Raw genomic sequence first — 54911 nt, forward strand, 5'->3', positions numbered from 1 at the left:
CGCCTCCAATCCGGTGCATGTGACGCGCAAGCGCGGCCAGTTCGAATCCAGCTTCACCAACGGTATCCTTGCCGCGCAATGGCTGCGCAACGTTCTGCTGGAAGATGGTGTCAAGCAGCCGAACGAACTGATCGACATGATCTCCAATCCGGAAAACGGCATCCGAAAATATCTTGCCGGCGATGTCATTCCGATGCTCAGGGACTTCATGAATGCGCCCGGCCGCTTCCTTGTCGCCCTCTATGAGCTGGAGGACCTGGAACTGCTCGACCTGCTGCTTGCCAACAAGGACAAGTTGCGCATCATCCTCGCCAATACGGGAAAGGTCGGCGACGATTGGGATGTGCGCAATGCCCACGCGCGCAAGACGCTGATCGATGCCGGCGTCGAAATTCACCACCGCATGTTCAACAATTCGAGCCAGATCGGCCACAACAAGTTCGTCGTGCATATCCCGCCTGATGGTGATGGCGCTGATCGCAGCGTCTTCACCGGCAGCACCAACTGGACGGCCACGGGGCTGGCCGGCCAGTCCAACAATGCGCTGATCGTCAGGAACGATGCGGTCGCTGCTGCCTATATTTCCTATTGGGAACGGATGCTGAAGGACAATGCGACGCTGGAAGTGCCTGTCGAATTCGACGATGGCATGCCCGACAATCAGCAGAGCAAGGAATTCCGAGGCTCGAACGAGACGCCGTCCATTGTGCCGACCGGCAACGGCGCTTCGATCGAGGCATGGTATTCGCCGAATATGCAGAGCCGCAAGAAGGGCAAGGCGACGCCGCCCGATCTGCGTGAAGTCTACCGGCTGATGCGCCGTGCCGAGCACGCCGTGCTGTTCCTCGCCTTCTATCCCGGCCAGTCGGGCAGGGATTGCATCGTCGGCGAGGCGATCGATATCGGCGTTAAGGATCAGAAGCTGATCGTCACCGGCGCCGTTTCAAGCGCCCAGGCGATGCCCAATTATGTCGCCGGCAAGAAGAACGATCCCGACGATGAGGACGACGATGTCGACGCCGTCTCGCCCCATACGTTCGACGAGGCCAATGTCTCGATCGTCCGCGCCTCGCGCATCGACGACCGGCAACTGCTGGCGGATTTCGGCGCCGAAGAACTGACGGCCAAGAAGGTCGGCGCCATCATTCACGACAAGGTGCTGGTGATCGATCCCCTGTCGGAGGAGTGCGTCGTCGTCCTCGGCAGCCACAATCTCGGCTTCAAGGCCTCTTACGCCAATGACGAGAACATGCTGATCGTCAAAGGCGACCGCGCCCTTGCCGAAGCCTATGCCGTCCACATTCTCGACGTCTACGATCATTACCGCTTCCGTGCCGTCGAGGCGGAGTTGAAGCAGCAGGGCAAGAAAGGCTGGTCGGGCTTTCTGAACGTCGACGACAGCTGGCAGGACGGCTACGTCAACCGCACGAAGGGCGCGCTGACGCGCTATTTCGCGGTGGGTTGAATTCGCGGAGAAGCCGACGGCGGCGCGCCGCTGCCGTCAGCCTTCCGGCAGCGGCACGAATTCCTCTTCGTCACCAGGCACGATATCGAAGCGGCCGGTGCGCCATTCCTCCTTGGCCTTTTCGATCCGCTCCTTCGAGGAAGAGACGAAATTCCACCAGATATAACGTTTCGAATTCAAGGCCGCGCCGCCGAAGAGCATCAGGTGGCAGCCGTCGCCACCGGCTTCGAGCGTGATCGCATCGCCCGGCCGGAAGACCAGGAGCTGGTCGGCGGCAAAACGATCGCCTGCGATGACGACCTCGCCAGACAGTACGTAGACGGCGCGCTCTTCATGGCCGGCGCCGAAGGGAAATCTGGCACCCGGCTGCAGGCTGAGATCGACATAGAGCGTGTCGGAAAAAACCCCGACGGGCGATGTCATGCCTTCGAACGAGCCGATAACCACCCGCCCACGAACGCCTGGCGTTTCGATCAGCGGCATGTCGGACTTTTGCGTATGGGCGAAGGAAGGATCGATCTCCTCCTTGTCGTCGGGCAGCGCCAGCCAGGTCTGCAGCCCCGACATCAGCAACGGATGGCCGCGCAGATTATCGGGCGTACGCTCGGAATGCACGATGCCGCGGCCTGCCGTCATCAGGTTGATATCGCCGGGGCGAATGACCTTTTCGGTGCCGAGGCTGTCGCGATGGCGGATCTCGCCGTCGAAGAGATAGGTGACGGTGGAAAGCCCGATATGCGGATGCGGCTTGACGTCGAGCGCCTCGTTGGGTTTCAGGATCGCCGGTCCCATCCGGTCGAAGAAGATGAATGGCCCGACCAGCCGCCGCTGCCGCGTCGGCAGGGCGCGGCGCACCTGGAAACCGCCGATATCGCTCGTGCGCGGAATGATCAGGTTCTCGATCGCATCGCAGGCGAAGGCATCGCCGGGCAGGGGATCTTTACCGGGAAAGAAGGACATGACGGATCTCCATTCGCAGGGGCATTCCCCACAGATAGCGCCGGGAGCGTCGCAGGTCCAATTGGACGCGCATTCGCTCAGATCGCGGTAAAGCCGTTATCGACGAAAAGATGGACGCCGTTGACGAAATTCGACTCGTCGCTGGCGAGGTAAAGGGCAGCGCGCGCCACGTCCTCGGGCTCGCCGATCCGACCCTGCTGGGCGGCGATGGCGGCATCCGAGACATCGACGCCGAGTGCCTGCAGGTCGGCGACTTCGCGCAACCCGTGCGGCGTGCGGATGAAGCCGGGGCAGACGGCGTTGCAGCGGATATTGCGGTCGCGGAATTCGACCGCGATGGCGCGGGCAAACATATGCACCGCCCCCTTGGTCGTGTCGTAAAGCACTTCCATCGGGGTGGCGGCGACCGCCGAGATCGACGAGGTGCAGACGATCGATCCGCCGCCGGCGGCAATCATCTTCGGCAGTACGGCCTTGGTCATCAGGAACATCGAGCGCACATTGACGGCGTGCAGCCAGTCCCATTCCTGAAGCGTCGTTTCCAGGAAGGGTTTGATGACGATCGTGCCGGCATGGTTGAAGAGCACGGTCACTGCACCGTAACGTTCCTCGACGCCCGCAACGGCGGCATTGACGGCGGCTTCGTCGGAGACATCGGCCGTCCAGCAATCGGCTTCGCCGCCGGCATCACGGATCTCTCTGACGGTCTCGGCCGCAGCCTGGCCATTGCGGTCGACGATCGCGACGCGCGCGCCCTCGGCCGCAAAAAGCTTCGAGGCAGCACCGCCCATGCCGGTCGCGCCGCCCGAGATAATGGCGACCTTGCCCTTCAATCTGTCCGTCATGTGTCCGTCCCCTCGAGATTCTGCAAGGGGATCATAGATCGGCCGCAAGCCGATCGCCAAGCGCCTTCGTCAGGGCGTTGCGGCGCCTCAGGCCCCGTCGAGCGGCTCGACGCCCTGCGGCTTGCCGGCGCGGTCGAGCCGGATCTTCTCGATGCGGTTTTCGGCGGCCGAAAGCAGCGTTTCGCAATGTTTCTTCAGCGTTTCGCCGCGTTCGTAGATCTCGATCGATTCATCAAGCGCCACGTCGCCGCGTTCCAGCCGGGCGACGATGCTTTCGAGTTCGGCGACCGCCTTTTCGAAGGAGAGGCCGGATACCTCGGGCTTGGCGCTGTCAGTCATTCTCAACCCTTCATCATTCTCAGAATATGCATGCCCGCCGATTCGGCGAGGCCTTCGAGATCATAACCGCCTTCGAGCAGACTGACGACCCGGTTCTTCGCGTGCCGGTCGGCGAGTTCGAGCACGCGCCCGGTCGCCCAGTCGAAATCCTCGCCCGTCAGGTTGATTTGCGCCAAGGGATCGCGGTGATGGGCGTCGAAGCCGGCGGAAATGATGATCAGATCCGGCCGGAAATCGGCCAGCGCCGGCAGCACGCGCGATTTGAACGCCTCGCGGAAATGGTCGCTGCCGACATTCGGCGAAAGCGGCGCATTGACGATGGTGTTGTGTTTGCCCTTCTCGTCCTTGGCGCCGCTGCCGGGATAGAGCGGCATCTGATGCGTCGAGCAGAACAGCACCGAGGGATCGTCCCAGAAGATATCCTGCGTGCCGTTGCCGTGATGCACGTCCCAGTCGACGATGGCGACACGCTCGGCACCGTGCGTCTTCTGCGCATGGCGGGCGGCAATCGCGGCATTGTTGAAGAAGCAGAAGCCCATCGCCGTCGTCTTCTCGGCATGGTGCCCGGGCGGGCGGGCGGCGACGAAGACATTGTCGGCCCGGCCGGAAAAGACGTCGTCCACCGCCGCCATCGCCCCGCCGATGCCGGTCAGCGCCGCCTGCAGGCTCTTTTGGCTGGCATAGGTATCGGCTTCGAGCTGGTTGATCCGCTCCTCTTCCTCGGGGATTTCCCGCATCACGGCGATCAGATGCTCTTCCGGATGCGCCAGCAGCACCGCATCCTCGCTCGCCTGCGGCGCCTGCCGGCGCTCCAGCCGCTCGAAATTCGGATGTTCCAGCGCGACATTGATGGCGCGGATCCTGTCCGATCGCTCCGGATGGCCGGCGGGCGTCACATGTTCCAGGAAGATCGGATGTTCATAAAGACGGGTGCTCATGGAGACACTCTATCGGTCGCTTATGTCATGTTCCACAGCAGATGGGGCATCGCCCGATGATTCCAACAAGCGCTGTTGCCGTGCCGCCCGGCCATTTACCGCGTTGCAATTCCGGCGTTTACTTCGAGGAACCGCGTCGCTACTGTCGTTGACGAGGAGTTCTGTAAGCAGAGTTGTTGATGAATCAGCCGAAACGCCCTGGTGTGGCGGAAATTCATGTGCCGTTTCGCGATGTCGACATGACCGGCCGGATGTTCTTGGCCTCCTATATTTCCTATGCCGAGTCCGTCCTTGTAAGCTTCTGGTCGTCACGGCCGGATGTCGACGATGAACCGCTCTATAGTCCCAGCAAAGTCTCTTGCATTCTCCACCGCCCGCTGCACTACGACGAGCCGGCAGTCTTCACCGCCGCCGTCGACAAGATCGGCGTCCGCTCCATCGGCTTCCTCATCTCGGTCGACATCGGGGAAGAACGCGCCGCCGAAGTGGAAATCATCTGGCAGGCCCGCAGCAAAGAAGACCAATCGCCGGCCTCGCTGCCGGAGGAGACGCGCGACTGGCTTTATCGGTTTTTGGATTAGTGGCTCGGCTCGAAAATCGAGGCATTGTCATCCCGTGCTTTTGCCCTGGAGAAGCGGCTCGCCGAGTATGGTGATCTCGACGTTCGGATAAATCCGCTCCTCCAGCAATGTAAGGGATCCAACTCTCACGCCCGTGGGCAAAAGACCTGTGTCGAACTCCACCGGCGGCAGCCATTCTTCGGCAAAAAATCTGAACAGAGTAATGTGCGCTATTCGGGGTGGGGTTGGACGCCAATCTTGGAAGCGGACGGCATCTGAAATGGCCGAGCGCAGCCTGCGCAATGCAGGCGGTTCCTCTGCTTTTACAAAGACAGCGGCCTCTGAAGCCGCAACCTCATGAAAATGGAGGTCAAACGGCGAAGTCTCCTCGACCAATCTCCCCACCGTCTCCTTCCATTTCTCCCCGTTCAGCTTCCAGACCTCGTCGTTCGCAATACTGACTTGGGTCGCTGCGTTGACCAGAGTGACGATCGTCATGTGCAGGCTTGTTGCCGGAACGCGCGACAACGGCGCTGGGCTGTTGCGTTCGATACTGTCCTGCAAGCCGCAGAGCTTTGACAGAGTCTCGGGATCAGGCAGGAATTGCAAGTGAAACGCGCAGCACCGCCTGAACCAGAGTGTGTCGATCTTCGTGCGGATCACCAGCAACAGTCCTTTCACCCGGCACAGGCGCGCTGCAGCAGACGCGCGCAATCCTTATGTCTTGCCATCAGATCATGAAATCCAATGGCGGCACATCCCGTTTTGACGGGGCCGAGAATGTCATAAAAGTTTCATATCTCGGCTATTGCCGAGATCGGGGAAGTAATCCACTATTTTAATCAGGAAACGAGAGGCAAACGAAAGGAAACTGATTGGATTCATATCTCTTGATGACCATGTTCGTTGCAGGCGTCCTGGCTTTTGCCCTGACCGCGGCAACCGGAAGAACGGCCGCCCAGGCCACCGCAAACACCGGAGCCGGTCCGGACGCAGGCGGTGATGGTGGAGTTGGGTTCGAGGCCTCCGACGACGGGGGCTGCGACGGCGGGCATGGGGGAGGCTGTGACGGCGGCGATGGAGGTGGCGGGGACGGTGGAGGAGATTAAATCAAACGGAAATCGATAGAATGCCCGACCGCCTCAAGGCGGTTTTTTGTTGCCCGGATTTCGGTCCGTACCGCGGCGGCAAACAGGCCGGAATGTCAGACACATACGGAAACTACCGAACTGATCTGACACTTGGATAGATGAACGGATCCGGCACTTAATCCAATTTCTCGCTCGCCACGACAATCCCCCGCCCTATGTCAGGCGGGGCGGTGCTGGGCGAAGGTGTTGGAGACAAGCAATATGGTAAAATTCGCAGCCGCAAGCCCGTATATTTACGGGATCGACGCACTGCGCTTCGTATGTGCCCTCATGGTGACGGTATTTCATCTTGGATTTGCTTCCTGGGCTTCTCCCTTATATCTCAGGCCGTACCCAATGCCGCTGATCGAGAATATCGCCCAGCCCGGATGGGTCGGCGTCGAATTGTTCTTCGTCATATCGGGGTTCGTCATCGTCAATTCCGCCGCTTCGGCCACTGCGATGTCGTTTCTCAAGGGGCGAATTCTGCGGCTCTATCCGGCGGTATGGATTTGTGCGTCGCTGACGCTGATCGTCATCGCAACCGATGACGTCAACCGACGCGTCATCAAGAATTATCTGCGCTCGATCACGCTCTATCCCGGCGGGCCATGGATAGACGGCCAATATTGGACCCTGGCATGTGAGATCTGTTTCTACGCGATCGTTTTTGTCATGTGCCTAACCGGGCAAAAGACGAAGATGCCAGCTCTGGCTTTCGGCCTGTCGCTGGCCAGCACGATCTTCATCGCCCTGTTATATGCCTTTCCCGATGCAGCCATCCCGACGATATTCACCGAGACCGCCTGGCGGGCCATTCCCTTTTATTACGGCTGCCAGTTTGCCCTCGGCATCTACATATGGCTGCTTGTTTCAAGGCCGGATGAGCCGGATTTCCTGGCTGGGTTTCCTCGGCGCCCTGGCGACGGGGGCTGTGCAGATCTACATGGCAGGCGAGAACGCCAGCGACCGCACGCTTGCGACAGCGGGTCATTCCTTCTCATCATTCCCCGCAATCGCAATCTGGCTGGCGGGGCTGACATCGGTCGTTGCAAGTGTTGGCTACGGCAAGCGGATCAGCCGCCTGCCGGCCTCCTTCCTTCAATCGATCAAGACCCTCGGTGCGATGACCTACCCGCTTTATCTCCTGCACTTCGCAATCGGCGTCCAGATTGTCGATTGGCTGACCGATCTGGGAATGGCGCCGCTGCCGGCGCTCACTCTCGCCGTCGCGATCATCTGCGCAACGTCGTTCGCCGTGTGCAAATGGGGAGAACCGCCGATCCGCAGTCTTTTGCGGGAGCTCTTCGACAGGCTGGGGCAACGCACCGGTTTTCAGGCGAAAGAGTCTCGGGTTTAAGTGGGGAATCGAGGATCGAGGAGAGTGATCGGCAGGAAGCGCAACGACGTTCCGATCTTCCACCGGCGGCCGCTGGGCCGGGTCGACGATGCGAGTTGATTTGCAACGCATAATGGCCGCCTTCGCGTGGAAGGCGGCCATTGGGCATGCGCAGCAATCTGCCCCTTACGCGCTTAAGCGCGCGCCGGCAGCAGGGGATAGCCGACCATGACGGCGCGGCCGAGGAGAGCGGCGACGAAAGCCTTGATCACGTCGCCGGGAATGAAGGCCATCGAGCCGACGAAAGCCTTCTGGAAGCCCATGCCGCCGGCGGTCGCGAGATAGGTGATGCCGAAGGCATAGAGGACGGCGATGCAGCCGATCACGGCGGCGAGAAAGAAGCTCACGCCCTGCACCAGGCCGGATTGCTGATGGTTGACCAGCCGCTCGCTGAGATAACCGGTGACGAAGGCGGCGAAAATCCAGCCGACCAGGAAGCCGGCGGACGGCGAGGCGAAGATGGCAAGCCCGCCGCGGCCGCCGGAAAGCACCGGCTGACCGGCCGCGACCAGCGCCAGCACGATCAGCACGGCAATCGCGCCGCGCCGGGCGCCAAGCACGACGCCGGCCATCATGACGCCGAGGGATTGAGCGGTGATCGGCACCTGGATGAAGCCGAGCGTGATCGGCGGCAACAGGCCGAGCGCCACGATGATCGCGGCAAAGAGGGCGGTAAGAACGAGGTCGCGGGTGCTCATCATCAATTCCTGTTTATAGATCGTTAACTCACATGCCGCCGAATGCCGCGCGCGTCAATCGCCGCGGCGATATTATCCGCATCCCTCAGCGTCAGGATGATCAGCGGCGCAAGCAGCGTTACCGGCCGGACCTTCAGCCCGCGCGCCCGATGCGCTTCGCGAATCGCCTGGTAACGGCCGACGATCTCAGGCACAAAACGCAGCACCAGACCGAGCGCCAGGCCGATATCGTCGGCCTGCACCAAGCCGGTGCGTTCGAGCGGCCGGGCAAGCGCCGTCACCTCGTCGATGAACTCGGTGATCGAGGTCGTCGCCGTCACCGCGGCCGCCAGAAGCATCAGCGCCGTCAGCCGCAGCAGCGGAACGAGCGCCGCCTGCCAGGGATTGAAGATCAGATTGAAGAGCGCCACGACCGCAATCGTCAGGAAGATCGGCCGCAGCCGCCTGAGCGCATCGCCGAGCGGCTGGCCGACCATGCGGTAGAGAACCGCCGTCAGCAGCACGGCGCTCGAAAGCAGGATGAGGTTGTCGCTGATAAACAGCACGATGCCGAAGGCCATCAGCGACAGCAGCTTCAGCCGCGGCGAGAGCCGGTGCATCAGGCTGTTGCCTTCGACATAGAGCGACTGCATCAGGCGGCGATCTCCCTGTAGCGCGCGATCGCTTCGGCAGCCGGCGCATCGGCGGCAAGCCGCCCTTCATGAAACAGCAGCACCCGCTCGAAACCGGCGATCAGTTCCAGGTCATGGGTGATGATGATAGCGCTTTCGTCAAGTCCGGCAATGATCTTCTCGACCAGTGCCCGGTTCTTGAGGTCGAGCTGATTGGTCGGCTCGTCGAGGATGAGAATGCCCGGCCCCGTCGCCAGCACCGAGCAGAGGGCGGCCACCTGCAATTCGCCGCCGGAAAGCTCGTGCGCCCGCCGCTCGGCGAGACCCTCGGCGCCGAAGCGGGCGAGCACGCCCTCGACCTTCGCCTCGATCTCCGCCTTGGTGAAGCCGCGCCGCTTCAGCCCGAAGGCGATATCGTCTTTGACGATCGGCAGGATGATCTGGTTCTGCGGCGATTGGAAGATGAAGCCGACATCGGTCGCAGCGGTCTTTTCGTCGCTGGTATCGCGGCCGTTGACCATGACCCGCCCGACCGACGGTTTGGTCAATCCATTGATCAGCCGGGCGAACGTCGTCTTGCCCGAGCCGTTGAGCCCGATGACGCCGATGCGCTTGCCGCTGATGCCGAGCGTCAGCGGCTGCAGCGCCACCCGCGTCCCGAAACTGACCCCTGCGCCTTCGAATTGTATGTCCAAGCCATTTCCTCGTATCTTTCACGGGAGGAGATTGCCGAAGCCTGCCCCTCATCCGGCTGCCGCCACCTTCTCCCCGTAAACGGGGCGAAGGGGATATGCCGCGACCTCTCCATCCTCCACGTGCCTCTCGCAAGGCACGTCCCCTCTCCCCGTTTTTACGGGGAGAGGGTTAGGGTGAGGGGCAGCCATTGGCGCCAACTTGCAGGAATGCTTCTATACGGGGACATCGGATTGATGAAAGCACAAATCGCGCTGTCGATATCCGATCGCGATATCGGGTGGCTAGGAAGATTTTCCGCGTTATGATGTGCCCATGACGAATCTGCTTTCCAATTCCGACGCCCGCCGTGTCTTTCTTGCCAAGCAGGGGCTCAGCGCGCCGCCGAACCGCGCTTTGACCAAGGAAGGGCTGCTGCAGCTCATCCGTGAACTGGGTTTCGTCCAGGTGGACAGCATCCAGACGGTGGAGCGGGCGCATCACCAGATCCTGTTTTCCCGCAACCAGACCTACAGGCGCGAGCACCTGACCGCGCTGCTCGAAAAGGACGGCGCGCTGTTCGAACATTGGACGCACGACGCCTCCATTCTGCCGAGCGCCTTCTTCGTCTATTGGAAGCACAAGTTCCGCCATCAGGAGCAGGTGATCGTCGAACGCTGGCGCAAATGGCGCGGCGAGGGTTTCGAGGCGGCATTTGCGGAAACCTACGAACGCGTCGAACGCGACGGCGCGATCCTGGCGCGCGACATCAAGGCCGACGGCCATGTCTCGGGAGGGTGGTGGAACTGGCATCCGAACAAGACGGCGCTCGAATATTTCTGGCACACCGGCAAGTTCGCCATCGCCGGCCGCTCGAACTTCCAGAAGATCTATGATCTCACCGAGCGCGTTATCCCGGAGGAGTTCCGCAAGCCGGAGGTGAGCCGCGAGGAATTCGTCGACTGGGCCTGCCGCAGCGCGCTCGCCAGACTCGGCTTTGCCACCCATGGCGAAATCGCAGCCTTCTGGAACCTCGTCTCGCCCGATGAGGCCAAGGCCTGGGTATCGGCCCATCGCGACGAGTTGATCGAAGTGCTGATCGAACCGGCGCTCGAGGCCAAGCCGCGCCCCTCCTGGGCCTTTGCCGATTTCCTCTCGACCCTCGACAGCTACCCCGACGCGCCGCCGCGCATCCGCGTCCTCAGCCCCTTCGACCCGATGATCCGCGACCGCAACCGCACCGAACGCCTGTTCGGCTTCTTCTACCGCATCGAGATTTTCGTGCCCGAGCCGAAACGCGAATATGGCTATTACGTCTTCCCGCTGCTCGAAGGCGACAGGCTGATCGGCCGTATCGACATGAAGGCCGATCGGAAGAAATCGACGCTCGACGTCAAGCGGCTCTGGCTGGAACCGGGTGTGAAGCCTTCGGCCGGTCGGTTGGAGCGGTTGGAGGCGGAGCTGGACCGGGTTGCGCGGTTTGCGGGTGTGGAGAAGGTGGTGTTGCTCGATGGCTGGCGTCGTTGAACTTCGCTCTCGCGACGACGTGAGGCGTTAATCCGATCATCCTGCCGCACGGACCCATTGGTCCTGCGATAAACCGATCAGTTGTCTTTTGTATTCCCGGCAATAATCTCGTTTATTAATGAACCATCCCATACGAGCCCGATCTGAGCTTCGTACGGATGATCCGTTGGCATGCGGCCAGAATATACGCCAATGAACTTATTCAGTGGCTTATCTAGTAGAGACATAACGCCTGGTTGGACCATGTGGTTTGTCCAGCTTCGACGAATAACCGGCGCTCCTGACATGCCGGGGCGCGACGCGGTATCAACTAACATGTAATCCGTTGTAAACCGAGCAAGTTGCGGCTCCGATGCTATGCTTCCTCGCTTCCAGACGGGATAAGCGGGAGGAGCGATTTTAAACGGATAACCGAGGATGAACACTTCCATCCCGACCTCGATGCGCAATTCCGCGTTTGCTAAAATATTGAGCGGATAGAGCGCAACGATCGGATTATTCGGTATCACAGGAATCGGAAGCACAGCGACATCCACGCGCCTGCTCGGGTGAACTAGCCAAAGCGGGTTGTCGTCCTTATCTCTTATCTCAATGTCCCATCGCTGCTTCTCGAATGATCCGGTTCGGGTGTTAAAAAGTCCACGCAGCATGTTTGGCCGACCGGCGTCTGATCTCAGATGGCCGCGTGTGAAGAAGTCACACATAGAGAGAACATGCCAATTGGTCACAAGGTAGAATTTGTCTTGGAGTTGCCATACAAATCCTGTGCCGTGGCCGAGAAATGTATCGCAAAAATACTGCTCAAGCGGAATTGTTGTTAGTGTGAAATGATCTATTGTCGTCATTGTGCTCAATCACATGGCGAGGTCGCAGTCCCTGTGTTCGACCGAATATAGTATTTCCGAAGTAGTCTAGAAAGAAAGGGCAGCCATCGGCTGCCGCAGTCGTCAGCAGATCTCCGTCTTGCTGATCTTGATCCCAAAACCTTCCAGGCCGACATAGTGGCGTTCGCGGCTGGTGAGCAGCTTGATCGAGCTGACGCCGAGGTCCTTGAGGATCTGGGCGCCGAGGCCGATTTCCAGCCATTCGCTGTCGCGGGTCTGCGCTTCGGCATGGGCCTCGCGCCCCTGGCTGCGGGCCTTGCGGCCATTGTCGGTGTGGCCGACGCCAACCGAGCCCTCGCGCAGATAGACGATGACGCCGCGGCCTTCCTCGGCAATCTTCTGCATGTAGAAATCGACCGGGCTGTTCTTGCCGAACAGATCCTCGGCGACATTTTCCGGATGCAGGCGCACCGGGATGTCGACGCCGTCGCGGATGTCGCCGAAGACGACGGCAAGATGCTGCATCGGGTCCCAGGGCAGGGCATAGGTATGGGCCTTTGCCTTGCCGAACGGCGTGTCGACATCGAAGCTCGCGCCATGTTCGATCAGCGTTTCCTTGCGCTGGCGATAGGCGATGAGATCGGCGACGGAGACGAGCTTCAGCCCGTGCTGCTCGGCGAAATCGACCACCTGCGGGCCGCGCGTCACGGTGCCGTCATCATTGACCAGCTCGGAGATGACGCCGATCGGCGGCAGGCCGGCAAGTTTGCAGAGGTCGACGGCGGCTTCCGTATGGCCGGAACGCATCAGCACGCCGCCTTCGCGGGAGACCAGCGGAAAGATGTGGCCGGGACGGACGAAATCGGCCGCGCCGACATTCGGATTGGCGAGGTTGCGCACCGTCAGCGTCCGGTCGTCGGCGGAGATGCCGGTCGTCGTGCCGTGCTTGAAATCGACCGAGACGGTGAAGGCCGTCGTATGGGCCGAATCGTTTTCCGCCACCATGGCGTTGAGGTTGAGGCGTTTGGCCTCTTCCCTCGGCATCGGCGCGCAGACGATGCCCGAGGTGTGGCGCACGATGAAGGCCATCTTCTCCGGCGTGGTGTGGACGGCAGCGACGATCAGGTCGCCCTCGTTCTCGCGGTCATTGTCGTCCATGACGACGACGATCTCGCCGGCCTCGAAGGCCCTGATGGCGTCGACGACGCGCTTCTGGTCGTAAGACATGGGACGCTCCTATTTCAGACGGCCGGTCTGGCCGCGGTCGCGAAGATAATGGTCGGCGATGGCGCAGGCGACCATCGCCTCGCCGATCGGCACGGCGCGGATGCCGACGCAGGGGTCGTGCCGGCCCTTGGTGCGGATGTCGACATTCTTGCCGTCGGCATCGATCGACTGGCGCTCGGTCAGGATCGACGAGGTCGGCTTGACGGCGAAACGCGCGACGATCGGCTGTCCGGTCGAGATGCCGCCCAGAATACCGCCGGCATGGTTGGAAAGGAAGATCGGCACGCCGTCATTGCCCATGCGCATTTCGTCGGCATTGTCTTCGCCCGAGGTTTCGGCAGCGGCAAAACCATTGCCGATCTCGACGCCCTTGACGGCGTTGATCGACATCAGCAGCGAGGCGATATCCTGGTCGAGCTTCGAATAGATCGGCGCGCCGAGGCCGGCCGGTACGCCCTCGGCGATCACCTCGATGACGGCGCCGATCGACGAGCCGGCCTTGCGGATGCCGTCGAGATACTCCTCCCAGACCGGCACGATCGCGGCATCGGGGGAGAAAAACGGGTTCTGCCCGACTTGGTCCCAGTCCCAGTTGCGCCGGTCGATCTTGTGCTTGCCGATCTGCACCAGCGCGCCGCGCACCGTCACACCAGGCACGACGAGGCGGGCGATACCGCCGGCCGCAACGCGGGCAGCCGTCTCGCGCGCCGAGGAGCGGCCGCCGCCGCGATAGTCGCGAATGCCGTATTTGACGTCATAGGCATAATCGGCGTGGCCAGGGCGATATTGCCGGGCGATCTCGCCATAATCCTTGGAGCGCTGGTCGGTGTTTTCGATCAGCATCGAGATCGGCGTGCCGGTTGATGTCATCGTCTCGCCGTCGGCATCCAGCATGACGCCGGAGAGCACCTTCACCAGATCCTCCTCGCGCCGCTGTGTGACGAAGCGGGATTGGCCGGGCTTGCGCTTGTCGAGCCAGACCTGCAGGTCGGCGAGCGTGAAGCGCAGCCCCGGAGGGCAGCCGTCGACGACGCAGCCGAGCGCCGGACCATGGCTTTCGCCCCAGGTGGTTACGCGGAAGAGGTGACCGAATGTATTGTGCGACATGTGTTCCCACGGTGGCGCGCCAAAGCCGATCGCGCCATTGCTTGAAAAGGCGCGACACTCATAGGCCAAAAAACCGCCGAGGCAAAAGCCTTTCTTTGCGCCAAACCGGCCGCGGCGGAAATGCTGTTTCCGTCCATATCAAAGGAAGGCGGTCAGGATGCCAGCCGCCATCCCATTCCTGTGGCTTCGGTGGCGAAATCGTCGAAAGAGAGCGGCCGCGAGAAGGCATAGCCCTGCAGAATATCGCAGCCGAGATCGCGCAGCAGCTCGGCATGGGCTGCCGTCTCCACCCCTTCGGCCACCGTCTCGACGCCGAGCGAGCGGGCGATCTCGATGATCGAGCTGACCAGCGCCCGTTCCTGCGAGGCATTGACGATCGGCTGCACCAGCTGGCGGTCGATCTTCAGCCGCTTCGGCTTCAGCTTCAACAGGCTGACGATCGACGTATGGCCGGTGCCGAAATCGTCGACCTCGATATCGATGCCGAGCGCCTTGATGCGTTCGAGATTGTGCGAGACCACATCCTCGCTCTCATCGAGGAAGATCGATTCCACCAGTTCGAAGGAGAGTTCGCCCGGGCGGACCGACAGATCGGCGAGCGATTCCAGCAGGCTGCCGTCATGCAGCCGCCGCGCCGAGACATTGACCGAGACCTTGGGCACGGCAATGCCCAGCGCCATCAAGCGCATCTTGTCGCGCAGCGCCGTTTCCAGCACGATCCGGTCGAGCGTCTGTACGACATTGATCTCGTCGGCGATGCGCAGGAACTTGTCGGGGGTAAGCCACCCCTTGGCCGGATGCTTCCAGCGCACCAGCGCCTCGACGCCGGTCAGTTCCATCGTCCTGGCGCAGAATTGCGGCTGGTACCAGGCGGTGAATTCGCCGTTGTCGATGCCGGCGAGGATCTCGTCGGCCGTGCGCTTGGTGTTGATGACATCGGCCTGCAGATTGTGATTGAAGAATTCGAAGCGGTTGCGGCCCAGGCTTTTGGCGCGGTAGAGCGCGATATCGGCATTGATCAGCATCTTGCGCGCATCGACATGGATGCCGTTGGCCAGCGCCACGCCGATCGACACGCCGCAGCGGCAGGAAAAACCCTGGAAATCGATCGGCTGGCGCATCTCCTCGATGATCCGCGTCGAAAGCTCGGCCATCTCCTTGTCGCCGACGTCGAGCGCGAGAATGACGAACTCGTCGCCGCCGATGCGCGCAACCAGATCGCTGCCGCGGACGTTCCTGGCGAGCACTTTCGAGGCATGCACCAGCATCGCATCGCCGGCAGCATGGCCGAGCGTGTCGTTGATTTCCTTGAAGCGGTCGAGGTCGATATGCAGGATCGAGAATTTCTGCCGCTGCTGGCGGCCGTCATGGGTGAGCTTTTCAAGCGCGATATCGAGTTTGCGGCGATTGGCGAGTGCGGTCAGCGGGTCGTGCAGCGAATTGTGCTCGATCCTGTTCTTGGCAAGCTCGAGCTCGATATTCTTGGCGACCGCCTCGTCCTTGGCCGCCTTCAGCCGGATCGTCATCAGCACGTCTTCGGTGGCATCGAAGGCGATGCCCATGATCTTCGTCTCGCCGCTTCCCGTCTGGTGGACCTTGCCGACCGAGCGCACATAGCGCACCGAGCCGTCGTCTGATATCACCCGGCAGACCAGGGTGTGCGTATCGCCGTTCTTCTTGAAGTAACGTGCGCTTTCGAGCGCCAGGCCGCGATCCTCGGGGTGGATGCAGCCAAGCCAGGTCTCCTCGGTCATGAAGCCGTTGCGAGGGGCAAGCCCGTAGAGCTCGTGCATGCGCTCGTTCCAGATCGAGCCGCCCCGGCCGGGCCGCGCTTCCCAGATGCCGCACTGATAGGAATTGAGCGCAAGGTCGAGCCGGCTCGACAGTTCGGCGAGTTCCCCCTCGCGGCTGGAAAGCTCTTCAAGCGCCAGTTCCAGTTCGGCATTCTTGACCTCGCTCGTGTCCCTGGCCTTGCGCAGCGTGTCGGTCGTCTCCGCATCGGCGGTCACGTCCCAGACGATGCCGATCGTCTTGCTGACGCCGCCGGCATCGATATAGAAGGCGCCGACCGAGCGCAGGTGGCGGATGCCGCCATCGGCAAGCAGGATGCGGTACTGCGCCGTGCAGGCAGCGCCGGCAATGCTGCAGCTGAAGAAGTGCATTTCGGCGATGTCTCGGTCCTCGGGAAGGATCGCCGCCAGCCATTCGTCGAGCCCCCGGCTTGCCTCCTGCGCCGGCTTGCCGTGCAGGGCCGCGGCGCGCGCATCCCAGAGCAGGCTGCTGGTCTGATCCTGCAGCTCCCAGATGCCGATATTCGAAGATTCCAGCGCCAGATCGAGCCGCTGCGACAGTTCCTTGAGTTTCGCTTCGCGCGTCTCCAGCTCGGTGATGTTGCGATTGCGCTCACCGAGCAACAGCGTGGCAAAGAAGATCGGGACGATGATGATGATGCCGGCGGCAGCGACGATCAGGCGCAGCTCGGTTCGGTTTTCCGGTATCGCGTCCCAGCCGCTGTTCGGGACGACGGAAAGCTCCCATTTGCCGCCGGGAAAGCCGATCTTCTGGCGAATCGGATCCTTGTCGTCGATATCGGACGACCCGAAGAAAGGCGCGGCTGTCGTGGCCTTCGCCGGCGAGCCGACATCGCGGATGGCGATCGAAAGATGGTCGAGATGCGGATAACGTTCCTGGCTCTCGCGGTCGCGCGCCGGCATCAGCCCGGTCGTCTCGTAGAACATCTGCTGGTCGATGACGAGCTCGACCGCGCCCCAGATCCGCCGCTCGCCGTTCTCCTTGACGAAAACCGGGAAGAATATGGCAAAGGCGCCCCGGCCGTCGGTGCTGACCGGGCCATAGAAACGCGCCGACTGATCGCCGGCCGCGCGGGTCATCGCCTGACGTGAAAACAGCGATTCGCGCACGTCGCGGCCGATCTGCTCATTGCCGGATTGCGGGGGATAGACGTTGCTGACGATAAAATCGGGGGCGACGGCGATATGGATGAAGGGCGGATTCTGGATCAGCAGCCAGTTGATCTGCCGCTCGATCTCCTCTCCGCTGGCCGCGCTGACGGAGATCAGGTTGGAAAGGTCGCGAACGATGCTGAGGTCCATGTTGATCTCGGCCATGACCCGGGCACGGATGAGGTTTGCCTCGCTTTCGGTGCGGATATGAAGTTCGCGCATGGAAGATTGAGTATTGGCACGGTCGAGGCCGAAGCCGACCATGATGACGACAAGGGCGACGAAGGATGAAACCAGAAACGAGGCGCGGGTATTCTTCAACACGCGCCGTAACTGCTTGTTGTCGCTCAGCCTGGAAAGCAAAATGAAACTCCCATATTCCGGGCAACTGTAGGGCGCGGGGGTTAATTTACGATTGCCCGCCGGCGATGCCGAAATCATGGGAAGGGGAAAACCGCGGTTAAGGCGGCATCTTGATTATATTTAAAATCCTATTCATCAATTGGGCGGGAAAAGCCATTCTTCCGGGCAATTTTCGCCATATTCAGGAGGCTATCTGTGACCAGTCATGTTCTCGTGCAGCGTTTCAAAAGGATTGTCGCCATGCGTTTCGTCGTCGCCACGCTTTTGGCAACAGCAAGTTTTCTGTCGCCCATGAGCAGTTTTGCCGAGAGCGCCGATGTCGAGGCGACCATCAAGAAGGTCGACACAACAAATCTCGTGTTGACGCTCGATGACGGCAAAACCTATCAGGCGCCCGAGGAATTCAATTTCGACGGCCTCGAAGCCGGCGTGAAGGTGATCGTCTTCTATACCGAGGTCGACGGCAAACGCGTCATCAACGATCTCGATATCGTCAAATAGGCAGCCTAACGCTTAGATCGGCGTATAAAATTCACTTTCATTCCGCTACATATGTACACTATGCCACGTCGGCATAGTGCCAACGGTGGTGCGCAAACCGTGTAGGACAATCGTGTCCGCTATGGAGATTGATCGTATGAAACACGCCTCGATCATAGTGCGCGCGGATTGGGATGAAGAGGCTGGCGTCTGGGTTGCCAGCAGTAACGATATCGAAGGCTTGGCCGTCGAGGCCGATACTCTCGAAGCGCTCGAGCCTAAAGTTGTCGCAGCTATAACCGACCTTTTCGAGCTGAACGGCTTCACCTCCAGCTTGCCGGAAATCCCTATCCATATCATGGCCGAACAGCTCGTTCGCATCCCTAATCCGACCTATTGATCGCATGGCCGGCTATCTCCGCGAACTCAAAGAGTTATTGCTGAAAGCGGGATGCGAATATGTGCGACCGGGAAAGGGTGATCATGAAATCTGGTACAGCCCGATTTCCAGCCGCCACTTCACCGTCGACCATGGTGTTAAATCTCGCCATACGGCCAATGAAACGCTGAAACAGGCCGGACTTCCGAAGGCTTTCTGATCGGGGGCGCCCTAAGCAATTCCAGCAAAAGCCTGCAGCGGAATTGCTCTGGTGATGCCTACAGCCAGACAATCGTCTGCTCGGTGGTGTCGATCCTGGCGATCCGGTCCTGCGGGATCGCGCCTTCCGCAGCGCTGCTCTTCGGCAGGTCGGAAATCGTCTGGAAAAACGTGCGGATGACGCCGCCATGCGTCACGCAGACCGTCGGACGATCGACGGACTGCAGCCATGAGCCGGTGCGCCAGGAGAGGATTTCATAGCTTTCCGCGTCGTCGCCGGGCGGGATGAAATCCCATTTCGAGGCGTTGCGTTCCGCCACCCGCTCGCGTTGCGTCGCCTTCAGCTCCTTGAGCGTCGAGCCCTCCCAGTCGCCGAAGGAAATCTCCACCAGTCTGGGGTCGGTGCGATAGGCGAGCGGCGGCAGGCCCATGGCGGCGCGGACGATTTCCATCGTCGCGCGCGTGCGTTGGAGCGGGCTTGCGACGAAGTCGAATGCATCGACCGTGTCGCCGAGAATGTCGCCAAGCGCCAGCCCGTTCTGACGGGCCTGTTCCAGGCCCGTGGCATTCATCGGAATGTCCTTCTGGCCCTGCAGGCGGCGCTCGGCATTCCAGTCGGTCTGGCCGTGTCTGATCACATAGATAAGCACGGTTCAGGCTCCGGGAATGCTTCAGTCCTTGACGACCGAAATGTCGGGGGCGTCGACCGCCTTCATGCCGATGACATGATAGCCGCTGTCGGCGTGGTGCACTTCGCCGGTGACGGAGCGCGACAGGTCCGACAGCAGATAGAGGCCGACATCGCCGACTTCCTCGATGGTGACGGTGCGGCGCAGCGGTGCGTTATATTCGTTCCACTTCAGAATGTAGCGGAAATCGCCGATGCCCGAAGCGGCGAGCGTCTTGATCGGGCCGGCCGAGACGGCGTTGACGCGAATGTTCTGCGGCCCGAGGTCGACGGCGAGATATTTGACGCTTGCCTCGAGCGCGGCCTTGGCGACGCCCATGACGTTATAGTTCGGCATCACCTTTTCGGCGCCGTAATAGGTCAGCGTCAGCATGGCGCCGCCGTCCGTCATCAGCTTCTCGGCGCGGCGTGCGACCGAGGTGAAGGAATAGACGGAGATCTGCATCGTCTTGGCGAAATTGTCGGCCGAGGTGTCGACGTAACGGCCGGTCAGTTCGTCCTTGTCGGAAAAGCCGATCGCATGCACGAGGAAATCGATCTTGCCCCAGAGCTTTTCGACATTTTCGAAAACGGCGTCGATGGTTGCTTCGTCGGCAACGTCACAGTGGCCGACGAGCGTGGCGCCGATTTCGGCCGCGAGCGGCTCGACGCGCTTCTTCAGCGCATCACCCTGGTAGGTGAGCGCGACTTCGCCGCCCTGCGCATGAATGGCCTTGGCAATACCCCACGCAATCGAGCGATTGTTGGCGACACCCATGATGACGCCGCGTTTGCCTGCCATGAGGCCGGATGCTTGAGCCATATTTCGCTCCCTAGGAATTCTGATCGATCCTGCCTATGGCATAGGCCGTTAATCGGTTCAAGCTTGGCCTGGATCATCAACTGTTAGGTATCGTAACAAAGGGTGCGAAAGTCATAAATATTTCACAGGAACAGGCCCTCGCGCATGCTCCGCATGAGATCTGTGACTTTATCGTCGGGCTTTTCCCACAGGATAATGCGCAATTCGACGACGAGGTCGCCTCGTCCGCCCTCGTCACGGGGCAGGCCCTGGTCGGGGATCCTGATCGTCTTGTCCGAGCCCGACCATGCGGGGATGGTAACGTTGAGCGGCCCGCCCGGTCCCTCGATGCGCGCCTCGGTGCCGAGAACGGCATTTTCGATGCTGAGCGGCAGCACGGCGTGCAGGTCGAAACCGTCGACCGTAAAACGCGGATCGGGCGCGATGCGAATGGCGATGACGGCATCGCCCCGCTGCATGCCCGGCAGCTTGAAGCCCTGGCCCTTGAGCCGGATTTCGTCACCATCCCGGGTGCCGGCCGGCAAGGCGAAGCCGATCTCGCGGCCCTCCGGCAGCGACGCGGTGATCCAGGCGCTCTTCAGCACGTCGTCGATCGTCACCGTCGCGGTCGTGACCTCGTCCGGCGCCTTTTCCATGCCCGTATCCTTGGCGCCGGTGAAACGGCGCACCAGGGATGTCAGGATGCTGAGCGGCAGAGACAGGTTGGCGCCTGGATTGGCTGCCGTCTCAGCGGTTTCCTCGTCGCCCCTGATCTCGGCTTCGGCGGCCTCGCCATCCACGCGCCTGCCGGCCTCGCTCTGGGCGGCCTGTGTCTGCGGGTTTTGTGCCTGCTGGTTTTGTGCCTGCTGGTTTTGGGCTTGCTGGTTTTGGGCCTGCTGGTACTGCGCCTGTTGGTATTGCGCCTGTTGGGCGCGACCCTGCGCCCGGCCGCCGCCGGCAGCGCGCGCCTGGGCGCCGAAAATACGCTCGACCATCTCGTCGGCGGGCTCGGCTGATCCTGCCTGTTGCCTGGAGCTGTCGGCTGCCGCCTTCTGGGCGGCGCGCGCAATCTCTTCCATCACCCGTTCGGCATTGGCCTGCGCCGCCTTGGCGCGCACGGCAGCCTCGCGGGCGGCCTGGCGCTGCTGCATGATCGTCTGCTCCTGCTTCTTGGCTTCCGCCATCCGCACGGCATTGTCGAACAGGCTGCGTTTGCGCGGGTCCTTCAGCGTTTCATAGGCGCGGCCGATCTCGGCGAACCGGGCGGTCGCCGTCGGGTCGCCCTGATTGTGATCGGGATGGGCTGATTTGGCCATATTGCGCCAAGCCGCCTTGATCTCGTCGGCTGCCGCGTCGCGCTTGACGCCGAGAATTTTATAAGGATCGCGCATGTCAAAACCGCCGGTGTTGCGATGCGGGAAGCCATTGCCTTGCCCGCATCCCCGTCCAATATCGAAAGTCCAAAATCAACTCGCGAGGCGCCACCTGTCGAAAAGGCAGGCAGAACCGCTCTCAACACCGATCGTGCGGGCGGAGTTGCTAATCACTTCTTATTTCTTCGAAGAGATGCGGAGTGTTTTGCCGTGAATGGTTAGCTCTTTGCTAAGCATTCGGCAGGACGGGGGCGGATGTTAACCTGTGGGACAGGCGGATCAGCTTTCCCGCCGGAAATTAACTTTCCCGCCGGAAATTAACTTTCCCGCCGGAAATTAACTTTCCGGCTGAAAGCTCAAAAGCTGCCAGTTGCCGCCGCCGACGAGGCAGGTCTTGCCGTAGAATTTGGCGATGCCGACATAGGAATGGCGGGTCGTGCGGAACTGCCGGCAGACCTGGCCTGATTCGTTGTTCTCGACGATCGTATCGATGACGCCGGCGCTGCCCGTCGATGCATTCGCCCAGGGAAGTGGCTGGCCCTCGAGCCTTTGCACGTCGGCCGAGGTGACGGCGTTGCGCACGGTCATCTCGTCGGACAGCGTGTCGGTGCTCGGCGGCGTCTGCGGCACGGTGCCGGTTGCGACCGACCGGTCGACCTTGGCTTCACTCAAGAAATCCATACCGCCCGAAACGCAGCCGGAAAGCGAAAGCATGGCAACGCCGATGACGAAGAAGGCGCTGCTGCGGCGCTGCAGGCTCTTTGTATGGCGAGATGACTTTGCTATGACTTCCACCCTGCATCCTGTCCAGTTATCAAAAGCTGGGCGAGTTTTGAATAATCCGGGGCATTTGAACCAATATGTCGGCAAACGAGTTAACAAGCGGTGACTTTACCGAAAGTGGCGAACCCTTCAAGCTCTTTGCCGAATGGCTGAAGGAAGCGGAGGCTTCCGAACCCAACGACCCGAATGCCGTGGCGCTGGCAACGGTCGATGAGGATGGTCTTCCCAATGTCCGCATGGTTCTCCTGAAGGGATTCGACGATGACGGATTCGTCTTCTACACCAATTTCGAGAGCCAGAAAGGTCGCGAAATCTTGGGGCAGAAGAAAGCCGCCATGTGTTTCCACTGGAAAAGCCTGCGTCGTCAAGTGAGGCTGCGCGGCCCGGTCGAGATCGTCACCGACGCCGAAGCCGATGCCTATTTCAAGACGCGGGCCCGCGGCAGCCGCATCGGCGCCTGGGCGTCGAAACAATCCCGCCCGCTTGAAAGCCGTTTCGCGCTCGAGAAGGCCGTGGCCGAATATACCGCCCGTTATGCCATCGGCGATATTCCGCGCCCAGCCCACTGGTCTGGCTTCCGCATCCGCCCGACCTCGATCGAATTCTGGAAGGATCAGAACTTCCGCCTGCATGACCGTGTCGAATTCCGCCGGCCGTCCCCGGAAGGTAAATGGGACAAGGTCAGGATGTATCCCTGACAGGCTTACCGGCCCATCAGCTTCAGCGGAATGCCGGAGGCGAGCGCCGAGACATAGCGTCGTTTCTGGTAGAAGCCGTTGAGCGAAATGCGCGGGAGATAACCGGTGAGCCGCGCGGCCGGCAGCCCGGGTTGGGTGGTGACCGCGACGGTAAAGCCGAGATTGCGGGCAATCCCAGCCTCGCGGGCCGTCGCAGCCTCCGGCGTGCCGTAGGGATAGGCGATCGTCTGAGGACGGATGCCGGTCACGGCCTCGACGTAATCGGCCGAAACCTGCATTTCTATCCGCGCTTCGGCTTCCGGCAGACGCGCCAGGGCGCGATGGCTGATCGTATGGGCGCCGAGCGCTGCGAGCGGATGCCCGGCGAGCCGTTGCAATTGACCGGGCGACATCACCAGTTGCCGGGTGATATCGGTCGGTTCGATGCCGTTTTCCCGCGCTAGCCTGTCGATGGCGGCGACGGCGCCGGCCTCGTCGGAACGGTGGATATACCGGGCGAAGCGGTCGAAGGCGTGCCATTGCTGCTGCGCATTGTCGAGCGGCAGCCGCTCGCTGCCGCGGCCGAAATCGAAGCGGATTTCGCTTTCCCGGCGTAAGAGCACGGCAAGCGTCTCCCACCAGATGCTGTGCGAACCCTCGGCAAAACCCTTGGCGATAAACACCGTGAACGGCGCCCGGTGCCGCTCGAACACCGGCAGCGCGTGCTCCAGATTGTTCAGATATCCGTCGTCGAGCGTGAAGGCCGCAAATGGCGGTCCGCCATCGGGTTCGGCGAGCAGCGTCGGCACCTGATCGAGCGGCACGAAACGATAGCCCTCCCGCCGGAGCCGCCCGAGCGCCGCATCGAGAAAACGCGGCGTGATTTCGAGATGGGCGTTCGGCTCGAAAGCCTCAGGCACGTGCGGGCGGACATGATGCAGCGTGAAGATGACGCCCGGTCCGCGCGCTTGCCGCATCAGCCCGGCCGAAGAAAGCAGCCAGGAAAGCTCGAGCCCGGCACCGATCGCCAGTCGCTTGCCCAATCGCTTGAATTGTCCCGTCATGAAGCGCCTATCCCCATCCTTTTCCGGAAACTAGCAAGTGCGACTTAAGCCTTGCTGAATCCCGAAATGGCACGGGTCTTTGATTTCCTGTTAACCAAGACGATGAAAAGACTGGAAAAATGATAGGCGTTGCCTCAAAGTCGCGCCAAACTTGCCGCTTCTGTCACATTACGGCACAGGCGCCGGCCGATCGAGCCAGCGAATCCAGGCCCAGGGCATCAAGGGGAAAATGCATGAGAACGCTTTTGGCGGCTGTTTTGACCGTAACGCTTGCCGTTTCGGCGCCTCTTGCAGCCCTTGCCGGCAGCGCTTCGCTGATCCTCGATGCCCGCACCGGCAAGGTTCTTGCCGCCGAAAACGCCGATACGCTGAACCATCCGGCCTCGCTGACCAAGATGATGACGCTTTATCTCACCTTCGAGGCGTTGAAGCGCGGCAAGATCGCCTGGGATACCCCGATCACCATGTCGAAATACGCCGCCGCGCGGCCGCCGACCAAGCTTGGCGTCAAGGCCGGCGGCACGATCACGGTGCGCGAGGCGGTCTATGGCATGATCATCAAATCCGCCAATGATGCGGCCTCCGCCATGGGCGAGAAGCTCGGCGGCTCGGAAAGCGGTTTTGCCCGGATGATGACGGCCAAAGCCCGCCAGCTCGGCATGAGCCGCACCGTCTTCGTCAACGCATCGGGCCTGCCGGACGGCCGTCAGGTGACCACGGCGCGCGATATGTCGACGCTCGCCGTCGCGCTGATGAAGAATTATCCGAACGAATACCGGCTGTTTTCGGCGGCAAGCTTCAATTTCCGCGGCCGGACCGTGCGCGGCCACAACAATCTCATGTACCGCTACCAGGGCATGGACGGCATCAAGACCGGTTACACCAACGCTTCCGGCTTCAATCTCGTCAGCGCCGTCAGGGACGGCAACCGCCGCGTCGTCGGCGTCGTGCTCGGCGGCCGCACCGCCCGCAGCCGCGACGACAAGATGGCTGGTTTGCTCGACCGTTATCTCGGCCGCGCCTCCGGCGGCGCAAAGCTGGCGGCGAGCGTCGGCGGCAGGGAGCCTGTCGAAGTCGCGTCGGCTGCCGACGATTCCGATGTTCCGGTGCCGCTCAGCGCGCCGCGCCCGGCCGACGATCTCGCGGCAAAGAGCCTGGCCTATGCCGACGACGCCGTCGTGCCGCTGGAGCGCCCGGTCGCGATGGACGAAATCCTGAACGCCGGCAAGACCGCGAAGACTTCGGCGAAAAAGGCGGATGGCGACTGGCAGATCCAGATCTCGGCCGCCCCGAGCGCCGATGCGGCGCGTGCGCTTCTTGCCCAGGCACAGTCGGAAGGCGGCGCGCCGCTGGTTTCCGCCTCGCCCTATACCGAAGCGGTCGGGCAGGGCGCCAATAGGATCTATCGCGCCCGCTTCATCGGATTTGCCAGCAAGGATGCCGCGGTCTCAGCCTGCGATGCCCTGAAGCAGCGCTCCTATGACTGCATGCTGCTGCCGGACCACAGCTGATCGCAACCTCACAATTCTCACTCTGGACAAGCAACGGGAATCAGCGTCTCCTCCATAAACAAAAGGAGAACATCCATGTTGCGTCGTCTCGCCGACCAGTTCGAAGCCGCTTCCTCTGCTCATGTCGCCGCCAATGGTATCGAGCGCGATACGGACTGGTTCCTGCTGAAATTGCAGGAAGAAATGGGCGAGCTCACCCAGGCCTGGAACCGGCTGACCGGGCGGGGCCGTGCCAAAGGCCGTTCTCCTGAAGACATGCAGCGCGATCTCGCCGACGAGACGGCCGACCTTCTCGGTCATCTCATGCTGTTTGCCCACCGCAACGGCATCGACCTCGCCGCCGCGATCGAACGCAAGTGGCTGTTTCGGCCGGCGGAGGTGGCGAAGAGCTGATGCATCTCGGCCGATGGAGTCAGCCGACCTTATAGCGATAAAACTTGCTGTCCACCGCCATCAGCGGGAAGGAGCGGGGCAGGGTGTTTTTGGCAATCTCGGTAAAGCCGTTCTTCTCGTAAAAGCGATGGGCGGCGACGAATTTGTCCGTCGTGCCGAGGAAGATATCGGTGAGGCCGGCATCCCTGGCATGGGCGATCAGGCGGTCGAGCAGCAGCGCCGCCACGCCGTGCTCACGGCCGCGAACCTCTGCGGACACGAACATCTTGCGCAGCGCCGCCTGGTTGTTGCCGATATCCTTGAGCCCGAGCGTGCCGACGATCGCCCCATCCTTGACGGCGACCCAGAACTCGCCTTTGCCGGACTGGTAGAAATCCGGGATGACCCGGAGATCCGGCTGCGCATCGGCGGTGATGTCGATGCCGAATTCCTCGCGCTGGATCGGCAGGATCACCGAAAGCACCGCATCGGCGTCATCGGCGGCAAAGGGTCTGATTTCGATCTCCGCCATCGGGTCCCTCCCGCCTCAGGTCTGCGTGCCGCCGACGGTGATCTGATCCATGCGCAGATGCGGCTGGCCGACGCCGACCGGAACCCATTGGCCGGCCTTGCCGCAATTGCCGATGCCGGTGTCGAGCTTCATGTCGTTGCCGATCATCGACACCCGCTTCATCGCATCCGGCCCGTTGCCGATCAGCATCGCGCCCTTGATCGGCGCGCCGACCTTGCCGTTCTCGATCAGATAGGCCTCGGTGCAACCGAAGACGAACTTGCCGGAGGTGATATCGACCTGGCCGCCGCCGAAGGAGACGGCATAAATGCCCTTCTTCACCGAGGCGATGATTTCTTCGGGCGTCTTGTCGCCGCCGAGCATATAGGTGTTGGTCATGCGCGGCATCGGCACATGGGCATAACCCTGGCGGCGGCCGTTGCCGGTGGGCGCCATGCCCATCAGCCGGGCGTTCTGCCGATCCTGCATATAACCGACCAGCTTGCCGTTCTCGATCAGCACATTATAGCCTGATGGAGTGCCCTCGTCGTCGATGGTGATAGAGCCGCGGCGGTTGTCGATCGTGCCGTCGTCGACGACGGTAACCCCGGGCGCGGCGACGATCTGGCCGAGAAGGCCTGAAAAGGCCGACGTCTTCTTGCGGTTGAAATCGCCTTCCAGCCCGTGGCCGACCGCCTCGTGCAGCATCACTCCCGGCCAGCCGGAACCGAGCACGACGTCCATCGTGCCGGCGGGCGCGTCGATCGCCTCGAGATTGACCAGCGCCTGGCGCAGCGCCTCGTCGGCGCCGTATTGCCAGCTGCCCTCGGCGATGAAATCGCCGAAGCCGATGCGACCGCCGCTGCCGTAGGAACCGCTTTCCTGCCGATCGCCTTCACCGACCATGACCGAGATGTTGATGCGCGTCATCGGCCTGATGTCGCGCACGCGATGCCCGTCGGCGCGCAGGATGTCGACGACCTGCCAGCTCGCCGCGACCGAGGCCGTCACCTGGCGCACCTTGTCGTTCTTGCCGCGGAGATAGGCGTCGATATCCTGCAGCACCTTGACCTTCTCTTCGAAGCTCGGCTGGCCGATCGGATTCTGGTCGCCGTAGAATTTCTTGTTGGTGCCCTGAGGGGCGGCGGCATAGGAGCCGGAATAGCCGCGCGTCACCGCGCCGACGGCATCGGCCGCCCGCTTCAGCGCCGCTACCGAGAGATCGCCGGCATGGGCGTAACCGACAGCTTCGCCGGCAACGGCGCGTAAGCCGAACCCCTGTTCGGTGTTGAAGCTGCCGCCCTTCAGCCGGCCATTGTCGAAGCTCAGCGCTTCGGCCTGCGCATGCTCGATGAACAGCTCGCCGTCATCGGCGCCGGACAGCGCCTCGGCGACATGCCTGCGCATCGTCGCTTCGTCGGCATCGAAAAGCGTCAGGAGATCGGTGGTCATGGTGTGGCTCCAATGGGCATGCGTTCGGGAATGCGCTTACGCCTTAGATAGGGCTCCTGATGATAAGGAGTGAAGCCCTGATGCGGAATATTCTTCGGGCGGCGCGATCTTGAGAGATGGAATATCGTCAGGGGAGGGATAAGCGCTGTCATCGCTGCGCTGGAAACATGCCCCTGCGGATCCCAACATGCTGGTCCAATTCAGGCCGGACGGCCACCCCATTCTCCGTCATCCCAGGCCTTGAGCCGAGGATCCATGCCCGCCCCCGAGGATGCCGCGTGGATGCTCGGGTCAAGCCCGAGCATGACGGAGTGTGAGGCGGTTCCGGAGCAAGTGCAGCGATGGAATGTCGCAAGACGACGTACTGCGCTTACATGCCCTCAAGGCAGAGCGTCGAAACCTTCGGCAAAACCCTTGAGATCGACCGGAATGCCGATGCCTTCCTCAGGTGTCTGGAAGACGATGAAGGTCGCCTGGGCGCCGCTGCGGAAGGTCTTCAGCAGCTCGTCCTCGAGCACGACTTCGGCATAGCAGCCGTCGGCGAAGCAGCGGACGAAATAGGCGCGGCCGATATCCTTGCCGTCGACATTGAGCCCGAGGCCGTTCGGCAAAAGCACGCCGAGCGGTGCCAGTACGCGCAGGATTTTCGACTTGCGGTCGGCGGTCTTCAGCACGACGACGGAAAGGCCGACCTCCGGCCGATCCTCGGCGATGACATTCTGCATCAGCGCGCATTGCTCGGTCGAAGCCCCCGCCGGCTTGTCGCAGACGACAGACCAAGCGCCGTGGTTGGATTTCACCGTGCCCGGCGCCTGCGGCTGGGTCTGGCCGGGCGACACCTGGATATTCGGGGCGGCGGCCGAGGGCTGCTGCGCCGGGGCAGGGGCGGGCGCAGGGGCCGGCGTGGAAGCCGGGGGCTTGGCTGGCGACGGCGTGGGTTGCTGTGCGAAAACGGGCGTCGCCGCTGCGGCCGCGATGCTGGCGGTCACGAGAAGCGACTGCGCGAGGGAACGGAAACCCATGGAAACCTCTGGATATCGAATCATTGCGGCTATTGTTGAAGCTGCCCACCAAAAATGAAAAGCCCCACCCCGTGAAAACCGGGGGACTGCGGCGGAAATTGGACCTTTGCGAAATAATGTGTCGCGTACGAATTGGCCGGAAAGCCGATTTTTCATATGCTGATGAAAAACTTGGGATGTTTTGCCGTTCCGGCCTGCCTATGCTTTCAGCAAAAATGCCGCATAGACAATTGCTCTGACCTGTTGCGGCAAATGCCAAACTGTGGTTTGAAGCGCAGAAGATGGCAAGGATTCTGCGCTCTATTTTTGCAGGTCAAGCGCTCGAGGGAGATAATAAGGTGATGAAGAAGGCTTATGCAGCCCTGACCACGCTGGTCTGTCTGCTTTTTGCTTCCGGCACATATGCCGACCAGCCAATGCCGTGGCAGGCGACGCTGCAGCCGGCGGCAACGCCGATCATGCGGGAGATCCACTGGTTCGAACAATATACCCTGTGGTTTATCGTTCCGATCACGCTCTTCGTTCTGGTCCTGCTGATCGTCGTCTGCGTCAAGTTCCGCGCCGGCGCCAACCCGGTTCCCTCGAAGACGAGCCACAACACGCTGATCGAGATTGCCTGGACCGTGGGGCCGGTCCTGGTGCTGCTTCTTCTCGCCATTCCCTCGTTCAATCTGCTGACGGCGCAGCTGACGCTGCCCGAAAACCCCGACGTGACGATCAAGGCGACCGCCACCCAGTGGCAGTGGAACTATGAATATGAAGGTTCGGGCGACAGCCCGCTGGCTTTCGATTCCTACCTGCTGAAGGATCAGGACCGCGCCGCCGCCGGCAAGGAAGACAAGTCGATCTATCCGAGGCTTCTGGCCGTCGATAACGAACTGGTCCTGCCGGTCAACAAGACGGTCCGCGTTCTCGTGACCTCTGCGCCGACCGACGTCATCCACGCTTTCGCCATGCCGTCCTTCGGCGTCAAGATCGACGCCGTGCCGGGCCGCCTGAACGAAACCTGGTTCAAGGCCGAGCGCGAAGGCCTGTTCTACGGCCAGTGTTCCGAGCTCTGCGGCAAGGACCATGCGTTCATGCCGATCGCCATCCGCGTCGTCTCCGAGGACAAGTACAAGCAGTGGCTGACCGCAGCCGCCAGCGACCTGCCCGGCGCCTACAAGACACTCATGGCTGCAACCGATGGTCCCGCAAAGACCCTCGACGTTGCCGAAGCACAGTAATTAAAGGGGATCGGGACAATGGCTGGACCTTCCGCTCACGACGATCATTCTCATGATCACGCTCATCATGGCCACGCGCATGATGATCACGACCACCACGATCACGGGCACAAGCCGAGCTTTGCCAATCGCTGGCTGTTCTCGACCAACCACAAGGACATCGGCACGCTCTACCTGATCTTTGCGATCATTGCCGGCATCATCGGCGGCGCGCTGTCGGTTGCCATGCGCATGGAGCTGCAGGAGCCGGGCATCCAGATCTTCCACGGCCTGGCCTCGATGGTCTACGGCTATGAGGGCGATGCGGCGATCGACGGCGCCAAGCAGATGTTCAACATGTTCACCACGGCGCACGCGCTGATCATGATCTTCTTCATGGTCATGCCGGCGATGATCGGCGGTTTTGCCAACTGGATGGTGCCGATCATGATCGGCGCGCCCGATATGGCCTTCCCGCGCCTGAACAACATCTCCTTCTGGCTGATCGTTCCGGCCTTTGCGCTGCTCCTGCTGTCGATGTTCGTCGAAGGCCCGGCAGGCGCTTACGGAACGGGCGGCGGCTGGACGATGTATCCGCCGCTGGCGACCAGCGGCACGCCGGGACCGGCGGTCGATCTGGCGATCTTCGCGCTCCATATTGCCGGCGCCTCGTCGATCCTCGGTGCGATCAACTTCATCACCACGATCCTCAACATGCGCGCTCCCGGCATGACGCTGCACAAGATGCCGCTGTTTGCCTGGTCGGTGCTGATCACCGCCTTCCTGCTCTTGCTGTCGCTGCCGGTTCTGGCAGGCGGCATCACCATGCTGCTGACCGACCGTAACTTCGGCACCTCCTTCTTCTCTCCGGAAGGCGGCGGCGACCCGATCCTCTACCAGCACCTGTTCTGGTTCTTCGGTCACCCGGAAGTCTACATCCTCATCCTGCCGGGCTTCGGCATGATCAGCCACATCATCTCGACCTTCTCCAAGAAGCCGATCTTCGGTTATCTCGGCATGGCCTACGCCATGGTCGCGATCGGCGCCGTCGGCTTCGTCGTCTGGGCTCACCACATGTACACGGTCGGCCTGTCGCTCGACGCGCAGCGCTACTTCGTCTTCGCCACGATGGTCATCGCCGTTCCGACGGGCGTGAAGATCTTCTCCTGGATCGCGACGATGTGGGGCGGCTCGATCTCGTTCCGCACGCCGATGCTCTGGGCGATCGGCTTCATCTTCCTGTTCACGGTCGGCGGCGTCACCGGCGTCCAGCTCGCCAATGCCGGTCTCGACCGTTCGCTGCATGACACCTATTACGTCGTGGCCCACTTCCACTACGTTCTGTCGCTTGGCGCCGTCTTCGCGATCTTCGCCGGCTGGTACTACTGGTTCCCGAAGATGACCGGCTACATGTACAACGAGTTTGTCGGCAAGCTGCATTTCTGGGTCATGTTCATCGGCGTCAACCTGGTGTTCTTCCCGCAGCACTTCCTCGGCCTTGCCGGCATGCCGCGCCGCTACATCGACTATCCGGATGCCTTTGCCGGCTGGAACTATGTTTCCTCCATCGGCTCCTACATCTCGGCCTTCGGCGTGCTGATCTTCCTCTTCGGCGTCTTCGAAGCCTTCGCCAAGAAGCGTGTCGCCGGCGACAATCCGTGGGGTGAGGGTGCAACGACGCTCGAATGGCAGCTGCCTTCGCCGCCGCCCTATCACCAGTGGGAACAGCTTCCGCGCATCAAGTAATTGCGCGGGTATCGGGACGCCGCATTCGATACGGCGTCCCGATATTCTGACATTCAGGACGGAATGATGACGGTTATCCACAATCACGAGGTGCTTGCAAAGGACGGCGAATTGTCGGAAGCGAGTGCACGCGATTATTTCGAATTGCTGAAGCCGCGGGTGATGTCGCTCGTGGTCTTTACCGCCTTTGCCGGTCTCGTGCTGGCGCCGGGCCACATCCATCCCGTCCTCGGCCTGATCGCCATCCTCTGTATCGCCGTCGGTGCCGGCGCCTCCGGCGCTTTGAACATGTGGTACGATGCCGATATCGACGCCATCATGAGCCGCACCGCCAACCGTCCGATTCCGGCCGGCCGCATCGCCCCCTCCGAGGCGCTGGCCTTCGGCCTGGTGCTGTCGGGCTTTTCGGTCGTCATTCTCGGCCTGGCGGTCAACTGGCTCTCGGCCGGCATCCTAGCCTTCACCATCTTCTTCTACGCCGTCATCTACACCATGTGGCTGAAGCGCTCGACGCCGCAGAACATCGTCATCGGCGGTGCTGCCGGCGCTTTCCCGCCGATGATCGGCTGGGCCTGCGTGACCAACAGCGTGACGATCGAGAGCACGGTTCTCTTCCTGATCATCTTCCTGTGGACGCCGGCGCATTTCTGGGCGCTTGCCCTCTTCAAGATGCGCGACTACGAGGCCGTCGGCGTGCCGATGCTGCCGAATGTCGCCGGCGAGCGGGTGACCAAGCATCAGATCGTCGCCTATGCGGTGTTGACCGCCGTCTGCGGGGTCCTGCCGTCCTTCCTCGGTTTCGCCAGCTTCGGTTATGGCCTGATGGCCGCCGCACTCGGCGCGATCTTCATCTACTGTTCCATCGCCGTCTGGCGCATGCCCGACGGCGATCTGAAGATGATCCCGGCAAAGAAGATGTTCGCCTTCTCGATCTTCTATCTCTTCGCCGTCTTCTCCGCCCTGATGATCGACCGGCTGGCCTCGATCGTCGTTTCGCACGCCGGAGGCTGGTTCTGATGGATCTCGTCAAGCTCACCGAAAAGCAGATGAAGTCGCGCCGCAACCGCAACATCGCCCTCGGGCTGGTGCTCGCCGGCCTCGTCATTCTCTTCTATGCGATCACCATCGTGAAGATCGGCGGGGGAATGGCCGGATGAGCGACAGCCCCGCCGCAGGCAAAAAGCAGGGCCGCAACAACGGCGCCGTCGTGATGATGTGCCTGAGCTTCGTCTTCGGCATGGGCGCGATGAGCTACGCCGCCGTGCCGCTCTACCGCATCTTCTGCCAGGTGACCGGTTATAATGGCACGACGCAGCGCGTCGACCAGATGTCGAGCGTCGTGCTCGACCGGACGATGCGCGTTACCTTCGACGCCAATGTCGCGCCCGGCCTGCAATGGGACTTCAAGCCGGTCGAGCGCGAGGTCAATCCGAAGATCGGCGAAACCATCCAGGTGAATTTCACCGCCGAGAATCGTTCGAACGAGACCCAGCGCGGCCAGGCGGTTTTCAACGTCACGCCGGGCGAGGCGGGCGTCTATTTCAACAAGGTGCAATGTTTCTGCTTTACGGAAACGGACCTGAAGCCGGGCGAAAAGCTCGACATGCCGGTGGTGTTCTACATCGATCCTGAAATCGTCAAGGCGGTGGAATCCAAGAACATCCATACGGTCACGCTGTCATATACGTTCTACCCGAAAGAGGGTCCGAAGCCTGTGGCTTCGAATGAGGGTGGAGCGGTGAAGATTGAAAAGAAACTTTGATCAAGGCTCGTTTCCGGCTATGCCGGGAGCGGAGTGAAGGAAGACACCGGGGATAGCTACATGGCCGATGCTCATCAGAAGAATCACGACTATCACATCATCGATCCGAGCCCGTGGCCGATACTCGCCTCGCTCGGCGCCTTCATCATGGCGATCGGCGGCGTCTGCTACATGCGCTATCTGAGCGGCGGCTCCTTCAAGCTTGCCGGCGCCGAGCTTGCCAATCCCTGGCTCTTCTACATCGGCTTCGCCCTGGTTCTCTACGTCATGTACGGCTGGTGGGCCGATACGGTGAAGGAAGCCCATGAGGGCGCCCACACCCGCGTCGTCTCGCTGCACCTGCGCTACGGCATGATCATGTTCATCGCTTCGGAAGTGATGTTCTTCGTCGCCTGGTTCTGGGCCTATTTCGACGCCAGCCTCTATCCGAACGAAGCGATCCAGGCCGCCCGCCTGCTCTATACCGGCGGCACCTGGCCGCCGAAGGGCATCGAGGTCCTCGACCCCTGGCACCTGCCGATCTACAACACCGTCATCCTGCTGCTCTCCGGCACGACGGTCACCTGGGCGCACCATGCGCTGCTGCACAACGACCGCAAGGGCCTGATCCAGGGCCTGGTTCTGACGGTGCTGCTCGGCGTGCTGTTCTCCTGCGTGCAGGCCTACGAATATGCCCACGCGCCCTTCGCCTTCAAGAATTCGATCTACGGCGCGACCTTCTTCATGGCGACCGGCTTCCATGGCTTCCACGTCCTCGTCGGCACCATCTTCCTGTTGGTCTGCCTGATCCGCGCGCTGCGTGGCGACTTCACCCCGAAGCAGCATTTCGGCTTCGAGGCCGCCGCCTGGTACTGGCACTTCGTCGACGTCGTCTGGCTCTTCCTGTTCTTCTGCATCTACGTCTGGGGCGGCTGGGGCGCCCCGGTCGCAGCCGGCTGATTGCAGCGATATCCAACAGAAGGCGGGCCTGGTGCCCGCCTTTTTTGTGATTCCGTCTCACCCGGCGCCGTCATCGTCGAGATTTACACCAAGCCCGGAGGATGGCCAAAGGTGGGAGCGCGTAGCGCCGAAGTGCCGAACAGTGGCGCTTCCTGCCTCACAGGCCCCTTCAACCTCCGTCATGCTCGGCTCAAGGCTGCTCAAGGCCGAGCATGACGGAGGTGGAGGGGCACGATTGGCAAGAGGCGAGAGGCAGGGTGCAAAATGCGAGGTGCTGTCGGCATGCGGGAACGGATAGAGCCCAGCGGCAGCCGGCACGCGGATGAGCGGCCGCAATCTCCTGGGTCGCGATGAGGGGCCGATTTCACCGCCCGCCCGCGATCCGTTCGAAGGCCGAGGGTTCGGGAATGCCGAGATCCAATTGATGGCGGATCGCTTCTGCGCATTCGAGCGGTGTCAGCAGCGACGTATCGACCTCCATGTCGTAGATGCCCGGGCGATGCACCTCGTCCTGCCAGCGCTGCACCGGTTCGGGGACCGGCACGTCTGCGGTGGCTCTTGCATAAAGGGTCTCGCGGCCCTCTTGTTTGATCTCCCGCCGCTGCATGATCGTCTCGATCGGACAGTGCACGCCGACGAACAGCACGGAAAGGCCTTGCAGGCGCCGGGCGCAGTCGCCGAGAATGCCGAGTGGCTGCGAATAGCTGTCATGGTGGCCGAGATCGGCGACCACATTGAGCCCCAGGCCGGCATGGATGGCGATCGATTCATAAAGGGCGGCATAGAGGAATGGCACCAGTTCCTCGAGCTCCGGCCGCTCGCCGCCCGGCCTGAGGCCGATGCCGGGCAGGTATCGCTTCGGCGTCATATCATTATAGCTGTCGACGCCGAGGTTGATCCACGGCCCCTCGAATTCCTCCTGGATTGCGCGTGCAATGCTGGATTTGCCGCTGCGCGGCGCGCCGTTCAGGATAATGATGTGTCCGGCATGGCTATTGGTCATCAGTCTTCTTCTTCTGTTTGGCGCGAATCGCTCGAGGATGCCGCGCAGGCATTTCCATTCGGGATGCGAATACTTTATGGGAGAGTTAAGGCAGCATGGAATTGTCAGAAGGAATGGCATGAGCGAAGACAACGCCCATTTTCCCCCCGTCGATCCGGTCAAAACAGGCATCAAAGGCTGCTGCCCGCGCTGCGGCCAGGGCAAGCTGTTTGATGGTCTGCTCGGCCTGAAGCCGCGCTGCGCCTCCTGCGGCCTCGATTATTCCTTCGCCGATGCCGGCGACGGTCCCGCCGTCTTCGTCATCCTCATCGTCGGCTTCATCGTCATCGGCATGGTGCTGTGGCTGCAGGTGAATTACGGGCCGCCGATCTGGGTGCATATCCTGCTCTTCGGCCCGCTGACGATTATCCTGTCGCTCGCGACGCTGCGCTGGTTCAAGGGCATCCTGATCGCCATGCAATACCGCCACAATGCCCGCGAAGGACGCCTGAGTGACTGATATCGACAATGCCATGCCGCGCCGCCGATTGCCTGTGGCAACCGGCATCCTGGTGCTGATCGCGCTCGCCATCCTGATTTCGCTCGGCACCTGGCAGGTGGAACGCCTCCACTGGAAGGAAGGCCTGCTTGCCGATATCGCCGCGCGGCAAGTGGCCGCCCCGGTGCCGCTCGCCGAGATCGAGGCGATGGCGGCTTCCGGCGGCGACATCGAATACCGCAAGGTCACCGCCACCGGCCGCTACATCAACAATAAGGAGCGGCACTTCTTCGCCACCTGGCGCGGCCAGACCGGCTTCTACGTCTACACGCCGCTCGAGCTTGCCGACGGGCGCACTCTCCTGGTCAATCGCGGCTTCGTTCCCTATGAGAACAAGGAGCCGGAAATGCGCATGCAGGGCCAGTTGACGGATCAGCAGACCGTCACCGGCCTGGCGCGCAGCAAACTGCCCGGCAAACCCTCCTGGGTGGTGCCGGACAACGACGTCGCCAAGAATATCTTCTACTGGAAGGATCTCGACGTGATGGCCGAGAGCGTCGGCCTCGACAAGGCCCGCGTCATCCCGTTTTTCGTCGATGCCGATTCGACGCCCAATCCGGCCGGCCTGCCGATCGGCGGCGTCACCCAGGTCGATCTGCCGAACGACCATCTGCAATACGCCTTCACCTGGTACGGGCTTGCCGCCGTGCTTGTCGTCGTGGTGGCGATCTCCTGGTTCCGCAAAGGGGCCAAGCCGCCGGCGCAATAGTATCGCTTCAATTCTCGCTTATATTGGGCTAGAGGTCCCTTGCTCCCCTGCGGGACGGAATTTGACGGAACGGACATGAATATTGCGGCGAAACCTCCTTTGACGATCAGGCTCTGCGGGCCACGCGGCTTCTGCGCCGGCGTCGACCGGGCGATTCAGATCGTCGTGCTGGCGCTGAAATCCTATGGCGCGCCGGTCTATGTGCGCCACGAGATCGTTCACAACAGGTATGTCGTTGAGGGGCTGGAGGCCAAGGGCGCCGTCTTCGTCGAGGAACTGGACGAGATCCCGGCCGAGCATCGCGCCCAGCCGGTGGTCTTCTCCGCCCATGGCGTGCCGAAATCCGTGCCGGAGGATGCGGCGAGCCGCAACCTCTTCTATCTCGATGCCACCTGCCCGCTGGTCTCCAAGGTCCACAAGCAGGCGATGCGCCATAATCGCCTCGGCCGCCACGTCGTGCTCATCGGCCATGCCGGCCACCCGGAAGTGATCGGCACCATGGGGCAATTGCCGGAAGGTTCGGTGTCGCTGATCGAGACGATCGAGGATGCCGACGCCTATGTCCCTGCCGATCCCGATAATCTCGGCTACGTCACCCAGACGACGCTCTCGGTCGACGATACGGCCGGCGTCATTGCCCGGCTGCAGCAGCGCTTCCCGAACCTGACGGCGCCGGCAGCCGATTCGATCTGTTACGCCACGACCAACCGCCAGGAAGTGGTGAAGCAGGCCGCCCCCGGCTGCGATCTCTTCATCATCGTCGGCGCGCCGAATTCCTCCAATTCCAAGCGGCTCGTCGAAGTGGCGCTGAGGGCAGGGGCGAAAAAATCGATCCTGGTGCAGCGCGCCGCCGAGCTCGACTGGGAGGAGATCGGCGCGATTTCCACGCTTGGCCTGTCCGCCGGCGCTTCGGCCCCCGAGGTGATCGTCAACGAGATCATCGAGGCTTTCCGCGCCCGCTTCGACGCTCAGGTCGAACTGGCCGAAACGGTGCAGGAAACCGAGAATTTCCTCGTCAACCGCGAATTGCGCAGCATCGAGCTGACGGCGGCCGACATGGCCTTCGTCAACGGCTGACCTCAGGACCATATCACGACGCCGGATGATCGATGCGGCGGATCCAATAACAGCAATGCACGAAGGCGACCTCACTTGGCAGTCTATACCGATATCGCCGAAGACGATCTGAAATGGTTCCTGACGGAATATGACGCGGGAAGCCTGCTCTCCTACAAGGGCATTGCCGAAGGCGTCGAAAATTCCAATTTTCTGCTGCACACCTCCAAGGACCCGCTGATCCTGACGCTTTACGAGAAGCGCGTCGAAAAGACCGACCTGCCGTTCTTCCTCGGCCTGATGCAGCATCTCTCCGCCCGGGGCCTCTCCTGCCCGCTGCCGCTGCCGCGGCGCGACGGCGCACTGCTCGGCTCGCTCTCCGGCCGCCCGGCGGCGCTGATCTCCTTCCTCGAAGGCATGTGGCTGAGAAAGCCGGAGGCCAAACACTGCCGCGAGGTCGGCCGGGCGCTGGCCGAAATGCATGTCGCCGGCGAGGGTTTCGAACTGAAGCGGGCGAATGCGCTGTCGATCGACGGCTGGCGGGGGCTCTGGGAAAAGTCGGCGGACCGCGCCGGCGAGGTCGAGCCCGGTCTGCAGGACGAGATCGGCGGCGAACTCGGTTTCCTCTCCGCCGCCTGGCCGAAGAGCCTGCCGGCCGGCGTCATCCATGCCGACCTCTTCCCCGACAACGTCTTTTTCCTCGGCGATCAGCTCTCCGGCCTGATCGATTTCTATTTCGCCTGCAACGACCTGCTCGCCTATGACGTCTCGATCTGCCTGAATGCCTGGTGCTTCGAAAAGGACGGCGCCTACAACATCACCAAGGGCACGGCGATGCTCGAGGGTTATCAGAGTGTCCGCCCGCTGAGCGATGAAGAGATCGCCGCCCTGCCGGTGCTGTCGCGCGGGTCGGCGCTGCGTTTCTTCCTGACCCGGCTCTATGATTGGCTGATGACGCCCGAGGGCGCCATGGTCACCAAGAAGGACCCGCTCGAATATCTCCGCAAGCTGCGTTTCCACCGCCAGATCGGCTCCGCAGCCGAATACGGATTGAGCCTATGAAACACGTCGATATCTTCACCGATGGCGCATGCTCCGGCAATCCCGGCCCCGGCGGCTGGGGCGCAGTGCTGCGGTACGGCGACGTCGAAAAGGAACTTTGCGGCGGTGAGGCGGATACGACCAACAACCGTATGGAACTGCTGGCGGCGATCTCCGCGCTGCAGGCCCTGAAAAGCCCTTGCGAGGTCGATCTCTATACCGACAGCGCCTACGTCAAGGACGGCATCTCCAAGTGGATTTTCGGCTGGAAGAAAAACGGCTGGAAAACCGCCGACAAGAAACCGGTGAAAAACGCCGAACTCTGGCAGGCGCTGGAGGCGGCCCGTGACCGCCACAAGGTGACGCTGCATTGGGTCAAAGGCCACGCCGGCCACCCGGAAAACGAACGCGCCGACGAACTCGCGCGCCGGGGCATGGAGCCGTTCAAGAAGGGCAAGGCGGTTTCGTTTTGAAAGGCGTGCGGATTGTTCGCGGTCTCGCACCTATGCCTGTCATAGCGCCCGCGGCGTGATGTGCCCTCCGGCCCAACCCATTCTCTGTCATTCCAGGGCTTAACCGCGCCGACATCCACCGGCAGGGGCATGGATCCTCGGCTCAAGGCCGAGGATGACGGAGTGCAGGGAAGCGTCCGAGCCAAAATCTATCTCATCGCACCCGCACGCTGTTGAAATTGCTACAGCATCTCGCCTCCTGCCAGTCGCGTCCTCCCAATCTCTGTCATGCTCGGGCTTGACCCGAGCATCCATGCCGAAGCACTCTGGTGCAAATTTCTTCATCCTCGGCTCATCAAGGCCTGGGATGAAGAAATGTGTGGTGACGTTGCGCAAAAGCCTTATCTCGGGTTTTCGAAAGCCGACAGTGGGCAGGGCATCTTCTCTCGTTTCCTGTGACGCGCACAGGAGGGTGGAGATAGGGCGGCGCCTGAGGCCGAGCCCTATGGGACGCCGGCAACTTAGCCCATCTGCCGCGCCGCGGCACCCTGGATCAGCCGGTGCAGATATTCGAGCTTTGTCACCACAGGTGAGGAGAGCACGAAGGGGTAGGAGTCCGGCTGGCCCATGCTGCGCTGGATGGCGTTGATCGCGAGGCTGAGCGGCACCCAGGCGCTGACCAGTTGTTCGGCGCTTTTGGCCCGGTAGGGGATGAAGTCCACCTCGCCCGATATTTCCTCATGGCCGCGCGGATCGATGGCGATGCCGAAGGCGCGGGCGGTTTCGAGTGTGTCGACGATATGGAGGTAATGGGCGAAACATTCGGCGAAATCCTCCCAGGGGTGGGATGCCGCATAGGCGCTGATGAAATTGTCCTGCCAGCCAAGGGGCGCGCCGCCGGCATAGTGTAGCCCGAGTGCTGCGGCATAATCCTGCCGTTCGTCGCCGAAAACGGCGCGAAAATCCGCAAGGCCATTCTGGTCACGCACCAGCTTGTTCCAGATGAAATGGCCGCTCTCGTGGCGGAAATGTCCGAGCAGGGTGCGATAAGGTTCGTTCATCGAACTGCGCGCCTGTTCGCGCGTCGCATCGTCGGCCTCGGCGGCGCGAATGGTGATCAGCCCTTCCTCATGGCCGGTCATCGCCGGCACCACATAACCGTTGCTCTCGATCGAATCCTCGAGAAAGTCGAAAACCAGGCCACCTTGAGGATCCTGCATCCGATCGGGATGCGGCAGCCTCCAGCGCAAGAGCGAATAGAAGAGATGGCGCTGCGCCTGGCCGATACGCCGCCAGCGGTCGATGCCGTTCTGGGTATCGGTGTTCGGAACCAGCCGGTTGTGGCGGCAGGCCATGCAGAATTCGCCCGCCTCGTCGCCGTCCACCAGCCAGTTGCAGATGTCGAGGCCGGCATTGGCGCAGAAGCGCACCTCGCGGTCGGGATCGGAAACCAGCTGCCACACCGTCGCCTCGCGCGGCTCCAGCGCATGCATGGCGAGATCGCCGGGCAGGAAGCCGAGGCGATGGTTGCAGCGCACGCATTGGCGATTGTCGAAATGGACGACCTGATCGCAATTGTCGCAGGCGAAAAGTTTCATCGTGTCTATCTCTGCACAGAGAGTGGGGTGGATTAAAAATGCCTGCCGCGCGAGAGGCGCAGCAGGCATGGTTCATGACGGATGCGCTTCCGGCTCAGAGCCGGTCGACGGCGCCCTTGAGCTTGTCCTTGACCTTGCCGGTTGCGACCTGTCCCTTGCCTTTGGCTTCCTGAACGGCGCCCTTGGCCTGCATCTCGCGATCGTCCATGGCCTTGCCGGCGGCCTGCCTGGTCTTGCCGGCAATTTCGTTGGCCTTGCCTGAAATCTTGTCGCTGGTGCTACCCATAGGTGATGTCTCCTTCTTCGGCATGGGCCTCGTGCCCATGCTTGCCGAAATGAAACGTCAACTGCAGCAATTCGTTCCCGCTATCTCCGAGGCCGCCGGCCTCCAGTCATCTCAGGCGTGGCCGGCTTCGGCCGAAAGCATGGCGGCGGTCACGCCCATGCCGGCGAGCGCCCGCTCGTACTTGTCGTCGAGGCTGCGGTCGAAGATCAGTTCCTCATTGGCCGGGCAGGTGAGCCAGCCATTATTGACCACCTCGTTTTCGAGCTGGCCGGCCGACCAGGAGGAATAGCCGAGCAGCATGGTCGCGCGCGTCGGCCCATCGCCCTTGGAGATGGCGCGTACGATGTCGAGCGTCGCCGTCAGGCAGATGTCGTCGCTGACGGGGATCGAGGAGTCGCTGGAATAATCGTCCGAATGCAGCACGAAGCCGCGGCCGCTTTCCACCGGGCCGCCGGTCTGGATCGGGAAGTCGCGCGCCCGCTTCGGCAGCACGATCGAATCTTCCTGCTTGATCATGTCGAGATGCAGGAGCACATCGGTGAAGGTCAGGCTCTGCGGCCGGTTGATGACGAAGCCCATGGCGCCGGCATCCGAATGCGCGCAGATATAGATCACCGTGCGCGCGAAGTTGCGGTCTTCCATACCGGGCATGGCGATGAGGAACTGGCCATCGAAGAAGCCACGTTCCCGTCTGTTCTTCAGCGTCGATAAGGACATCGTTCCTCCTGCTGCCAACCGCACCGAGGCCTTGACAAGAGAAACATGGGCCAATGTCACACATCAATCAACTGAAAATGAAGATTTAAATCGCCGCGACTTCTGGCGGTGAAACCTCAGTTTCGGTAAACCGTTGTTCCATGATGATTATTTCCTCGGTCTCGCGTCGGCTTTTCCTAGCGGTCATCTCAGTGGCCGCTGCCCTTGTCCCCCTTTGTTCCGCTCATGCGGAAATGAGCGCCTGGGCGGACAATGAGGGCGGCCGCATGCGGCTGGTGGCGCTGGCACCCGATGCTGGCGGTAAAATCCGCGCTGCCCTGCAGATCGAGCCGAAGCCCGGCTGGATCACCTATTGGAAAGAGCCCGGCGGCAACGGCATTCCGCCCCAGGTGACCATCGCGGCGGAGAGCGGCGTCACGCTCGATGCCATCGGCTATCCCGTTCCCAAGCATTTTTTCAACGGTGCGATCGAGGATATCGCCTATGACGCGCCGGTGACGCTGCCGCTGTCGTTGACGGCGGCAGGCAAGGCGCCGGTCGCGATCGACGCCCTGGCCTTCATCGGCATCTGCAGGGATATCTGCATCCCCTTCCAGGCGAATTTTCAGCTGAAGCTCGGCCCCGCCATCCAGTCGCATCCGGAAGAGGAGGCGATCCTCCAGGCGGCCGATGCAAGGCTGCCAAAGCCGCCGTCGGCCGATTTCGACGTAACCGCGCATGCGATGTCGCCTGACAAAAAGACGCTGTCGCTGACGCTGGTCCTGCCGGCCAAGGGTTCAGGCGAGAGCAAAGGCGCCCCCGATATCATCGTCACCGGGCCGAGCGGTTATGCCTTTACCAAGCAGATCGGCGGCAAACGCGACGGCGCCAGCTTCAAGGTCGATGTCGCCATCGGCAAGCTGCCTGATAATTACGACATGTCGGGCAAGCGCTGGGGCGTGCTGGTCATCGACGGCGTTCGGGCGATGGAGACCACACTTGCCTTTGAATGACCGGCTCTTATAGTCGCGGCAGAGCCCCTGCGGCGCCCGCCGCCCAGCCGGAATCCCAAAACCCAAAAAACCGGAACTCAAGGAGAAGATCATGACCATCGCGATCGGCGACAAGCTTCCTGCCGCCACCTTCAAGGAAAAGACCGCCGACGGCCCGGTCGAAATCACCACCGAGCAGCTGTTTGCCGACAAGCGCGTCGTGCTGTTTGCCGTGCCGGGCGCCTTCACGCCCACCTGCTCGCTGAACCATCTGCCGGGTTATCTGGAAAACCGCGACACCATCCTCGGCAAGGGCGTCGACGACATCGCCGTCATCGCAGTCAATGACTGGCACGTGATGGGCGCCTGGGCGCAATCCTCCGGCGGCCTGGGCAAGATCCACTTCCTCGCCGATTGGGACGCCGGCTTCACCAAGGCCGTCGGCCTCGACGCCGACCTCTCCGCCGGCAGCCTCGGCCTGCGCTCCAAGCGCTATTCGATGCTGGTCGAAGACGGCGTCGTCAAAGCCTTGAACGTCGAAGAAAGCCCCGGCCAGGCCACCGTTTCCGGTGCTGCGGCGATGTTGGAACTGCTCTGAGTTCTCATTCCCGAGAGATGAAGGGGCGGCCATTCGGTCGCCCTTTTCAATTGTTGTTGTGCCGCTCGTTGCGCCGGCGAGTTGGCGAAACCGTCCTCCCTCTTTCCATGCCACGGCTGTTCTGTCGTGCGGATGTCTGCCCCTCACCCTCACCCTCTCCCCGTAAACGGGGCGAGGGGACGTGCCCAGCGAGACGTGAGAGGGGATGGAGAGGTTGCGGCTACCCCTTCGCCCGCAAGCAGGGGTTCGAAGGACGGGTCGAGACCCGTGGCTCGACCCCGGTCGGTGCCGGCAGGGGGATGAGGCGCGCACGCCGACGGCGAGTTTGGCGGAAACGTTCCCCCACTCTCCGTCATCCCAGGCCACCGAGCCTGGGATCCACGCCCGGTGCCGATCGGGAGCAGAGTGGATCCTCGGGTCAAGCCCGAGGACGACGTCGGGTGGGGTTGCTCTTGGAGCAAGAGCAGCGATGTTTGGCGGAATGCGAACGCATTGCGCCTCCGTCTATCGCCTTGGCAACATTTACGCTCAGGCTCCGAAGCCCCTACTGTCAAATGGCCGCACTTCACGAACTCCGCCTCAATCTCGCCGCAATCGTTATAACATAACCGTAATGTTATTACATTGTAGGATCAGCCATGCTCCCAAGCCCCGATCGCCCCTCCGTCAGCCTGCTGGCCCAGTCGGCTTTATCAAGGGTGATCGGCATGGTCCTGGTCATTGCGCTTCTCTGGCTCGCCATTAATTGGGCGGTTCGCCTGCCATGACGCCGCTGATTCGTCTCGATAATCTGACCGTCGCCTATCACAGGCACCCCGCCATCCATCATGTTTCCGGCGCCTTCGCCAAAGGCAGCCTGACGGCGATTGCCGGGCCGAATGGGGCGGGCAAATCGACGCTGCTGAAAGCGATCATGGGCGAGCTTCGCCCCGCCGAAGGCAGGGTCGAGCATCGGCTGGGGCGGGCGGAATTCGGCTATCTCCCGCAGGCGGCCGAGATCGACCGGCGCTTCCCGATCTCGGTGATCGACACCGTCATGCTCGGCGCCTGGAAGAAAACCGGCGCCTTCGGCCGCATTGCGCCTGCCGAGGTGAAAAGGGCGGGGGAGGCGCTTGCCGCCGTCGGGCTCGAAGGCTTCGCGAAGCGCCATGTCGGATCGCTTTCGGCCGGCCAGTTCCAGCGTGTGCTGTTTGCCCGGCTGCTGCTGCAGGATGCCGGCATCATCCTGCTCGACGAGCCGTTTACCGCGATCGATGCCCGCACCACCAAGGATCTGCTCGATATCGTCAGCCGCTGGCATGGCGAGGGCCGCACCGTCATCGCCGTGCTGCATGATTTCGAGCTCGTCCGGGCGCATTTCCCGGACACCCTGCTGCTTGCCCGCGAGCTGGTCGGCTGGGGGCCGACCGCCGACGTCATGTCATCCGCCAATCTCATGAAGGCGCGCGCCATGGCCGAGCGCTGGGATGAGGATGCCGAGGCCTGTGGGCCTCAAGAGGTGCCGGCGGCATGACGGCCTACGATCTCTTCCTGGCGCCCTTTGCCGATTTCGGTTTCATGCGCCGCGCCCTTGTCGCCTGCCTCTGCCTCGGGCTCGGCTCCGGTCCGATCGGCGTCTTCCTGATGCTGAGGCGCATGAGCCTGATGGGCGATGCCATGAGCCATGCGGTGCTGCCGGGAGCGGCGATCGGTTATCTCGTCGCCGGCTCGCTGTCGCTGACGGCAATGGGCCTCGGCGGCCTTGTCGCCGGCCTGTCGGTGGCGTTGTTATCGGGCGCCGTCAGCCGCATGACCGTGCTGCAGGAGGATGCGAGTTTCGCCAGCTTCTATCTCGCATCGCTGGCGCTCGGCGTGCTGATCGTCTCGTTGCGCGGCTCGAATATCGATCTGCTGCATGTGCTCTTCGGCACCATCCTGGCGATCGATGCTTCGGCCCTTTATCTGATCGGCGCGATCACCACGCTGACGCTTGTCGTGCTTGCCGTCATCTACCGGCCGCTGGTGGCCGAATGTTTCGATCCGGGCTTCCTGCGCGCCGTCGGCGGCCGCGGGCCGGTCTATCATGTGCTCTTCCTGCTGCTGGTGGTGCTGAACCTCGTCGCCAGCTTCCAGGCGCTCGGCACGCTGATGGCGGTCGGCCTGATGATGCTGCCGGCGGCCGTCGCCCAGCTCTGGTCGCGCAGCCTGCCCATGATGATGGCGATTGCAGCCGCCAGCGCCGCCGCCTCCGGCTATCTCGGCCTGATCGCTTCCTACCATCTCGAACTCGCCTCCGGCCCGACGATCATCATGACGGCGGCGGTGATTTACGCCTTTTCCATTCTTTTCGCGCCCTCCGGCCTGCTCAGGCGCTTCTTTCCCCGCCCGCATTTGAAGGGCTGATCCCAAGGAGACTTCGATGACCTCGCACAGACTGCTTCTCTCAGCAGCAATCCCCGCTTTGATGGCGCTGTCGGCCGTGCCCGCCTCCGCGCAAACGCTGAAGGTGGTGGCTTCCTTCACCGTGCTCGCCGATGTCGTCAAGCAGGTCGGCGGCGACCACGTCAAGGTGACGAGCCTCGTCGGGCCGAACGGCGACCCCCACGAATTCGAGCCGTCGCCGGCCGACGCCAAGAATTTGAACGCGGCTCAAGTGACCTTCGTCAGCGGCGAAGGGCTGGAAGGCTGGATGGACCGGCTGATCACCGCCTCGGGTTACAAGGGCAAGCCGGTCACCGTCTCCGAGGGCATCGATGTCAGCACCATGGAAGAGGACGGCGAAAAAATCACCGATCCGCATGTCTGGAACAGCCCGGTCAACGTCAAGATCTGGGTCGCCAATATCGAAAAGGCGCTGTCATCGGCCGATCCGGCCGACGCCGCAGCCTTCAAGGCCAATGCCGAGAAATATACCAGGACGCTGGACGAGCTGGACGCTTACGCCCATGCGAAATTCGACGGCATTGCCGAGGATCGCCGCAAGGTGCTGACCAGCCATGATGCCTTCGGCTATTTCGGCCGCGAATATAATGTCAGCTTCCTCGCGCCGCTTGGCCTCTCCACCGAAAGCGAGGCTTCGGCCGCCGACGTCGCCAAGCTGATCGAACAGATCAAGACCGAGCATGTGAAGGCCTATTTCTTCGAAAATTCCAACGATCCGCGCCTGGTCAAGCAGGTCGCCAAGGCAACCGGCGCGGAGCCGGGCGGCGAGCTCTATGTCGAATCGCTCTCCGACGCCAAGGGGCCGGCGCCGACCTATGAGAAGATGTTCCGCTACAATGTCGACCAGCTCGCCGCCGCCATGGCGAAATCGAGCTGATAATCGAGGCCCTGGGGTCGTGCGCCGATCGTCGTCTATCAGGCACGTTCTCGACGGCGCTCGACACCCTTGGCGGCCAGAATATCGTCAACGGCAGCCGAAGCCAGAAACGCCGACAACTGCCCGGCGGCACCAGCGTCCCTTGAACCGGCGCTGATGCCGATGGCGAAGTCGATATAACTCTGGAGTTCTGCCGGAAACCGGCCGGCAAGCGCGACCTCGGGTGCGGCGGCGAGGATCGAGGTGACGGGAACGACTGCCAACTCGGCTTCCCCACGGCCGACCGCCAGCGCCGTCTGCCCTCCCGCCACGGCCACGAGCTTGGGCTTCACCTCATCGGCTATGCCAAGGCGATCCAGCAAATTCGAGAAGTAGCCACCGCTGGTTCCGTCGCTGGCGTAGGCGATGGATCGGGCACTCTTCAAGACATGTTCGAAGGCTTCGACCGACCCGATATCGAGCGGCCGGCTGCCGGCCCTGGCCGCCACGCCCATCCCTATTCGGCCAAACCAGACTTCACTCCCCGCTTCGACCTTGCCGGAGGCGGTCAGATCCCGAACCATGGGCGGATTGATGATGACGAGGTCGAAAGCGTCCCCGGCTTCGATCTGTTTCTTGACTGTCGGATTGACCTCCCACCTGGTCGCAACCGTCAATCCCGTGGCGGTTTCGAACCGGGGAATGAGAGCAAGGACAGCGGGCCGGACCGCAATCGCGCCAAAAAGCCGGATTTCCTGTTTCATGGCCCAACCTGAAGTCGGTGAAAACGATGTTCTCTACCATACGGCTCCAGTCCGCACGCCGCAATCGCCGCCCGCCCTCAGATATTGAGGTCGAAGACCAGGATGCCGGCAAGGCCTCCGTCCGTCGACGAGGCGATGCGTTCGCCGACGATCACATGTTCTGGATGGATGAGATAGGCATCGCGCGCCTCGGGGCTTTCGAAGGTGACGGCAAAACCGTCGACGAATCCTGCATGCAGTCCCTCGGGGGAAACATTCGGCCCGTATTTGATATCCAATATGCCGGGGATGACCTGTTTCAGGGCGACGATCGCTTCGAACAGCGACTGCTTGTCCTCGTTCGTCATCGCGGTTTTCAGCCGCAGGAATACGCAGTGCAGGATCATTCGTGGTCCTCCCGATTTCTGTGCCGGCAGAATAACGGCGAAAGCCGGGAGGGCAACGAGATTATTTTCACGCAAACGTTGCGGCCGCGACCCCGCCGGCCGCGACAGCGCGCAGATCACCCACAAGATCAACTGGCCGTGGCATCTAGGGCCACGAAAATCGATCGAAATCGAAATGAAGATTACATCTGATCGGTCGTGACCATCGGGCGCTTGTAGATCTTCTGGACAAGATCGCGCGACAAGGCGCGGGCCTGATCTTTCTCCGCCAGCGTCATCGGCCGGCAGGTGTTCCTCAGGTTGGAACCATCGAGCACCGTCGCAGCCCCGGAATTGGTGATGAGGAGGTGCCAACTGCAGGAGGCGACCCTGTCGATGCCGACGGCGCCATGGCAACCGGTGGAGAGGCAGAAGGCAACGGTCACCTGTGCGCCGTGATCGCCCTTATGCGCCAGATCCAGGGCTGTCTTGAAATCCTTGACCCACCGCTCGCAATGCGCCTGTTTTCCTCCCGGCTGGCAAGTCTTGGTGAGGGGCGTGATGTCGCCGGCCTGCAGCGGTGAGACGCAAAAAACACCCAACGAGAGGGTGAGCAGAAACTTGAGCATGGGATTTTCCTTGTGCAAGCAACGAGAGGCGCACATCCCAGGCCGTTGGTCAATGGTTCGTCGCAGGCGGTTGCAAATGCCCTGCATTCGCGTATTTCGAACCTATGCGCCTGCCGTCCAACGCCGGATAAAAGCGGATGGCAGAGGATGGGGTCATCCGGGCGAACGTCGCCGTTCTCGACCCCACGGCGCTCGGGCCGTCGATCGCCGTCTTCGTGGAGGTGGAGGTCATCAGCGAAGCTGAGACCGCCCGCCGCTCACGCCCGCTTGGTCAGCGGAAAGCGCTCCCGAAGCAGCCGCAGCACCGATTCCGACGGGATCGGCGGCCCGAACAGGTAGCTCTGTCCGTAGCTGCAGCCCATCTTGGCGAGTTCGATCGCGTCCTCGTTGGACTCGATCCCCTCGGCCACCACCTTCATCTCGAGTTCGCGCGCCATCGATATCACCGATCTGAGCACGGTCGCCTTCTTGTCGCTGCCGTCGCGCACCAGCGCCTTGTCGAGCTTGATCGTATCGAAGGGGAAGCGGGTGAGATAGGCGAGCGACGAATAGCCGGTGCCGAAATCGTCGAGCGCCAGCCCGATGCCGGCTTCCTTCAGCTTCTGCAGCACCAGCCGGGCCTGTTCCGGATTTTCCATCACCATGGATTCCGTCAGTTCGAGCTTGAGGCGCGAAGGCTGGCAATGCGTCTTGGCGAGAACCGAGCGCACATCGTCATAGAGCTCGTTGTTGAGCAGCTGCACGCTCGACAGATTGATCGACACGAAGATCGGCAATTCGCCGGTCTGGTTCTGCCAGCTCATCAGATCGTTGGTCGCCTGCTCCAGCGCGAACATGCCGAGCGGGCCGATCAGATCGGAGGCCTCGGCGATCGGAATGAATTCCGACGGCGGGATATTGCCGCGCTTGGGATGTTCCCAGCGCATCAGCGCCTCGAAGCCGGCGACCTCGACATCTTCCAGCCGGGCGATCGGCTGGTAGACCATCGACAATTCCTTGCGCTCGATGGCGCGGCGCAGATCCGTTTCCAGCTGCAGCCGGTCGGTGCCGAAGTCGCGGAAGGCCGGCTGGAACGGCTCGACGCGGTTGCCGCCGGCGCGTTTGGCCCTGTACATGGCAAGCTCGGCGTCGCTGAGCAGGCCGGTGGCGCTCTCCTGCCGGTCGACCCAGGAGGCCAGCCCAACCGAGGCCGTCAGGATGATCTCGCGATTGGCGAAGTTGATCGGCACCATGATCGCCTTGCTGATCGCATCGGCAAAATCGGCGACCTTGGCCGGATTGTGCTCGGAGACCAGAATGAGGCCGAACTGGTCGCCGGCAAGCCGCGCCAGCGTGTCCTGCGGCTTCAACAGCCGGCGCAGACGCCGCGTCAGCGCGATCAGGATATTGTCGCCGGCAGCGACGCCGAGCGCATCATTGACCAGCTTGTAGCGGTCGATATCGATCACCATCACGGTCGGGCGCAGCGTCTCGCCGCCCGGCGCCAGCGCCAGCACCGACTGCAGCCGGTCGAGGAAGACCTGACGGTTCGGCAGGCCGGTCAGATTGTCGTGCAGCGCATCGTGCAGCAGCCGCTCGACGGAGTTCTTCTGCTCGGTCACGTCGACGATCGTGCCGACGCAGCGGATGATCTCGCCGTTGGAGCCGAGCACCGGCCGTGCACGGATCAACAGCCAGTGGAAATGCCCGTCCTCGGCGCGGATGCGGAATTCGTGGTTCAGCCGGCCGCGGCGGTGTTCGAGCAGCACGTCGAGCGTGGCGCGGAAACGGTCGCGGTCGTCGGGGTGCAGCCGCGGCAGCCAGTTGCGCGCCGCCCCATGCATGGTGCCCGGCGAGAGGCCGAGCTTGACCGAGACGTCGGGGATGGTGACGACGCGGTCGCGCGCCACATCCCAGTCCCACACCATATCGCCGGAGCCGGTCAGGGCCAGCGATTGCCGTTCGAGATCGGAAAACAGTCCCTGCTGGAAGGCGCCGCCGGCAAAGGCGTGCTGCATGACGGTGAAGCCGATCAGAAGCACGATCAGCACCAGACCGCCGCCGAGCGCCGGCTGGATGATGTCGTTGTCGAGCCGGCCGGTGACGGTCAGCCACGCCCCGAACAGCCAGACGAGGGTCAGCGCCCAGGCTGGCACCAGCAGGATGGCGCGGTCGTAGCGGTTGAAGCCGAGATAGATGATCAGCAGCAGGCCGGTCGCCGCCGTCAGCGCAAAGGACAGCCTGGCGATGCCGGCGGCAATCGACGGATCGTAGATCGCCACGCCAAAGAGCAAGGCAAGGCCGAGCACCCAGGCAAGGGTGGCGTAACCGAGATGCGCATGCCAGCGATTGAGGTTGAGATAGGTGAACAGGAAGATGACGAAACTCGAGGCGAGCGCCACTTCGGCGCAGGCGCGCCATATTCGCTGGTCGGCCGAGGCGACGCTGATCAGCTTGCCGAGAAAACCGAAGTCGACGCAGATATAGCCGAGCACCGCCCAGGCAAGTGCGGCCGTTGCCGGCAGCATCGAGGTGCCCTTGACGACGAAGAGGATGGTCAGGAACACCGCCAGCAGACCGGCAATGCCGAGCACGATGCCGCGATAGAGCGTGAAGGCGTTGATCGTGTCCTTGTAGGCGTTCGGTTCCCAGAGATAGATCTGCGGCAGTTCCGGCGTCGACAGCTCGGCGACGAAGGTGATGACGGCGCCGGGGTTCAGCGTGATGCGGAAGACGTCGGCCTCGTCGCTCGGCTGCCGGTCGAGCGCAAAACCTTCGCTCGGCGTGATGGCGCTGATGCGCTGCGAGCCGAGATCCGGCCAGAACAGCTTGGAATTGACCAGACGGAAATGCGGCGCGACGATGACGCGTTCGAGCTGTTCCTCGGAAACGTTGGCAAGCGCAAACACCGCCCAGTCGCCCTGGTGGTTCTCCGAGCTTGCCCTGACCTCGATGCGGCGGCGGATGCCGTCGGCGCCGGCAGCCGTCGAAACCTGGAAAGCCTCGCCCTGGTTGACGTAGATTTCGGTCGTCGCCGTCAGGTCGAGCGCGGTATCGTCACGGGAAATCTTCACCGGTTCGGCCGCCTGGGCAGCGCCCGCCACCAAGGCGAAGGCCGCCAGCAAAAAGGCTGCGATCACCGCGATCACTCGTCCGGACGGTGATTTGGGCAGCATGCGGTCTCTGGTCATCGGCTGTCGGTTTTCCTGCCTTTATCCGTATCGGTGGCGAGACGTGAAAACATCACATGGTCATGCCACTGACCGTTGATCTTCAAATATCCGCGCAGATAGCCTTCCTGCTGAAACCCGGCCTTCTCAAGCAGACGGATGCTGCGCGCGTTATCTGGAATACAGGCTGCTTCGATACGGTGCAACTCAAGCCCGGTGAAGATGTAAGGAATAACCATTTGAAGAGCGGCGAACATATGCCCCTGGCCGGCATGGCGTTCGCCCATCCAGTAGCCGATCATGCAGCTTTGTGCCGCACCCCGCCTGATATAACCGATGGTGATGCCGCCGACGAGCGTCTTGTCTTCCTTGAGAAAGATGAACAGCGGGATTGCCTGGCCCGAGGCATATTCCTGCTTGCCGCGGATGACGCGGGCGCGGTAGGCGCCCTCCGTCAGCTCGTCGCGCCGCCACGTCGGCTCCCAGGGTTCCAGGAACCGGCGGCTTTCGGCGCGCAGCCGGTGCCACTGGTTGAAATCCTGGTAGCGCGGCAGGCGCAGGAGATATCTGTCGTTTTCCAGCTCGACCGCATCCGGCTGCCGCGACAGAAACCGAAAAACGGATTTTGGCATCGATCACTCCCGGCAGACAGACGTCGGCTCAGCTTGCCTGCAGCGTCTTCGACGCCGGGACGGAAAGCGAGGCGGTGATGTCTTCCATCGGTGCGAGCTGTTCCAGCGGCCCGATTGCCGAAAGCGTCGGCACCGTGTCGTAGAACAGCCGGCCGGCGAGATCCGTCAGCCGCTCGATGGTGATGCCCTCAAGCCGTTCCATCATCTCCGGATTGGAGATCGGCCGGCCGTAGAGCATCATCTGTCTTGCGATCTGGCCGGCGCGCGACGCCGGGCTTTCCTGGCCCATCAGCAGCTGGGCGCGGATCTGGGCGCGGGCGCGCTCGATTTCCTTCTGGTGGATCTGATCGGCGGATTTATGCAGCTCGTCGATGATGACGGGCACCAGTTCCGGAAGGTTTTCGCCGCCGGTCGCGGCATGAATGCCGAAGATGCCGGTGTCGGAAAAGCCCCAGTGGAAGGCATAGACGGAATAGCAGAGGCCGCGGAACTCGCGCACTTCCTGGAACAACCGCGAGGACATGCCGCCGCCGAGGATATTGGCAAGGATCTGCGAACAGTAGAAATCGCGGGCGTGGTAGGGTTTGCCCTCGAAGCCGAGCAGGATCTGCGCATCCATCAGGTCGCGCGGTTCACGCACGCTGCCGCCGATATAACGTGCCGCTTCCATGACAGGCGGAGCCGAAGGCGCAGTCGGCAGACTGGCGAAACGGTCCTCGACCATGCGGACGAATTCTTCGTGCTCGACGGCGCCGGTGGCGACCACGAACATGCGGTCGGTCGTGTAGTTGCGGCCGAGATAGGTGCGGATCTGCTGCGGCGTGAAGGAAACGACGGTTTCCGGCGTGCCGAGGATCGGCCGGCCGAGCGTCTGGTCGCGATAGGCGACCTCGGAGAAGCGGTCGAACACCACGTCGTCGGGCGTGTCGTTGGCGGCGTTGATCTCCTGCAGGATCACCTGCTTCTCACGCTCCAGCTCCTCCTCCTCGAAGGCCGATTCCGTCAGGATATCGGCAAGGATGTCGACGGCGAGCGGCACATGGTCCTTGAGGACGCGGGCGTAATAGGAGGTCGTCTCGGTCGACGTGGCGGCGTTGACTTCGCCGCCCACATCCTCGATTTCCTCGGCGATCTGGCGGGCGCTGCGGCGTCCCGTTCCCTTGAAGGCCATGTGTTCGAGCAGGTGGGCGATGCCGTGCTCGTCTTCCGTCTCGTTACGCGATCCCGATTTGATCCAGACTCCGAGCGCAACGCTTTCAAGGTGCGGCATGGTCTCTGTAACTACTGTCAGCCCGGATTTCAGCCGGGTGCACTCAACTGTCATTGGCTATCTTTCTGCGCCTGCCGTCGTCTCGCCGCGGGCGTGTTTGCCGATAAAGCTTTCTATGGCTTTCAGCTCCGGTTCGATGATCTGGAAGCGCTCCTCCCTGTGCATCAGATCAGCAAGCCACGTCGGAAGCGCCGGGTCAATACCGCAGGCCGATTTTACGGCGACCGGGAATTTCGCGGGATGCGCGGTCGAAAGCGTCACCATCGGCGTATTCGGCTTTTCTTTCTTGGCGGCGACGAAAACGCCGATCGCCGAATGCGGATCCAGCAGATAACCGCTCTCGGCATGGGTCTTGCGGATCGTCTCGGCCACCTGGCTCTCGCTGGCGCGGCCGGCCCGGAAATCGCGGCGGATCGCCTTCAGCGCTTGCGTGCCGATCTCGAAACCGTTGGATTGCTTGAGGCTTTCCATCGCTGCGCGCACCTTCGAGGCGTCGCGATCATAGGCTTCGAACAGCAGCCGTTCGAAGTTCGACGAGATCTGGATGTCCATCGACGGCGAGGTCGTCGCCTTGACCGCCTTCATGTCGTAGCGGCCGGTCTTCAGCGTGCGCGCCAGAATGTCGTTTTCATTGGTGGCGATGACGAGCCGGTCGATCGGCAGGCCCATGCGCTTGGCGCAGTAGCCGGCAAAAATATCGCCGAAATTGCCGGTGGGCACCGTGAACGAGATCTTCCGGTCCGGCCCGCCGAGCGCGACGGCGGCCGTGAAATAATAGACGATCTGGGCCATGATGCGCGCCCAGTTGATCGAGTTGACGCCGGACAGACGCACCTTGTCGCGGAAGGCCGCGTCGTTGAACATCGCCTTCACCAGGTTCTGGCAATCGTCGAAATTGCCTTCGACGGCGAGCGCATGCACATTCGAAGACGTCGAGGTCGTCATCTGCCGCTGCTGCACCGGAGAAACCTTGCCGTGCGGGAAGAGGATGAAGATGTCGGTGCGCTCGCGCCCCGCAAAGGCATCGATCGCAGCACCGCCGGTATCGCCCGAGGTAGCGCCGACGATCGTCGCCCGCTCTCCGCGTTTTTCCAGCGCATAATCCATCAGCCGTGCCAGCAGCTGCATCGCCACGTCCTTGAAGGCGAGCGTCGTGCCGTGGAACAGCTCCATGACGAAGCTGTTCGGGCCGGTCTGGACGAGCGGCGCGATCGCCGGATGGCGGAAGGTGCCGTAGGCCTCGTCGATCATCGCCCGGAAGGTG

The 54911-nt window shown here is 62.1% G+C and carries 58 protein-coding genes and 1 pseudogene (2 of these 59 cut by a window edge); 28 read left to right on the top strand and 31 right to left on the bottom strand.

The annotated features are described in order from the left end of the window. Window positions 1-1465, top strand: partial view of a phospholipase D-like domain-containing protein gene (locus GGD57_RS20900; RefSeq protein WP_184472186.1) — the 3' portion only. It extends 521 nt beyond the left edge of the window; 1465 of the gene's 1986 nt are visible here — the last part of the coding sequence; its start codon lies beyond the left edge, outside the window; the stop codon is at window positions 1463-1465. A 36-nt stretch (window positions 1466-1501) separates the two neighbouring features. On the opposite strand, the gene GGD57_RS20905 is transcribed toward GGD57_RS20900, so the two are convergent. The 4 genes from GGD57_RS20905 to GGD57_RS20920 all read right to left on the bottom strand — a co-directional run bounded on the left by GGD57_RS20905 (window position 1502) and on the right by GGD57_RS20920 (window position 4547). Beyond that, window positions 1502-2425 (bottom strand): pirin family protein, encoded by a 924-nt coding sequence (locus tag GGD57_RS20905; RefSeq protein ID WP_184472187.1) that lies wholly within the window; start codon window positions 2423-2425, stop codon window positions 1502-1504. A gap of 77 nt (window positions 2426-2502) precedes the next feature. Further along, window positions 2503-3270: an SDR family NAD(P)-dependent oxidoreductase gene (locus tag GGD57_RS20910; RefSeq protein ID WP_184472188.1), complete on the bottom strand. Its 768-nt coding sequence runs from the start codon at window positions 3268-3270 to the stop codon at window positions 2503-2505. An 87-nt stretch (window positions 3271-3357) separates the two neighbouring features. Beyond that, on the bottom strand, window positions 3358-3609 hold the full coding sequence (locus GGD57_RS20915; protein WP_003584656.1) for an exodeoxyribonuclease VII small subunit: 252 nt from the start codon (window positions 3607-3609) through the stop codon (window positions 3358-3360). Between the two features lie 2 nt (window positions 3610-3611). Continuing rightward, window positions 3612-4547 (bottom strand): histone deacetylase family protein, encoded by a 936-nt coding sequence (locus tag GGD57_RS20920; RefSeq protein ID WP_184472189.1) that lies wholly within the window; start codon window positions 4545-4547, stop codon window positions 3612-3614. Between the two features lie 179 nt (window positions 4548-4726). Here GGD57_RS20920 and GGD57_RS20925 point away from each other — a divergent pair, with 179 nt between their 5' ends. Beyond that, on the top strand, window positions 4727-5128 hold the full coding sequence (locus GGD57_RS20925) for an acyl-CoA thioesterase (protein WP_184472190.1): 402 nt from the start codon (window positions 4727-4729) through the stop codon (window positions 5126-5128). A gap of 27 nt (window positions 5129-5155) precedes the next feature. On the opposite strand, the gene GGD57_RS20930 is transcribed toward GGD57_RS20925, so the two are convergent. Further along, window positions 5156-5770: a 2'-5' RNA ligase family protein gene (locus GGD57_RS20930; RefSeq protein WP_184472235.1), complete on the bottom strand. Its 615-nt coding sequence runs from the start codon at window positions 5768-5770 to the stop codon at window positions 5156-5158. A gap of 689 nt (window positions 5771-6459) precedes the next feature. On the opposite strand from GGD57_RS20930, the gene GGD57_RS20935 reads away from it, so the two are divergent. Further along, window positions 6460-7710: an acyltransferase family protein gene (locus tag GGD57_RS20935; RefSeq protein ID WP_246713707.1), complete on the top strand. Its 1251-nt coding sequence runs from the start codon at window positions 6460-6462 to the stop codon at window positions 7708-7710. Window positions 7711-7770: 60 nt separating this feature from the next. Here the strand turns inward: GGD57_RS20935 and GGD57_RS20940 are convergent, their stop codons facing one another. The 3 genes from GGD57_RS20940 to GGD57_RS20950 are packed head-to-tail and all read right to left on the bottom strand — an operon-like array spanning window position 7771 to window position 9640. Next, entirely contained in the window at window positions 7771-8334 is a 564-nt protein-coding gene (locus tag GGD57_RS20940) for a biotin transporter BioY (protein WP_184472236.1), read from the bottom strand. Between the two features lie 23 nt (window positions 8335-8357). Further along, a complete protein-coding gene (locus tag GGD57_RS20945; RefSeq protein WP_184472191.1) occupies window positions 8358-8966 on the bottom strand; it encodes an energy-coupling factor transporter transmembrane component T family protein in 609 nt (202 codons plus the stop codon). Beyond that, window positions 8966-9640, bottom strand: coding sequence for an energy-coupling factor ABC transporter ATP-binding protein (locus GGD57_RS20950; protein ID WP_184472192.1), 675 nt, complete (start codon window positions 9638-9640; stop codon window positions 8966-8968). Before GGD57_RS20950 ends, GGD57_RS20945 begins: the two co-directional genes overlap by 1 nt. 313 nt (window positions 9641-9953) lie before the next feature. Between GGD57_RS20950 and GGD57_RS20955 the strand changes: the two genes are divergently transcribed. Beyond that, window positions 9954-11144 carry a winged helix-turn-helix domain-containing protein gene (locus tag GGD57_RS20955; RefSeq protein WP_184472193.1) on the top strand — a complete coding sequence of 397 codons (1191 nt, stop codon included), beginning with the start codon at window positions 9954-9956 and terminating at the stop codon, window positions 11142-11144. A 77-nt stretch (window positions 11145-11221) separates the two neighbouring features. Here GGD57_RS20955 and GGD57_RS20960 read toward each other — a convergent pair whose 3' ends face one another. The 4 genes from GGD57_RS20960 to GGD57_RS20975 all read right to left on the bottom strand — a co-directional run bounded on the left by GGD57_RS20960 (window position 11222) and on the right by GGD57_RS20975 (window position 17628). Further along, entirely contained in the window at window positions 11222-11989 is a 768-nt protein-coding gene (locus GGD57_RS20960; protein WP_184472194.1) for a S1 family peptidase, read from the bottom strand. A gap of 102 nt (window positions 11990-12091) precedes the next feature. Then, on the bottom strand, window positions 12092-13195 hold the full coding sequence (gene ribB, locus GGD57_RS20965) for a 3,4-dihydroxy-2-butanone-4-phosphate synthase (RefSeq protein ID WP_126908860.1): 1104 nt from the start codon (window positions 13193-13195) through the stop codon (window positions 12092-12094). A gap of 9 nt (window positions 13196-13204) precedes the next feature. Beyond that, the gene (gene aroC / locus GGD57_RS20970; RefSeq protein ID WP_184472195.1) at window positions 13205-14302 is read right to left on the bottom strand and encodes a chorismate synthase; all 1098 of its coding nucleotides are present in this window, start codon (window positions 14300-14302) and stop codon (window positions 13205-13207) included. A gap of 152 nt (window positions 14303-14454) precedes the next feature. Further along, entirely contained in the window at window positions 14455-17628 is a 3174-nt protein-coding gene (locus GGD57_RS20975) for a bifunctional diguanylate cyclase/phosphodiesterase (protein ID WP_184472196.1), read from the bottom strand. 240 nt (window positions 17629-17868) lie between these two features. Here GGD57_RS20975 and GGD57_RS20980 point away from each other — a divergent pair, with 240 nt between their 5' ends. From GGD57_RS20980 to GGD57_RS20990, 3 genes are all read left to right on the top strand, one after another. Beyond that, complete coding sequence (locus GGD57_RS20980; RefSeq protein ID WP_184472237.1) at window positions 17869-18129, top strand: DUF1344 domain-containing protein; 261 nt, start codon at window positions 17869-17871, stop codon at window positions 18127-18129. Window positions 18130-18265: 136 nt separating this feature from the next. Then, window positions 18266-18508 (top strand): DUF1902 domain-containing protein, encoded by a 243-nt coding sequence (locus GGD57_RS20985; RefSeq protein ID WP_170263311.1) that lies wholly within the window; start codon window positions 18266-18268, stop codon window positions 18506-18508. A 4-nt stretch (window positions 18509-18512) separates the two neighbouring features. Continuing rightward, the gene (locus tag GGD57_RS20990; RefSeq protein WP_184472197.1) at window positions 18513-18707 is read left to right on the top strand and encodes a type II toxin-antitoxin system HicA family toxin; all 195 of its coding nucleotides are present in this window, start codon (window positions 18513-18515) and stop codon (window positions 18705-18707) included. 58 nt (window positions 18708-18765) lie between these two features. On the opposite strand, the gene GGD57_RS20995 is transcribed toward GGD57_RS20990, so the two are convergent. From GGD57_RS20995 to GGD57_RS21010, 4 genes are all read right to left on the bottom strand, one after another. Beyond that, entirely contained in the window at window positions 18766-19356 is a 591-nt protein-coding gene (locus GGD57_RS20995) for a histidine phosphatase family protein (RefSeq protein ID WP_184472198.1), read from the bottom strand. Between the two features lie 21 nt (window positions 19357-19377). After that, a complete protein-coding gene (fabI, locus tag GGD57_RS21000; RefSeq protein ID WP_184472199.1) occupies window positions 19378-20196 on the bottom strand; it encodes an enoyl-ACP reductase FabI in 819 nt (272 codons plus the stop codon). A gap of 122 nt (window positions 20197-20318) precedes the next feature. Next, window positions 20319-21566 (bottom strand): J domain-containing protein, encoded by a 1248-nt coding sequence (locus tag GGD57_RS21005; RefSeq protein ID WP_184472200.1) that lies wholly within the window; start codon window positions 21564-21566, stop codon window positions 20319-20321. 318 nt (window positions 21567-21884) lie between these two features. After that, window positions 21885-22343 (bottom strand): RT0821/Lpp0805 family surface protein, encoded by a 459-nt coding sequence (locus GGD57_RS21010; protein ID WP_085736446.1) that lies wholly within the window; start codon window positions 22341-22343, stop codon window positions 21885-21887. Window positions 22344-22408: 65 nt separating this feature from the next. Between GGD57_RS21010 and pdxH the strand changes: the two genes are divergently transcribed. Beyond that, window positions 22409-23029: a pyridoxamine 5'-phosphate oxidase gene (gene pdxH / locus GGD57_RS21015; protein WP_184472201.1), complete on the top strand. Its 621-nt coding sequence runs from the start codon at window positions 22409-22411 to the stop codon at window positions 23027-23029. Window positions 23030-23034: 5 nt separating this feature from the next. On the opposite strand, the gene GGD57_RS21020 is transcribed toward pdxH, so the two are convergent. Continuing rightward, window positions 23035-24072 (bottom strand): polysaccharide deacetylase family protein, encoded by a 1038-nt coding sequence (locus GGD57_RS21020; protein WP_184472202.1) that lies wholly within the window; start codon window positions 24070-24072, stop codon window positions 23035-23037. 233 nt (window positions 24073-24305) lie between these two features. Here GGD57_RS21020 and GGD57_RS21025 point away from each other — a divergent pair, with 233 nt between their 5' ends. After that, on the top strand, window positions 24306-25583 hold the full coding sequence (locus tag GGD57_RS21025) for a D-alanyl-D-alanine carboxypeptidase family protein (RefSeq protein WP_184472203.1): 1278 nt from the start codon (window positions 24306-24308) through the stop codon (window positions 25581-25583). A 75-nt stretch (window positions 25584-25658) separates the two neighbouring features. After that, the gene (locus GGD57_RS21030) at window positions 25659-25976 is read left to right on the top strand and encodes a pyrophosphatase (RefSeq protein ID WP_184472204.1); all 318 of its coding nucleotides are present in this window, start codon (window positions 25659-25661) and stop codon (window positions 25974-25976) included. Between the two features lie 19 nt (window positions 25977-25995). On the opposite strand, the gene GGD57_RS21035 is transcribed toward GGD57_RS21030, so the two are convergent. The 3 genes from GGD57_RS21035 to GGD57_RS21045 form a co-directional block, all read right to left on the bottom strand. Then, on the bottom strand, window positions 25996-26487 hold the full coding sequence (locus GGD57_RS21035) for a GNAT family N-acetyltransferase (RefSeq protein WP_184472205.1): 492 nt from the start codon (window positions 26485-26487) through the stop codon (window positions 25996-25998). A gap of 15 nt (window positions 26488-26502) precedes the next feature. Then, a complete protein-coding gene (tldD, locus tag GGD57_RS21040) occupies window positions 26503-27918 on the bottom strand; it encodes a metalloprotease TldD (RefSeq protein ID WP_184472206.1) in 1416 nt (471 codons plus the stop codon). Window positions 27919-28298: 380 nt separating this feature from the next. Further along, window positions 28299-28964 carry an invasion associated locus B family protein gene (locus tag GGD57_RS21045; RefSeq protein ID WP_184472207.1) on the bottom strand — a complete coding sequence of 222 codons (666 nt, stop codon included), beginning with the start codon at window positions 28962-28964 and terminating at the stop codon, window positions 28299-28301. Window positions 28965-29281: 317 nt separating this feature from the next. On the opposite strand from GGD57_RS21045, the gene coxB reads away from it, so the two are divergent. The 6 genes from coxB (at window position 29282) to GGD57_RS21075 (ending at window position 34592) form a co-directional block, all read left to right on the top strand. Next, window positions 29282-30166: a cytochrome c oxidase subunit II gene (gene coxB, locus GGD57_RS21050; protein WP_184472238.1), complete on the top strand. Its 885-nt coding sequence runs from the start codon at window positions 29282-29284 to the stop codon at window positions 30164-30166. An 18-nt stretch (window positions 30167-30184) separates the two neighbouring features. Continuing rightward, a complete protein-coding gene (gene ctaD / locus GGD57_RS21055) occupies window positions 30185-31891 on the top strand; it encodes a cytochrome c oxidase subunit I (protein ID WP_184472208.1) in 1707 nt (568 codons plus the stop codon). 66 nt (window positions 31892-31957) lie between these two features. Next, complete coding sequence (locus GGD57_RS21060; RefSeq protein WP_184472239.1) at window positions 31958-32908, top strand: heme o synthase; 951 nt, start codon at window positions 31958-31960, stop codon at window positions 32906-32908. Continuing rightward, on the top strand, window positions 32908-33048 hold the full coding sequence (locus GGD57_RS21065) for a hypothetical protein (protein WP_003569857.1): 141 nt from the start codon (window positions 32908-32910) through the stop codon (window positions 33046-33048). Before GGD57_RS21060 ends, GGD57_RS21065 begins: the two co-directional genes overlap by 1 nt. Beyond that, window positions 33045-33653, top strand: a complete 609-nt coding sequence (locus tag GGD57_RS21070; RefSeq protein ID WP_184472209.1) for a cytochrome c oxidase assembly protein — start codon at window positions 33045-33047, stop codon at window positions 33651-33653. Before GGD57_RS21065 ends, GGD57_RS21070 begins: the two co-directional genes overlap by 4 nt. 60 nt (window positions 33654-33713) lie before the next feature. Continuing rightward, entirely contained in the window at window positions 33714-34592 is an 879-nt protein-coding gene (locus GGD57_RS21075; RefSeq protein ID WP_085736455.1) for a cytochrome c oxidase subunit 3, read from the top strand. 364 nt (window positions 34593-34956) lie between these two features. Here the strand turns inward: GGD57_RS21075 and GGD57_RS21080 are convergent, their stop codons facing one another. Continuing rightward, window positions 34957-35595, bottom strand: a complete 639-nt coding sequence (locus GGD57_RS21080) for a chloramphenicol phosphotransferase CPT family protein (protein WP_184472210.1) — start codon at window positions 35593-35595, stop codon at window positions 34957-34959. 118 nt (window positions 35596-35713) lie between these two features. Here GGD57_RS21080 and GGD57_RS21085 point away from each other — a divergent pair, with 118 nt between their 5' ends. The 5 genes from GGD57_RS21085 (at window position 35714) to rnhA (ending at window position 39412) form a co-directional block, all read left to right on the top strand. After that, entirely contained in the window at window positions 35714-36094 is a 381-nt protein-coding gene (locus GGD57_RS21085; RefSeq protein ID WP_184472211.1) for a DUF983 domain-containing protein, read from the top strand. Next, the gene (locus GGD57_RS21090; RefSeq protein ID WP_184472212.1) at window positions 36087-36842 is read left to right on the top strand and encodes an SURF1 family cytochrome oxidase biogenesis protein; all 756 of its coding nucleotides are present in this window, start codon (window positions 36087-36089) and stop codon (window positions 36840-36842) included. Before GGD57_RS21085 ends, GGD57_RS21090 begins: the two co-directional genes overlap by 8 nt. A gap of 75 nt (window positions 36843-36917) precedes the next feature. Continuing rightward, entirely contained in the window at window positions 36918-37919 is a 1002-nt protein-coding gene (gene ispH, locus GGD57_RS21095) for a 4-hydroxy-3-methylbut-2-enyl diphosphate reductase (protein WP_184472213.1), read from the top strand. 75 nt (window positions 37920-37994) lie between these two features. Further along, the gene (locus GGD57_RS21100; protein ID WP_184472214.1) at window positions 37995-38960 is read left to right on the top strand and encodes a homoserine kinase; all 966 of its coding nucleotides are present in this window, start codon (window positions 37995-37997) and stop codon (window positions 38958-38960) included. Next, the gene (gene rnhA / locus GGD57_RS21105; RefSeq protein ID WP_025415509.1) at window positions 38957-39412 is read left to right on the top strand and encodes a ribonuclease HI; all 456 of its coding nucleotides are present in this window, start codon (window positions 38957-38959) and stop codon (window positions 39410-39412) included. The genes GGD57_RS21100 and rnhA overlap by 4 nt, the downstream gene beginning before the upstream one ends. Window positions 39413-39912: 500 nt before the next feature. On the opposite strand, the gene GGD57_RS21110 is transcribed toward rnhA, so the two are convergent. The 3 genes from GGD57_RS21110 to GGD57_RS21120 form a co-directional block, all read right to left on the bottom strand. Next, complete coding sequence (locus GGD57_RS21110; RefSeq protein WP_184472215.1) at window positions 39913-40989, bottom strand: zinc-binding metallopeptidase family protein; 1077 nt, start codon at window positions 40987-40989, stop codon at window positions 39913-39915. Window positions 40990-41083: 94 nt separating this feature from the next. Next, the gene (locus GGD57_RS21115; protein ID WP_184472216.1) at window positions 41084-41275 is read right to left on the bottom strand and encodes a CsbD family protein; all 192 of its coding nucleotides are present in this window, start codon (window positions 41273-41275) and stop codon (window positions 41084-41086) included. A 111-nt stretch (window positions 41276-41386) separates the two neighbouring features. Continuing rightward, window positions 41387-41992: a YqgE/AlgH family protein gene (locus tag GGD57_RS21120; RefSeq protein WP_184472217.1), complete on the bottom strand. Its 606-nt coding sequence runs from the start codon at window positions 41990-41992 to the stop codon at window positions 41387-41389. A 140-nt stretch (window positions 41993-42132) separates the two neighbouring features. Here GGD57_RS21120 and GGD57_RS21125 point away from each other — a divergent pair, with 140 nt between their 5' ends. The 6 genes from GGD57_RS21125 (at window position 42133) to GGD57_RS21145 (ending at window position 46859) form a co-directional block, all read left to right on the top strand. After that, window positions 42133-42984 (top strand): protein-disulfide reductase DsbD domain-containing protein, encoded by an 852-nt coding sequence (locus tag GGD57_RS21125; RefSeq protein WP_184472218.1) that lies wholly within the window; start codon window positions 42133-42135, stop codon window positions 42982-42984. Window positions 42985-43075: 91 nt separating this feature from the next. Continuing rightward, window positions 43076-43561, top strand: a complete 486-nt coding sequence (locus GGD57_RS21130; protein ID WP_184472219.1) for a peroxiredoxin — start codon at window positions 43076-43078, stop codon at window positions 43559-43561. A 638-nt stretch (window positions 43562-44199) separates the two neighbouring features. Next, on the top strand, window positions 44200-44328 hold the full coding sequence (locus tag GGD57_RS29410) for a hypothetical protein (protein WP_281423766.1): 129 nt from the start codon (window positions 44200-44202) through the stop codon (window positions 44326-44328). Next, window positions 44325-45074: a metal ABC transporter ATP-binding protein gene (locus GGD57_RS21135; RefSeq protein WP_184472220.1), complete on the top strand. Its 750-nt coding sequence runs from the start codon at window positions 44325-44327 to the stop codon at window positions 45072-45074. Before GGD57_RS29410 ends, GGD57_RS21135 begins: the two co-directional genes overlap by 4 nt. After that, the gene (locus GGD57_RS21140; protein ID WP_184472221.1) at window positions 45071-45943 is read left to right on the top strand and encodes a metal ABC transporter permease; all 873 of its coding nucleotides are present in this window, start codon (window positions 45071-45073) and stop codon (window positions 45941-45943) included. Before GGD57_RS21135 ends, GGD57_RS21140 begins: the two co-directional genes overlap by 4 nt. A 16-nt stretch (window positions 45944-45959) precedes the next feature. Continuing rightward, window positions 45960-46859, top strand: coding sequence for a metal ABC transporter solute-binding protein, Zn/Mn family (locus GGD57_RS21145; RefSeq protein ID WP_184472222.1), 900 nt, complete (start codon window positions 45960-45962; stop codon window positions 46857-46859). A 38-nt stretch (window positions 46860-46897) separates the two neighbouring features. On the opposite strand, the gene GGD57_RS21150 is transcribed toward GGD57_RS21145, so the two are convergent. The 3 genes from GGD57_RS21150 to GGD57_RS21160 all read right to left on the bottom strand — a co-directional run bounded on the left by GGD57_RS21150 (window position 46898) and on the right by GGD57_RS21160 (window position 48596). Beyond that, the gene (locus GGD57_RS21150) at window positions 46898-47602 is read right to left on the bottom strand and encodes a substrate-binding domain-containing protein (protein ID WP_184472223.1); all 705 of its coding nucleotides are present in this window, start codon (window positions 47600-47602) and stop codon (window positions 46898-46900) included. 77 nt (window positions 47603-47679) lie between these two features. Continuing rightward, on the bottom strand, window positions 47680-47988 hold the full coding sequence (locus GGD57_RS21155; protein ID WP_184472224.1) for a Dabb family protein: 309 nt from the start codon (window positions 47986-47988) through the stop codon (window positions 47680-47682). Between the two features lie 182 nt (window positions 47989-48170). Continuing rightward, window positions 48171-48596: a hypothetical protein gene (locus GGD57_RS21160; protein WP_184472225.1), complete on the bottom strand. Its 426-nt coding sequence runs from the start codon at window positions 48594-48596 to the stop codon at window positions 48171-48173. Window positions 48597-48702: 106 nt separating this feature from the next. On the opposite strand from GGD57_RS21160, the pseudogene GGD57_RS29285 reads away from it, so the two are divergent. Next, window positions 48703-48835, top strand: a pseudogene (locus GGD57_RS29285) (AsnC family transcriptional regulator); the annotation flags it as partial. 18 nt (window positions 48836-48853) lie between these two features. Here the strand turns inward: GGD57_RS29285 and GGD57_RS21165 are convergent. The 4 genes in view from GGD57_RS21165 to thrC are tightly spaced (at most 28 nt apart) and all read right to left on the bottom strand, a layout consistent with a single transcriptional unit that may run on beyond the window. Then, window positions 48854-51766 carry a sensor domain-containing phosphodiesterase gene (locus GGD57_RS21165; protein ID WP_184472226.1) on the bottom strand — a complete coding sequence of 971 codons (2913 nt, stop codon included), beginning with the start codon at window positions 51764-51766 and terminating at the stop codon, window positions 48854-48856. Continuing rightward, window positions 51763-52377: a GNAT family N-acetyltransferase gene (locus GGD57_RS21170; protein WP_010067690.1), complete on the bottom strand. Its 615-nt coding sequence runs from the start codon at window positions 52375-52377 to the stop codon at window positions 51763-51765. The genes GGD57_RS21165 and GGD57_RS21170 overlap by 4 nt, the downstream gene beginning before the upstream one ends. Before the next feature lie 28 nt (window positions 52378-52405). Further along, window positions 52406-53701, bottom strand: coding sequence for a M16 family metallopeptidase (locus GGD57_RS21175; protein WP_184472227.1), 1296 nt, complete (start codon window positions 53699-53701; stop codon window positions 52406-52408). A 3-nt stretch (window positions 53702-53704) separates the two neighbouring features. Beyond that, window positions 53705-54911, bottom strand: the 3' portion of a protein-coding gene (gene thrC / locus GGD57_RS21180; protein WP_184472228.1) for a threonine synthase. 218 nt of this gene lie beyond the right edge of the window; only the last 1207 of its 1425 coding nucleotides appear in the window; its start codon lies off the right edge, out of view; the stop codon is at window positions 53705-53707.

The sequence above is a fragment of the Rhizobium esperanzae genome, from assembly GCF_014197615.1.
Classification (GTDB): domain Bacteria; phylum Pseudomonadota; class Alphaproteobacteria; order Rhizobiales; family Rhizobiaceae; genus Rhizobium; species Rhizobium esperanzae_A.

Bases quoted from the DNA above. Each gene is read 5' to 3' on its own strand.
- GGD57_RS20905 (WP_184472187.1), bottom strand. From the start codon at position 2,425: ATGTCCTTCTTTCCCGGTAAAGATCCCCTGCCCGGCGATGCCTTCGCC.
- GGD57_RS20910 (WP_184472188.1), bottom strand. From the start codon at position 3,270: ATGACGGACAGATTGAAGGGCAAGGTCGCCATTATCTCGGGCGGCGCG.
- GGD57_RS20915 (WP_003584656.1), bottom strand. From the start codon at position 3,609: ATGACTGACAGCGCCAAGCCCGAGGTATCCGGCCTCTCCTTCGAAAAG.
- GGD57_RS20920 (WP_184472189.1), bottom strand. From the start codon at position 4,547: ATGAGCACCCGTCTTTATGAACATCCGATCTTCCTGGAACATGTGACG.
- GGD57_RS20925 (WP_184472190.1), top strand. From the start codon at position 4,727: ATGAATCAGCCGAAACGCCCTGGTGTGGCGGAAATTCATGTGCCGTTT.
- GGD57_RS20935 (WP_246713707.1), top strand. From the start codon at position 6,460: ATGGTAAAATTCGCAGCCGCAAGCCCGTATATTTACGGGATCGACGCA.
- GGD57_RS20940 (WP_184472236.1), bottom strand. From the start codon at position 8,334: ATGAGCACCCGCGACCTCGTTCTTACCGCCCTCTTTGCCGCGATCATC.
- GGD57_RS20945 (WP_184472191.1), bottom strand. From the start codon at position 8,966: ATGCAGTCGCTCTATGTCGAAGGCAACAGCCTGATGCACCGGCTCTCG.
- GGD57_RS20955 (WP_184472193.1), top strand. From the start codon at position 9,954: ATGACGAATCTGCTTTCCAATTCCGACGCCCGCCGTGTCTTTCTTGCC.
- GGD57_RS20960 (WP_184472194.1), bottom strand. From the start codon at position 11,989: ATGACGACAATAGATCATTTCACACTAACAACAATTCCGCTTGAGCAG.
- ribB (WP_126908860.1), bottom strand. From the start codon at position 13,195: ATGTCTTACGACCAGAAGCGCGTCGTCGACGCCATCAGGGCCTTCGAG.
- aroC (WP_184472195.1), bottom strand. From the start codon at position 14,302: ATGTCGCACAATACATTCGGTCACCTCTTCCGCGTAACCACCTGGGGC.
- GGD57_RS20980 (WP_184472237.1), top strand. From the start codon at position 17,869: ATGCGTTTCGTCGTCGCCACGCTTTTGGCAACAGCAAGTTTTCTGTCG.
- GGD57_RS20985 (WP_170263311.1), top strand. From the start codon at position 18,266: ATGAAACACGCCTCGATCATAGTGCGCGCGGATTGGGATGAAGAGGCT.
- GGD57_RS20990 (WP_184472197.1), top strand. From the start codon at position 18,513: ATGGCCGGCTATCTCCGCGAACTCAAAGAGTTATTGCTGAAAGCGGGA.
- fabI (WP_184472199.1), bottom strand. From the start codon at position 20,196: ATGGCTCAAGCATCCGGCCTCATGGCAGGCAAACGCGGCGTCATCATG.
- GGD57_RS21005 (WP_184472200.1), bottom strand. From the start codon at position 21,566: ATGCGCGATCCTTATAAAATTCTCGGCGTCAAGCGCGACGCGGCAGCC.
- pdxH (WP_184472201.1), top strand. From the start codon at position 22,409: ATGTCGGCAAACGAGTTAACAAGCGGTGACTTTACCGAAAGTGGCGAA.
- GGD57_RS21020 (WP_184472202.1), bottom strand. From the start codon at position 24,072: ATGACGGGACAATTCAAGCGATTGGGCAAGCGACTGGCGATCGGTGCC.
- GGD57_RS21025 (WP_184472203.1), top strand. From the start codon at position 24,306: ATGAGAACGCTTTTGGCGGCTGTTTTGACCGTAACGCTTGCCGTTTCG.
- GGD57_RS21030 (WP_184472204.1), top strand. From the start codon at position 25,659: ATGTTGCGTCGTCTCGCCGACCAGTTCGAAGCCGCTTCCTCTGCTCAT.
- GGD57_RS21035 (WP_184472205.1), bottom strand. From the start codon at position 26,487: ATGGCGGAGATCGAAATCAGACCCTTTGCCGCCGATGACGCCGATGCG.
- tldD (WP_184472206.1), bottom strand. From the start codon at position 27,918: ATGACCACCGATCTCCTGACGCTTTTCGATGCCGACGAAGCGACGATG.
- GGD57_RS21045 (WP_184472207.1), bottom strand. From the start codon at position 28,964: ATGATTCGATATCCAGAGGTTTCCATGGGTTTCCGTTCCCTCGCGCAG.
- coxB (WP_184472238.1), top strand. From the start codon at position 29,282: ATGAAGAAGGCTTATGCAGCCCTGACCACGCTGGTCTGTCTGCTTTTT.
- ctaD (WP_184472208.1), top strand. From the start codon at position 30,185: ATGGCTGGACCTTCCGCTCACGACGATCATTCTCATGATCACGCTCAT.
- GGD57_RS21060 (WP_184472239.1), top strand. From the start codon at position 31,958: ATGACGGTTATCCACAATCACGAGGTGCTTGCAAAGGACGGCGAATTG.
- GGD57_RS21065 (WP_003569857.1), top strand. From the start codon at position 32,908: ATGGATCTCGTCAAGCTCACCGAAAAGCAGATGAAGTCGCGCCGCAAC.
- GGD57_RS21070 (WP_184472209.1), top strand. From the start codon at position 33,045: ATGAGCGACAGCCCCGCCGCAGGCAAAAAGCAGGGCCGCAACAACGGC.
- GGD57_RS21075 (WP_085736455.1), top strand. From the start codon at position 33,714: ATGGCCGATGCTCATCAGAAGAATCACGACTATCACATCATCGATCCG.
- GGD57_RS21080 (WP_184472210.1), bottom strand. From the start codon at position 35,595: ATGACCAATAGCCATGCCGGACACATCATTATCCTGAACGGCGCGCCG.
- GGD57_RS21085 (WP_184472211.1), top strand. From the start codon at position 35,714: ATGAGCGAAGACAACGCCCATTTTCCCCCCGTCGATCCGGTCAAAACA.
- ispH (WP_184472213.1), top strand. From the start codon at position 36,918: ATGAATATTGCGGCGAAACCTCCTTTGACGATCAGGCTCTGCGGGCCA.
- rnhA (WP_025415509.1), top strand. From the start codon at position 38,957: ATGAAACACGTCGATATCTTCACCGATGGCGCATGCTCCGGCAATCCC.
- GGD57_RS21110 (WP_184472215.1), bottom strand. From the start codon at position 40,989: ATGAAACTTTTCGCCTGCGACAATTGCGATCAGGTCGTCCATTTCGAC.
- GGD57_RS21115 (WP_184472216.1), bottom strand. From the start codon at position 41,275: ATGGGTAGCACCAGCGACAAGATTTCAGGCAAGGCCAACGAAATTGCC.
- GGD57_RS21120 (WP_184472217.1), bottom strand. From the start codon at position 41,992: ATGTCCTTATCGACGCTGAAGAACAGACGGGAACGTGGCTTCTTCGAT.
- GGD57_RS21125 (WP_184472218.1), top strand. From the start codon at position 42,133: ATGATGATTATTTCCTCGGTCTCGCGTCGGCTTTTCCTAGCGGTCATC.
- GGD57_RS21130 (WP_184472219.1), top strand. From the start codon at position 43,076: ATGACCATCGCGATCGGCGACAAGCTTCCTGCCGCCACCTTCAAGGAA.
- GGD57_RS29410 (WP_281423766.1), top strand. From the start codon at position 44,200: ATGCTCCCAAGCCCCGATCGCCCCTCCGTCAGCCTGCTGGCCCAGTCG.
- GGD57_RS21135 (WP_184472220.1), top strand. From the start codon at position 44,325: ATGACGCCGCTGATTCGTCTCGATAATCTGACCGTCGCCTATCACAGG.
- GGD57_RS21140 (WP_184472221.1), top strand. From the start codon at position 45,071: ATGACGGCCTACGATCTCTTCCTGGCGCCCTTTGCCGATTTCGGTTTC.
- GGD57_RS21145 (WP_184472222.1), top strand. From the start codon at position 45,960: ATGACCTCGCACAGACTGCTTCTCTCAGCAGCAATCCCCGCTTTGATG.
- GGD57_RS21150 (WP_184472223.1), bottom strand. From the start codon at position 47,602: ATGAAACAGGAAATCCGGCTTTTTGGCGCGATTGCGGTCCGGCCCGCT.
- GGD57_RS21155 (WP_184472224.1), bottom strand. From the start codon at position 47,988: ATGATCCTGCACTGCGTATTCCTGCGGCTGAAAACCGCGATGACGAAC.
- GGD57_RS21160 (WP_184472225.1), bottom strand. From the start codon at position 48,596: ATGCTCAAGTTTCTGCTCACCCTCTCGTTGGGTGTTTTTTGCGTCTCA.
- GGD57_RS21165 (WP_184472226.1), bottom strand. From the start codon at position 51,766: ATGACCAGAGACCGCATGCTGCCCAAATCACCGTCCGGACGAGTGATC.
- GGD57_RS21170 (WP_010067690.1), bottom strand. From the start codon at position 52,377: ATGCCAAAATCCGTTTTTCGGTTTCTGTCGCGGCAGCCGGATGCGGTC.
- GGD57_RS21175 (WP_184472227.1), bottom strand. From the start codon at position 53,701: ATGACAGTTGAGTGCACCCGGCTGAAATCCGGGCTGACAGTAGTTACA.